The sequence below is a fragment of the Nonomuraea ferruginea genome, assembly GCF_039540635.1.
In the GTDB taxonomy this organism is placed as follows: Bacteria; Actinomycetota; Actinomycetes; order Streptosporangiales; family Streptosporangiaceae; genus Nonomuraea; species Nonomuraea ferruginea.
On the sequence record NZ_BAABFD010000016.1, the window covers coordinates 220,630 to 261,669 of the forward strand.

The 41,040-nt window shown below is 69.7% G+C and carries 32 protein-coding genes (1 of these 32 only partly in view); 13 read left to right on the forward strand and 19 right to left on the reverse strand.

Annotated features, from left to right (window positions below; translation table 11 throughout):
- From ABD999_RS29030 to ABD999_RS29060, 7 genes are all read left to right on the forward strand, one after another.
- Positions 1 to 900: the 3' portion of a baseplate J/gp47 family protein gene (locus ABD999_RS29030; RefSeq protein WP_271277259.1), read on the forward strand. The gene continues 414 nt to the left of window position 1, outside the view; only the last 900 of its 1,314 coding nucleotides appear in the window; its start codon lies off the left edge, out of view; the stop codon is at positions 898 to 900.
- Positions 897 to 4,883: a LamG-like jellyroll fold domain-containing protein gene (locus ABD999_RS29035; RefSeq protein WP_271277260.1), complete on the forward strand. Its 3,987-nt coding sequence runs from the start codon at positions 897 to 899 to the stop codon at positions 4,881 to 4,883. The genes ABD999_RS29030 and ABD999_RS29035 overlap by 4 nt, the downstream gene beginning before the upstream one ends.
- Before the next feature lie 31 nt (positions 4,884 to 4,914).
- Positions 4,915 to 5,520: a hypothetical protein gene (locus tag ABD999_RS29040; RefSeq protein ID WP_271277261.1), complete on the forward strand. Its 606-nt coding sequence runs from the start codon at positions 4,915 to 4,917 to the stop codon at positions 5,518 to 5,520.
- Between the two features lie 30 nt (positions 5,521 to 5,550).
- The gene (locus ABD999_RS29045; protein WP_271277262.1) at positions 5,551 to 6,594 is read left to right on the forward strand and encodes a hypothetical protein; all 1,044 of its coding nucleotides are present in this window, start codon (positions 5,551 to 5,553) and stop codon (positions 6,592 to 6,594) included.
- 55 nt (positions 6,595 to 6,649) lie between these two features.
- Positions 6,650 to 9,286 carry a tetratricopeptide repeat protein gene (locus tag ABD999_RS29050; protein WP_271277263.1) on the forward strand — a complete coding sequence of 879 codons (2,637 nt, stop codon included), beginning with the start codon at positions 6,650 to 6,652 and terminating at the stop codon, positions 9,284 to 9,286.
- 132 nt (positions 9,287 to 9,418) lie between these two features.
- Entirely contained in the window at positions 9,419 to 9,760 is a 342-nt protein-coding gene (locus tag ABD999_RS29055; RefSeq protein WP_271277264.1) for a DUF3147 family protein, read from the forward strand.
- Positions 9,757 to 10,149, forward strand: coding sequence for a DUF3147 family protein (locus tag ABD999_RS29060; RefSeq protein ID WP_271277265.1), 393 nt, complete (start codon positions 9,757 to 9,759; stop codon positions 10,147 to 10,149). The genes ABD999_RS29055 and ABD999_RS29060 overlap by 4 nt, the downstream gene beginning before the upstream one ends.
- A gap of 130 nt (positions 10,150 to 10,279) precedes the next feature.
- Here ABD999_RS29060 and ABD999_RS29065 read toward each other — a convergent pair whose 3' ends face one another.
- Positions 10,280 to 10,738 (reverse strand): hypothetical protein, encoded by a 459-nt coding sequence (locus tag ABD999_RS29065; protein ID WP_271277266.1) that lies wholly within the window; start codon positions 10,736 to 10,738, stop codon positions 10,280 to 10,282.
- A 473-nt stretch (positions 10,739 to 11,211) separates the two neighbouring features.
- The gene (locus tag ABD999_RS29070; protein WP_271277267.1) at positions 11,212 to 11,538 is read right to left on the reverse strand and encodes a hypothetical protein; all 327 of its coding nucleotides are present in this window, start codon (positions 11,536 to 11,538) and stop codon (positions 11,212 to 11,214) included.
- A 23-nt stretch (positions 11,539 to 11,561) separates the two neighbouring features.
- On the opposite strand from ABD999_RS29070, the gene ABD999_RS29075 reads away from it, so the two are divergent.
- Positions 11,562 to 12,434 carry a hypothetical protein gene (locus ABD999_RS29075; protein ID WP_271277268.1) on the forward strand — a complete coding sequence of 291 codons (873 nt, stop codon included), beginning with the start codon at positions 11,562 to 11,564 and terminating at the stop codon, positions 12,432 to 12,434.
- 103 nt (positions 12,435 to 12,537) lie between these two features.
- Here the strand turns inward: ABD999_RS29075 and ABD999_RS29080 are convergent, their stop codons facing one another.
- Genes ABD999_RS29080 through ABD999_RS29090 form a run of 3 tightly spaced genes read right to left on the reverse strand, consistent with a single transcriptional unit; the run spans position 12,538 to position 15,405 of the window.
- Positions 12,538 to 13,755 (reverse strand): aminopeptidase, encoded by a 1,218-nt coding sequence (locus ABD999_RS29080; RefSeq protein ID WP_271277269.1) that lies wholly within the window; start codon positions 13,753 to 13,755, stop codon positions 12,538 to 12,540.
- Positions 13,736 to 14,884 carry an MFS transporter gene (locus ABD999_RS29085; protein WP_271277270.1) on the reverse strand — a complete coding sequence of 383 codons (1,149 nt, stop codon included), beginning with the start codon at positions 14,882 to 14,884 and terminating at the stop codon, positions 13,736 to 13,738. The genes ABD999_RS29080 and ABD999_RS29085 overlap by 20 nt, the downstream gene beginning before the upstream one ends.
- Positions 14,881 to 15,405, reverse strand: a complete 525-nt coding sequence (locus ABD999_RS29090; RefSeq protein WP_148034960.1) for an ArsR/SmtB family transcription factor — start codon at positions 15,403 to 15,405, stop codon at positions 14,881 to 14,883. Before ABD999_RS29090 ends, ABD999_RS29085 begins: the two co-directional genes overlap by 4 nt.
- Positions 15,406 to 15,510: 105 nt before the next feature.
- Here ABD999_RS29090 and ABD999_RS29095 point away from each other — a divergent pair, with 105 nt between their 5' ends.
- Complete coding sequence (locus ABD999_RS29095; protein ID WP_271277271.1) at positions 15,511 to 17,505, forward strand: hypothetical protein; 1,995 nt, start codon at positions 15,511 to 15,513, stop codon at positions 17,503 to 17,505.
- Between the two features lie 25 nt (positions 17,506 to 17,530).
- On the opposite strand, the gene ABD999_RS29100 is transcribed toward ABD999_RS29095, so the two are convergent.
- Positions 17,531 to 19,060 (reverse strand): FAD-dependent oxidoreductase, encoded by a 1,530-nt coding sequence (locus tag ABD999_RS29100; RefSeq protein WP_271277272.1) that lies wholly within the window; start codon positions 19,058 to 19,060, stop codon positions 17,531 to 17,533.
- 311 nt (positions 19,061 to 19,371) lie between these two features.
- Here ABD999_RS29100 and ABD999_RS29105 point away from each other — a divergent pair, with 311 nt between their 5' ends.
- Positions 19,372 to 19,926 (forward strand): hypothetical protein, encoded by a 555-nt coding sequence (locus ABD999_RS29105; RefSeq protein ID WP_271277273.1) that lies wholly within the window; start codon positions 19,372 to 19,374, stop codon positions 19,924 to 19,926.
- Here ABD999_RS29105 and ABD999_RS29110 read toward each other — a convergent pair.
- A complete protein-coding gene (locus tag ABD999_RS29110) occupies positions 19,843 to 20,676 on the reverse strand; it encodes a TetR/AcrR family transcriptional regulator (RefSeq protein WP_271277274.1) in 834 nt (277 codons plus the stop codon). The genes ABD999_RS29105 and ABD999_RS29110 overlap by 84 nt on opposite strands.
- Before the next feature lie 31 nt (positions 20,677 to 20,707).
- Between ABD999_RS29110 and ABD999_RS29115 the strand changes: the two genes are divergently transcribed.
- A complete protein-coding gene (locus ABD999_RS29115; protein WP_271277275.1) occupies positions 20,708 to 21,472 on the forward strand; it encodes a CPBP family intramembrane glutamic endopeptidase in 765 nt (254 codons plus the stop codon).
- 50 nt (positions 21,473 to 21,522) lie between these two features.
- Here ABD999_RS29115 and ABD999_RS29120 read toward each other — a convergent pair whose 3' ends face one another.
- The gene (locus ABD999_RS29120) at positions 21,523 to 23,133 is read right to left on the reverse strand and encodes an alkaline phosphatase D family protein (RefSeq protein WP_271277276.1); all 1,611 of its coding nucleotides are present in this window, start codon (positions 23,131 to 23,133) and stop codon (positions 21,523 to 21,525) included.
- Between the two features lie 330 nt (positions 23,134 to 23,463).
- The gene (locus tag ABD999_RS29125; protein ID WP_271277277.1) at positions 23,464 to 24,057 is read right to left on the reverse strand and encodes a carboxymuconolactone decarboxylase family protein; all 594 of its coding nucleotides are present in this window, start codon (positions 24,055 to 24,057) and stop codon (positions 23,464 to 23,466) included.
- 173 nt (positions 24,058 to 24,230) lie between these two features.
- Here ABD999_RS29125 and ABD999_RS29130 point away from each other — a divergent pair, with 173 nt between their 5' ends.
- Positions 24,231 to 25,211, forward strand: a complete 981-nt coding sequence (locus ABD999_RS29130; protein WP_271277278.1) for a hypothetical protein — start codon at positions 24,231 to 24,233, stop codon at positions 25,209 to 25,211.
- A 166-nt stretch (positions 25,212 to 25,377) separates the two neighbouring features.
- Here ABD999_RS29130 and ABD999_RS29135 read toward each other — a convergent pair whose 3' ends face one another.
- The 4 genes from ABD999_RS29135 to ABD999_RS29150 form a co-directional block, all read right to left on the reverse strand.
- Positions 25,378 to 26,004 carry a hypothetical protein gene (locus tag ABD999_RS29135; protein WP_271277279.1) on the reverse strand — a complete coding sequence of 209 codons (627 nt, stop codon included), beginning with the start codon at positions 26,002 to 26,004 and terminating at the stop codon, positions 25,378 to 25,380.
- 349 nt (positions 26,005 to 26,353) lie between these two features.
- A complete protein-coding gene (locus ABD999_RS29140; protein ID WP_148028991.1) occupies positions 26,354 to 26,929 on the reverse strand; it encodes a hypothetical protein in 576 nt (191 codons plus the stop codon).
- 1 nt (position 26,930) lies between these two features.
- The gene (locus ABD999_RS29145; protein ID WP_271277280.1) at positions 26,931 to 28,991 is read right to left on the reverse strand and encodes a hypothetical protein; all 2,061 of its coding nucleotides are present in this window, start codon (positions 28,989 to 28,991) and stop codon (positions 26,931 to 26,933) included.
- A complete protein-coding gene (locus tag ABD999_RS29150) occupies positions 28,988 to 29,221 on the reverse strand; it encodes a hypothetical protein (RefSeq protein ID WP_148028993.1) in 234 nt (77 codons plus the stop codon). The genes ABD999_RS29145 and ABD999_RS29150 overlap by 4 nt, the downstream gene beginning before the upstream one ends.
- Before the next feature lie 370 nt (positions 29,222 to 29,591).
- Here ABD999_RS29150 and ABD999_RS29155 point away from each other — a divergent pair, with 370 nt between their 5' ends.
- On the forward strand, positions 29,592 to 31,427 hold the full coding sequence (locus ABD999_RS29155) for a DUF2075 domain-containing protein (RefSeq protein ID WP_271277281.1): 1,836 nt from the start codon (positions 29,592 to 29,594) through the stop codon (positions 31,425 to 31,427).
- A gap of 9 nt (positions 31,428 to 31,436) precedes the next feature.
- Here the strand turns inward: ABD999_RS29155 and ABD999_RS29160 are convergent, their stop codons facing one another.
- From ABD999_RS29160 to ABD999_RS29185, 6 genes are all read right to left on the reverse strand, one after another.
- Positions 31,437 to 32,525 carry a radical SAM protein gene (locus ABD999_RS29160; protein WP_148028998.1) on the reverse strand — a complete coding sequence of 363 codons (1,089 nt, stop codon included), beginning with the start codon at positions 32,523 to 32,525 and terminating at the stop codon, positions 31,437 to 31,439.
- Between the two features lie 160 nt (positions 32,526 to 32,685).
- A complete protein-coding gene (locus ABD999_RS29165) occupies positions 32,686 to 32,802 on the reverse strand; it encodes an ALQxL family class IV lanthipeptide (protein WP_219545916.1) in 117 nt (38 codons plus the stop codon).
- A gap of 95 nt (positions 32,803 to 32,897) precedes the next feature.
- Complete coding sequence (locus ABD999_RS29170; protein WP_271277282.1) at positions 32,898 to 34,688, reverse strand: alpha/beta hydrolase family protein; 1,791 nt, start codon at positions 34,686 to 34,688, stop codon at positions 32,898 to 32,900.
- Complete coding sequence (lanL, locus tag ABD999_RS29175; RefSeq protein ID WP_271277283.1) at positions 34,685 to 37,474, reverse strand: class IV lanthionine synthetase LanL; 2,790 nt, start codon at positions 37,472 to 37,474, stop codon at positions 34,685 to 34,687. The genes ABD999_RS29170 and lanL overlap by 4 nt, the downstream gene beginning before the upstream one ends.
- Positions 37,475 to 38,696: 1,222 nt before the next feature.
- A complete protein-coding gene (locus ABD999_RS29180) occupies positions 38,697 to 39,077 on the reverse strand; it encodes a hypothetical protein (protein ID WP_271277284.1) in 381 nt (126 codons plus the stop codon).
- 251 nt (positions 39,078 to 39,328) lie between these two features.
- Complete coding sequence (locus ABD999_RS29185; protein WP_271280554.1) at positions 39,329 to 40,705, reverse strand: IS1380 family transposase; 1,377 nt, start codon at positions 40,703 to 40,705, stop codon at positions 39,329 to 39,331.
- Positions 40,706 to 41,040: the final 335 nt, after the last annotated feature.

Below are 41,040 nucleotides of genomic sequence, written 5' to 3' on the forward strand. Positions count from 1 at the left end.
GGCGCGGACACCGCGACCGTCGCCGCGCGGGCCTTCGCCGCCGGGCCGGGCGGCGACGTCGCCGCCGGCGCCGTGACGGAGGTCGACCCGGACTTCCAGCGGCACTACCTCGGGGTCGCTCCGCCGACCGGCTTCCGGGTGACCAACCAGCGCCCGTTCACCGGCGGCGCGGACCACGAGGGCGACGAGGCCTACCGGGGCCGGCTGCTCGGCCGCTCGCGGACCATGTGGACGCCGGCGGCGGTGCGCGAGGCGGTGCTCGCCGTCCCCGGAGTGGTCGACGTCCTGCTGTCCGACCCGCTCGGCGGTGTGGACGTGTCGCAGAGCTACTTCGGCGCGTTCCCCTTCGACCAGCGTCTCTTCAGCGACGAGCGCCGGCTCGGCGAGCCGTACTTCTTCAGCGTCGTCGTCGCCCACGAGTTCGCCCGCCCCTGGCGGACCGAGCCGCCGGGCACGGTGACCGGCCTGTTCGAACAGGTCACCGCAGCCATCGACAGGGTGCGGCCGGTCGGCATCCACCCCCAGGTCGTCGAGGCCGACCACATCGAGGTCGGGCTGCGGGCCCGGCTCGTCACCCAGCCGGGCTACGACAGCCAGGCCCTCGTGGGGGCGCTGACCGAGCGGCTCGCCGCGGACGTCGGCGGCCTGGCGCTGGGCGGTGACGTCCTGTTCAGCCAGGTCATGCGCGCCCTCGTCGAGCAGCCGGGCGTCAGCGATGTGCAGGACCTGCGGTTGCGGCGCTGCCCTCCTGCGTTCGGCCGGATCACGCTGGGGCAGGTCGCGTTCGCCGCGGACGTCGTGGAGGCCGGTCCGGGCGAGAGCCTCACCATGGGCCCCACGGAGATCGCCGTCTTCACCGTCGACTCCACGCTGCTCGATCTGGAGGTCACTCCGCGATGACGGCCTCCCTCCGGCGGATGACCGCCGGCCTCACGGTTCCCTTCAGCCGCGGCGCCGACACCGTGGACCTCGCCCTGGTGCCGTCCGCCGGACCGGGCGAGGCGGACATCGTCCTGTACGACTTCGCCGAGCACAGAGCACGGTTCGGCGTCGAGCCCGAGCCGAGATTCGTCCTGACGGCGGTGACGGACGTGCCCGGCGCGGCCACGCTCATCATCGGCTACGAGGTGCCCCAGCCCACCGGCGGCGTGCGGACCGGCACCGCCACCGTGTCCGTGCCGGCCGGAACGGTGGCCGGCACCTCGTTCGGCGTGGTGCTGCGCCCCGGCGACGAGGGGCAGGCCGTGCTGCGCTCCCTGCGCGCCCAGCCGCCGCCCTCCGCCGGTCACGTGGCGGAGCAGTGGCGTGTCACCGCGCTGCTCGGCAACCTCGCGACGTTGTTGTGGGTGGCCGGTGCCGAACGCGACGTCCTCGACCGGCACGTGGCCGGTGTCAGGGCCCTGGCCCGGGTGGGCGAACGGGTGACCGGCGCCACACTCGATCGCATCGGATACGACCTCGGCGTTCCGCGGTTCCCGCCGCAACCGTACGGACAGGAGGACGGCACCGTCGCGCTGTACCACCTCGACGACGCGCGCGGTGCCTCGGTACGCGACGCCTGGCCCCTCTATCTGGGCGGGGGCGCCGGGCATCCGGGCGCCGCCACGGCAGGCGTGCAGGCCGAGTCGCCCGGCCGTTTCGGCACCGCGATGCGGTTCGCGGTCCTGGACGCCGAGATCGCCGTCCCGCACGCCGCCGCGCTGTCCACCGGCGCCACCGCGAGCCTCACGGCGGAGTGTTTCGTCAAGCCCGACACCATGACGGGTGACGGCGCGGTGCTGTCCAAGCACGCCGACCCGGCGGACGCCGCACTGCCGGGCTGGGCTCTGAGCGTCGGCGCGTTCGGCCGCGGCATCCCGCGCAACGTGCGCCTGCGCATCGGGGACGGCACGGCGTCACGCGACCTGTTCGCCGACCGCCCGCTCCCCACCGCCCGCTTCACTCATCTCGCCGCCGTGGTGGACCGCGCCGCCGGGCAGGCACGCCTCGTGGTCGACGGTGAGGTCGTGGCCGCCGCTCCGCTCACCGCCACCGGCGGCCTGCCCGCGCTCTCCGGCGCCCTCGCCAACACCGAACCCGTACGCATCGGCAGGAAGGGCGTCAACGCGACGAGCACGTTCGCGGGGACGATCGACGAGGTGCGGCTGTCGTCGGCGGCCCGCGCCGCGTTCCACCCGGTGCTGGGCGAGGCCGACGAGGGGTACCGGCTCCGCCTGCGCATCTTCCGCCGCTGGGTGCTGCCGACGCGGAGCGGGGTGCAGGCGGCGCTCAACGACGTCGTCGGCACGCTCGCCGGGGTGGCGGACCCGTTCGTGGTGACCGACGCGGACGCGACCCTCGTTCAGGCCACCCATGCCCTGACCGTGCTTCCGGTCGCGGTCCCGGCGGGCGGCACGCTGGACGACACCGGACGGCGCGGGCTCGGCGAAGCGGACGTCCTGGAGCCGCCCGCGCGGGACAAGGCGTTCGCGGCGGAACTGCTCGTGGACGGCAGCGACCCACGGGTGGAGTTCGCCCAGCCTCCGGCGGCGGGCGATCCACGGCTCATGCGGACCGGCACCCGAGTGGCCCTGCGCACTTTGCTCGGCGCGCTGGCGGCGAGCGGCGTCGCCGGCCGGTTGCGGGTCCTGGCCGGCTTCGATCCCGCGGCCGAGGACCTGCGGGCCGTCGGCCGCGCCCTGGTGCTGGCCCATCCTGCACTGCCGCCGGATCGGCTGGCCGCGCAGGCCGCGCGGGCCGGCTTCGCCTTCGTCGCGCACCGGCCGGGCGCCGGACTCGCGAGCGGGGACGTGTACGCGGCCGTGCGCTCGACGGCGTCCGTGGAGATCGTGGCCGGTCCCGGCGGTGACGCCACTCCGGAGAACGGCTTCGACCTGCTGATCCACCAGGCCATCGGGCTGCGGCTGGAACCGGCGCCACCCCTGGGGGCCTCCGTCCGGTGGTCGGTGATGCCGTGCGGGGAGGGACGGGCGCGCATCACAGGACAGAGCGACCTCCGGGACGTCGTGCTGAGCGCCGAGCGGCCCGGACACCTGCTCGCCCAGGTACAGGTCCGCCACCGCGGCGGGGCCTTCTCGGCGTCCCGCCTGCTGCGGATCGGCCTGGCCGAGCTGGCGGCGGGCGACTCGGTCGCGGCGTCCGGCCGGCTCGGCCCGAGTCCTCCCGGCCCGCTGCGCGACGACGAACGCGTCCATCCCGTCTACCTGGTGGACGCGCCGGTCGCGTTCGGCCGCCCTCCGGGAAGCCAGCCGCGGACCCGCCGCGTGCATCCGGCGCTGGCCGCCCGGCTGGCGGCGCTGGCCACGCTTCTGCCCTCCGGGCACCCTGAGCTGCGGTCCGCCTGGGATCCCGCCGACGACGGACCGGCGGGCGCCGGCCGCGCGGTGACCCTGAGACGAGGGACGTCCACGGCGTCGCTCGCCAGGCTGGGAGCTCTGGCGCACGCGGCAGGGTTCGGCTACGTCGCCAACGACGGGTCGGAACTCACGCTGGCGCAGGAGGCCGGCCCGGCCGCTCCGATCGAGGGCCCGGTGACGGTCGACGCGGGCGCGTCCGTCACCTTGCGGGTCGCCCGGGCGGAGCCGTGCGCGCTCGCGGCCGCGGCCGGTCAGGTGTGGACGGTGAACGGCGGCACGGGCAGCGTGTCGGCGGTCGATCCGGAGACTGGCACGGTGAGGGCCTGCGTCAAAGCCGGGCTGGGCCCGCGGGCGATCGCCGCGGCGCCGGACGGTGCCCGGCTCCTGGTCGCGGACGCCGGGGACACCACGCTCACCGTCGTCAGCACCGCGGACCACCGGGTGGCCGGGCAGATCGTCCTCCCCGCCGCGCCCACCGACGTGACGTACCATCCGGGCGGCGCCCGCGCCTATGCCGCCCTGCGATCTGGGGACGTCGCCGAGGTGGACCCCGTCACCCGGACCGTGACCCGGGTCCTCAGCCTCGGCTCACCCGTGGTGGCGGTGCGTTGCGAGCCCGGCGGCGCCCGGCTGTGGGCCGCGACGCAGGATGGCCGGTTGCGGGCGGTGTCCCTCCCCACGTTCACGGCCGCGCAGATCGTGACCCTGCCGGGGGCGCCGCACGGCCTCGCGGTGGGGGCGGCACGCGCCTACGTCACGGTGCCCGGGGCGTCGTCCCTGCTGGTCGTCGATCTCGCCGCCGCCTCCGTGCAGGCGACCTTCACGGACGTGGGCGCCGAGCCGGCGGCTCTCGCGCTCGCCCCGTCCGCCGACGTCCTCTACGTCGTCGATCTCGCCGGCGGACGCGTGCACCTGCGCCGACCGGACGGGACGGCGCACGCGCCGCCCGGCCTTCCCGCGTCCGTGCCCCTGCCCGGCGCCACCGCCGTGACGGCGGACGCCGGCCGCTGCTACGTCGCCTCGACCGGGGACGTGCCCGATACGGTCGCCGTGCTCGACGCCGCGGACGGCACGCTGCTCACCTGCTGGCCGCTCGGCACCGGGCTCGGCGAACGCCTCGTGTGGTCGGTGCGCTTGACGGGCGGAGCGGACGCGCGGCTGTCCAGCACGACCCGGCCGTGGGCCTCGGTGCTCGCCCAGGGGGCGGGAACCGTACAGGTACGGGCCGTCCAGCAGTGGAACGACGCGACGCCCGCGTACACGATGCGCGTGGAACTGGCCGAGAGCTTGCGTGAGGTGGAGCGCGAGGGCGGCCGCGTCGTCATCCGCAAGGACCAGTACGACCTGGTGATGAACGTGCTCAGCCATCTGTGCCCGATAGGGGTCGAGGTCGACACGCATGTCATCCGGGCACACGTGCTGGAGCTCCAGGCCGCGCTGATCGACGCCTTCCCGCCGTACACCTATCCGGACTTCCGCGCTCACGGCCCGAGGCCACCCGGCTGGACGTTCGGGCTGGACCCATGACCGGCGGCATTCCCCAAGGAGGACAACCACGATGGCCGTGACCTACACGCCCGAGTTCCGGCACAAGGACTGGGTGGACAACGTCGACCGGGTCCGGGCGGCGGGCGACAACGGGTTCAACGTCCGCTTCCACGCGCTGGAGGCCGAGTTCGCCCGGATCGCCGACATCATGGACAAGGTCAGCGACGCGCTCGACGCGTTGTCCCAGACGCCCGTCCCCAAACCGGTGAAGCTCACCCTGACGCCGACGCTGATCACGCTGACCGACCCGTGGAACCACGTCTTCGGAGGCGCCGACAAACCGTCGGGCGCCACCGACGCCAGCGGCATGATGTCCGTCACGCTGCCGCACGGGGCGACGATCCGTGAGCTGCGCGCCTGCGGGCGCAAGGACTCCGGGAACCTGTCGGTCAACCTGCGCCGGCAGAGCCTGGCCGCCGGGTCCACCACCGAGCTGCTCGTGGGCCTGACGTTGAGCAACGGCAACTTCGACTCCTCGGCCGTCGCCCCCGCGGGAGCGGCGTCGAAGGTGGACAACGATCAGTTCCGCTACTACCTCACCGCGGAGCTCGACGGCGCGGGCTCGACCGCGGTCGTCTCGCTGACCTGCTTCCAGATCACCTGTGTCCCGTCGTAACCGTCATCGACAGAAGGAGAGGCGTTCACCATGACCAGAGTGCCCGGAGACCTCTACATCAAGTACGACAGCGGCGACGACGGCAGCGACGTGATCCCCCAAGGAGCGGCGTTCTGGGCCTCACCTTCGATCTGGCTCACCGATACGGGCGGCAACAGCCTCCCTCACGCGATCACAGGCGTGGACAACTGGGTCCACGTCCAGGTGGACAGCATGAGCACCGACCCGCGCTCCAGCGTCAAGGTGCAGACGTGGGTGTGCGACTACACCCCCGGCTACATCGGGCCGGACTCGGCCCGGCCGAGTTCGGGCGGCGCGAACGGACGGACGGCCACCGTTGCGACGGCCGTGACGAAGAGCGCGCCCGGCACGGTCCACGTGACCTGGCGTCCGACCACCGCGGACCTCATCAACGGACCCAACGCCGACACCGGGCACCTGTGCGTCGGGGCGAACGTCTATGTCGAGACCCTGCCGACGCCCGAGGGAGCCAGGCTCAGCGGCGGCAAGCTCGACGTGATCAACAATCGGCACCACGGATGGAAGAACATCACCGTCATCCGCAACGCCGGCCGCCGCACGCCGTTCGCGTTCCGGCTGGCCAACCCGGGAGCGGAACCGGACGACTTCGTCGTACGGGCGTGGGAGCTCGACCGCGAGACGGCGATGGGCCGGGTGGAGCAGGAGCACCTGCTCATGACAGCCTTCGTCGACCTGGTCGACGGCGAGCCCGAACCCCCTCCGGTGCCCGCGGCATGCCAGCAGGAGCCGCGCGAGCGCACCTGGCTGGCCCAGGGCGGGCGGCTGGTGCTGCGCGGCCTGCCGGAAGCGACACCCCTGCGCCCGGCGGAACACCCGGCCCATGTCGAGCTCCGCACCGTGAACGGCCGGGACCAGTCGGTGGGCCTGACCATCAGGCCCGGAGAGCTCGTACCGGTGGTCTTCGTGATGGGCTGCGAGGGCGAGCCCGGCGAGGTGCACGCGTTCGACATCGTGCAGCAGACGCGGGACGACCTCGTCCTCGGCGGGGCACGGCTCATCGTCGTCGACGTGCCGGAGTGGCACTGCTGCTGACGCCTGTCGCCGGCAACCTGTGACTTCAAGGGAGCGGGCCCTGATGATGAGTCACATGGACGGGAACCGTGGGAGGCGCTGGGCGGCGTCGCCGGTGGCGCTGGTCGCGATCCCGGTGGCGATCGGGCTCGTGGGGAACCTGGCGACCAGCACCGTGGAGATAGAGGCGTGGTGGTGGGTCCCGCTCACCTGGACGGTGACCGCTCTTCTCGTCGGAGCGGCCGTGGTGAGCCAGATCGCGCAGTCCCGCCCCGCCGGACACGGCGCCCCCACGGCCACGTCCGCGTCGACTGTCGAGGAGAGCGACCCGATCGCCCTGGGGGTGCATCCGGCGATCGCGCTGGATCCGGCGGCAGGGAGGCCGGAGCTGTCCCGGAGGCTCCCCACGTACGTGCAGCGCGATCACGACCGGCTGCTCCGGCGTCTCCTGGACAACCCGGAGCATCCCACCCTCGTGATGCTGGTCGGCACTTCTTCGACCGGAAAGACACGCAGCGCGTACGAGGCCGCCCTGAACTGCCTGCCCGGCTGGACGATCCTCCATCCCCTGCACGCCACCGACCTGCTCACCACTCTGGAAGGAGGAGTCGAGCCGCGCACCGTGCTGTGGCTGAACGAGAGCCAGATCTACTTCGACGGCGACCAGGGTGAGGCCGTCGCGACAGAAACACGTCGTCTCCTCACCATGACCTCGGACGTCGTCGTCATCGGCTCGATGTGGCCCGAATACTGGTTCGCCTACACCAGGACGCCGCGGCCTGGCGTGCCCGATCCTCACCACCAGGTGCGGGCGCTGCTGGACAACGCGACGAAGATCTCCGTCCCGGACGCGTTCACCCCGACCGAACTGCGGAACGCTCACCAGGTAGCCGAGCGCGATTCCCGGTTGGCCACCGCCCTGACGGCGATGGACAACGGATACGGGGTCACCCAGACCCTGGCCGGAGGGCCCGATCTCATGAGCCGATGGGAGGACGCTCCGGACCCGTACAAGCGGGCGGTGGTCAACGCCGCGATCGACGCACGCCGGCTGGGACACCTCAGCCCGCTGTCCGCCGAACTGCTCCACAAGCTCAGCGCCGCGTCGCTGAACGGGCCGCAACGGGCCGCCGCTCCGCCAGGATGGTTCGAGGACTCCTTGGGGTACGCGTGCGAGCCCCTCAGAGGCGGCATCTCCCTCCTGACAGCGACATCACGGGCGGAGAACCGCGTCGAAGGCTACGTGCTCGCGGACTTCATCCACCAGCAGGGTCGCGCGGCGCGCCGCTGCTCGCCGGTCTCCGACGAGATGTGGCGAGCACTGGCCGTTCACAGCGGCGATGCGGACGACCTCGAGCGTTTGGGGGCGTCCGCGTCGAGCCGTGGACGCTACCTCCAGGCACTCGCATCGTGGCGGGCGTCCTTCGCCAGGGGCAGGCTGTCCACATGGTCGCCGCTGTGGCGACTGCTGGGACAGATGGGCAGGTCACGCGAGGCTGAGGACGTCCTCCGGCAGGCCGCCGATGCCGGGGACGTCCATGCGCAGCGCCTGCTGCTCGCCTTGCTGCGGCGGGCACGCCGCGGCGGGGAAATAGAGCAGGCGCTCCGTGGGATGGCCGCCAACGGCGACCCGCAGGCCGAACGCGAACTCGCGATCCTCCTGCACCACGGTGAACGCCGGCGAGAAGCCGAGCAACTGCTCCGGACGGCGTTCCAGAGAGGGGACCGGTCGGCTGCCAGGTTGCTGCTCATCCTCCTCCGGCGCGCCGGCCGGACGAACGAGGCGGAAGAGCTCAGACGGCTCCTCGACGACCAGGTGATGGCGACGCCCTCCCGTCGCCGGGCCCAGCTGTCGGGATGGCAACTGCTCGAACGCGACATGCGGGCGGCCACGGCGTTCCCCGAGGCGGTGAGCGCACTGTTGCGCCTGCTGCGCCAGAAGGATCCCAGGTTCGACGCCGAGCGACTGCGACGGCGGATGATGGCCGGCAGATTCGACGCGGGCAACGAACTGACCGGTCTCTTCAGCGACGAGCCGATGAGGGGCAAGGCCGTTCGAGCCCTGGACGACGTACGAGCCGCTCCGGAGAAGGATCCGGGACTTGGTCTGCTGCTGGCGAAGCTGCTGCTCAAGGGCGACCGCCAGGCCGAAGCCGAGCAGCTCCTGCGCCGCTTGGTCGATCTCGACTACCAAGCGCTCGCGGCTCTCGCCGACCTGCTGACGAACTCGGGCAGACAGGAGGAGTGTGTCGAGGTCCTCCAGGCCGGGGTCGGATCACATGGCGCCAGAGCCCGCTACCTGCTGGCGCAGGCGCTGCGCGACCTCGGCAGGCACGAGGAGTCCGACCGGCTGCTGCGGTCGGCGGCGGCGGAAGGAGTCGACGCGGCGATCCAGGAGCTCGTGCGGCGGCTGCTCAAGGACGGCCACGTGGCGGAAGCCGTGGACATCGTGAGAGCAGCCTCGCGGGCAGGCCGAGCCGACTCGGTGCGGCAGGCCGCCGTGCTGCTCTTCAACGCGGGGTGGACGGAGGTGGCATTGAGCCTGTTGCGCGAGGCCGTCGTGTGCTGCGGGAACGCCGAAGCCCTGCCGCTCATCGTGCTCCTGCTGACCCGAACGCAACGCGCCGAGGAGGCCGCGGCGGTCTCGCGCCGCGGTTTGACGTCCGACGGTGCGACCGTGCAGCTTCGCCCTTCCGGGCTTCGGAACCCATGACCCTTGTCCGCGCCCGCCGTCGTTCCTGGATGGATACGCGGCGGACCGTCCGGCCTTCGAGGGTGCCGGGGACGCCCGGTGGTATTGATGATTCATGGGGGATGAGACTGCGGGTCGACGGACCGGCGTTCGATGAGCCAGCTGTGGTGGATCGCGGGGCGTGGACTGCTCGGAGGCCTGCTCGTGATGGTCTTCGCGGTGGTCGGCGAGATGATGACGCCCAAGCGTTTCGCCGGCGTCTTCGCCGCCGCTCCGGCCGTGGCGATAGCGGGGATGACGGTGACGGTGCTGCACCAGGGGCATGGCCCGCTCGCGGAGTCCGCGCTCGGCATGATCGCCGGATCGGTGGCGCTGGTGGCGTACTGTGTGGCAGCCGTGCCGCTCGTGGGTCGCCTGGGCGCCTTCGCGGGTTCGCTGGCGGCGCTCGCCGTGTGGGGGGCCGTCGCGGGCGCGGGCTGGGCGCTGCTGACATGAGAGCCTGGAGCGGGATCCGGCTGCGGCCGTCGAAGCTGCGGGAGACGCCGGTGCGCGGGCTGGTGGTGCGCTTCGTCTTCGGCGCGTTCGTCTCGGTGGTCGCCGGGGTGGTCGGGCACGTCTGGGGGCCGGTGGCAGGGGGCGTGTTCCTGGCCTTTCCCGCCATCCTGGGCGCCACGCTGACCCTCATCGAGGAGGAGGAGCACCGGCGCGATCCGGCCGAGCAGGACGCGCGGGGCGCGGTGCTGGGCGCGACGGGCATGATCGCCTTCGCCGCGTGCGTATGGGCGCTGGCCCTCCGGCTGCCCGCTCCACTGGTGCTGGGGATCGCGACGGTGGCATGGGCGGTCGTCGCCGGCACCCTGTACCAGGCCTTCGGCGCCCGCTGATTGGGTCTGGCGCGGCCTTTCTTCCTTCGGCTCCCCCGAGGTCGCCCTGGCCCCGGGCGGCACCGAGACCGACCAGCCCTCGACCGAAGCGTCGGCCTCCTGACCCTGGGTTCCAGGCTCCCGGCACGTCTCAGCGAGTGATGCGAAGGGCCCACTCGACCGCGTCGGTGGCCTGGATCCGTACCGTCAGGGTCTTTCTCTCGCCGAGGTCGAGGCGGTTCATGATGGGGCTGACCACGTCGTCGAGGCAGGTGAAGGGCATGTTGATGCCCGGCTCCAGAACGATCTCCACCTTGCCCTGCCCGCGGCAATTGAACAGCACCCACAGATCGTCCTTGCCGGGTGGGATGTCCCCGACGACCATGGATCCCTTCCTCGGCCCCGCCTTGAGGACGGTCTTCGTGCCGGCGTCCATGCCCGGCAGGCGGAGAGGTGATGGCGTGGCGACCGCGGTCCCGGCCGGGGCGGCCGACGAGGTGGCGCCTCGCGGCTCCGACACCGGATCGGCTGGAGGTGATGCCGCGCAGGCCGCCGCCGAAAGTGCGAGGGTGCTGGAGATCAGGAGAGGCGCCACCTGTCGGATCGTCATGTTCGGATCACCTTTGCTTGATGTACCAGTCAACGCGCCACGGGGTCCACGCGGTCACGCCTCTCTTCTTTCGGGACAAACGTGGTCTTCTTCCGCCAGAATTCGCGGATTATGGGCTTATGCTTACCGCCCGTCCATAACAAAAGCCCACAGTGTTGCCGGAATTAATAAGAAGCATCCGGTTTCCTGGGTGAATGTGATGTGGTGTCATCGAAGGTCCCTGGGACGCTGTGGCCGAACCGCAGCAGGCCGTCGCGGTGGACCATCGCCACGGCCGTGTCGAGCATCCGCGTCCGGTCTCCTGGTCGCTGAGCCGGGCGCGGCGCCGGCTGGGGCCGGTGGGCCTCGGCGGGCACGCTTCTCGGCGAGCACGCGGGCGTCGTAGGCGGTGCGGGCGGCGGCGATCTCGTTCTGGTGCGTCTCGGTCCAGGTGCCGCGCGTACGGGTGAGCATGCGCCGGCTGACCCCGTCGATCATGCGGCGCAGCTCGGTGAAGCGCAGGCTGCGCCGGTCGAGTGCTCGGCTACGGCGGCTTCATGCTGCTGGGCGGCCGGGCGGCCGACCTGCGGCGGCTTCGATCTGGCCGGCGCCCTCAGCATCACCGGCGCGATGCTGCTGCTGGTGTACGGCGTGGTCCGGCTTGAGCATCCCGGCGACGGCCTCGCGGGCACGATCGGCGTGAGGTGCGCGGCTGGAGCAGCCTGCAGACCGGTCTGGCCATGCTGGTGATCGGCATCGACACGATCCTCGACCACGTTCTCGTACTGGAGCCCCCGGCAGAACACGGTGAGCCTGGACACCGTGGCCGTGACAGCATGGACGAATGGCGGTGGAGTGGTCGCGAGGGGAGATCGTCGAAGCGCTGAGAACGTGCGCGCTCCGGAGAGGCGGGACGGAGGACGGGTACTCCGGGCTCGACGTCATCGCGGAGCCGGACACCATGCTCGTGACGTTCCGCTGGCGGCTCGATCCGAACGTCTACGCCGTCGAGGTCGCGTTCCCGACGGATCCGGCCAGTCCGTGGACCGGCCTGGCGGTGACCTCGGCGTACGAGTGGGCCGCGGACGTCATGGCCGGGCTCTCGGAGAACCTCGCGACCGGGCTGGTCGGCTGGGGCGGCCGGACGATCCGCGATGGCCACGTCGTGCTGGACTCGCGCCATCCTGTGGACGTCGTTCCCGCCGGGTACTACGTCGCGTCGGTTCCCCTCGTCGGCGTGCCCCGCTCGTCGGGGCCCAAGCGGAAGGGGACCTTCTTCACGTGGGGGTCGCCGGAGGCGCTGGTGCCGCTGCCTCCGTCCGAGCTGGGCTCCTGGCTGGCCGAGGAGGGGATGGACGTGAGCCTTCCCCGGCAGCTGGTCGTCGAGGACAGGCTGGCCTGCTGGGTGCAGGCCTACGTCGACAACGCCCGCGGAGAACCCCACGTCGGACACGCCGTCGTGTCCTGGGAGGACGCGCGGCACACCGTCGCACGGCTGGAGCTGGTGCACCTCCAGCCCGGCGTCCCGTCGGACGTGGGGGCGGCGCTGGCGCACGGGGCGGTCCGCGTGGTGACCGAGGCCGGTGCTCTGCGCGTGGTCACCGCGATCGACGGTCCCGAGCTTCGAGGACTGGGGTTCCAGCCGGCGAACGGGGGCGGGCTCACGTTCTCCACCAACGTCACCCCACCCCCGCCGCACGACGCGGCTGAGCTCTGACCCAGGCCGGATCCTCGTTACCGGACCTCTCACGACCCGGCGGCGGCGGCCCGTCACGCCGGCTCGACGTTCTCGGCTGCGGCCCCGGGGGGTTCGATGCCGGTCAGACCTGCCATTCGTCGTCGCGGAGGAGCTCGACCGCGCCGCCGTCGTGGCGGACTCCGGTGACGGTGACGTCGGGGCCGCCCACCATGAAGTCGACGTGCACGCGGGAACGGTTGACCCCGGCCGCGTCCAGGTCGGCGGCCTCCCGCGCGCGCAGGTGCGCGGGCACGCCGGGAGGCAGCCCGGCGCCCCAGGCCAGATGGCAGGTGGCGTTCTCGTCCAGCAGCGTTTCGAGGTACGTGATCCCCGATCGTCCGACTGGTGAGGAGCCGTCGACGAGTGCCAGCTCACCGAGCCGGGCGGCCCCGGCATCGGTCGCCTGGTGGGTGCGGACGACGTCCGCGCCGCTGCTCGCTCGTACCTCGGTCACCACACCTGCGGTGAAGGTCAGTTCGAGGTCGCGGATGACGGTTCCGTTGAGGATCAGCGGACGCGTCGAGCGAACCGTGCCGTCCACCCGGCGGTAGTCGGGAGTGGTGAACACCTCCTCCGTGGGGAGGTTGCACTGGAAGACGTGCCCCTTGACCGATTCGAGCCGCGCCGCGGTCCAGTGGGCGTCGGGCAGCAGGCCGATGGTCAGGTCGGTCCCCGGCCCTTCGAACCGTACGGCGTCGAGGCGCAGGTCCTCCAGCACCTCCGCGCGGCGGAGCAGCTCGGCGATCCGCCGCTCCCAGGCGGCCCGGGGATCGGGCTGGTCGAGCCGGAGGATGGGGCGCAGGTGCTGCCACAACCGGGCCTCGTCCGGCTCCCCGAAGATCGCCTGAGCCCACTCCGCCGTCGGACCGGGGACTATGGCCCAGCGGACCAGGTTGCCGAGCTGGAGCCGCTGCCTCGACGTGAGGTAGGGCATCCGATCCAGACCCGCCCGGATCGGATCCTGCCCGACCAGGAGGTCCGGGGTCGCGGTGCCCCGGATGTTGACCAGGACGCCGCAGTGGCGGGCGAGCTCCTCATTGCGCGCGTCCAGCCAGGAAGGAACCTCGCCCAACGTCGCTTCGTCCGCGTGCTGGACCCGTGACCGCCTGGCGTACGGGTCGAAGTACCAGATGTCGACATAGCGAGCGCCTCGGGCGTACGCGGCCTCCGCCAGGGCGCGGGCGAGCGGGGCATGCTCGATCTCGGCGTTGATCAGGACCCGGTCGTCGCGGTCGACCGGCACGGCGATGTCGAAGACGACGTCGGCGTACCCGGCCAGCTCAGCGGGGGGAATGGTCATGGATGTCTCCTTGGGGTGAGGCCTCACGAGGCTTGCGGCCGAGGGGGAGGAACAGCAGGGGCGCCAGTGCCGCCACCGCGGCCGCGGCGGCGAACCCGTACGTCAGCCCGAGGGACTGCGCGATGGCGCCGAGCGCGAGCGCGGCCGTCAGGAACCCGAGGTCGAAGAACGCCGTCGTGGTGGCCAGCGCCGAGCCGCGCTGCTCGGCGGGCAGGCCGGTCACCGCCATGGTCAGGAACGCCGGAAGGCCCAGCGCCTGCCCGGTACCGAGCACCGCCGCCGCGAGCAGCGCTCCCGTGACGGACGGCCAGACGATGAGCATGGCCAGCCCTGCCGCGGTGAGGATGAGCGAGGCCGCCGCCATCGTGCGCGGGGCGATCCGGGTCACCAGGCGATGACCGGCCAGCCGCACCGTGAGCAGCACGCAGCCGTAGACGAGGAAATGGATGCCGCTGTCGTCGCCGCCCAGCGCCGCGACGTGCAACGGCAGGAAGGCGCTGAAGGCCGTGTATCCCCACACCGACGCCCAGTAGGCGAATCCGGGAGCAAGGCCCGCCCGGTGGACGAGCGGCCCGGCCTTCCTCGTGCGGGACGGCTCGCCGCCCGCGGGCCCGGCCAGGAACAGGCACCCGGCGAAGGCCGCGACGGCCACCGTTCCCGACAACGCCCACACGGCCCACAGACCGGCGGCGACGCGTACGGCCTCGGCCAGGGGCGGCCCCGCGAGCAGACCGGCGTTGACCGCGACGGAGAAGTGGTTGATCGCCGCGCCGCGCCGTTCGTGGTCGCTGGCCGCGGCGGCCAGACCCACGTACGTCAGAGCCTCGCCGACCCCCGCGACGGCGCGGCAGACCAGGAACAGCGGCAGCGAGTCGGCCAGGAGCACGGCCGACGAACCGGCGGCCAGCAGCAGGGCGCCGGCGCACGCGGTCGCCCTGCGACCCCGGCGGTCGGCCAGCCTGCCCGCGACCGGCCGGGCGAGCAGGCCGAACACGGAGGTCATCGCCAGACAGACGCCGACCAGGACCGGGCCCTGGTCCAGCGGGCCGGTGACGTACCTCGGGATGACGGGTATGAGCAGCCCCAGCGACAGGAAGCACGCTCCTGTGCACAGCAGCAGGCGGGTCATCGCGCGTCGTCGAGTTCCAGCAGAAGGGCGGTCATGCTCACCTTGATCCTGTCGCTGGACCGGGGCGGCCCCGCCTTGCCATGGACCAGAGCGACCGCCTGGTCGACCAGCCCCACGACCTCCTCCCACACGGACCGGTCCAGCCACACCTCGGCGTCCATCGACGTGCGCGTGACCTGAGCCTGGGTGAGGCGTCGTGACAGGTCGACGCTGAGCGCCTCGTGGAGGAGTTGCCGCCCCTGCGTCCGATCCAGGCGGGCTCCGCTGGAGGGGTCGTAACGGTAGCGCCTCCGGGGTCTGCCTTTGCCTCCTCGCGGCGGCTGCTCGTCGACGTGCTCCAGGAAACCCGCCTCGGCGAGCTGGCGCAGATGGTAGCTGGCCGAGGCGTGGGCGATCCCCAGCTCCTCCGCGACCTCGGTGGCCGACATGGACGTGCCGGTGAGCAGCGAGACGATGCGGATGCGGAGCGGGTTGGCCAGTGCTCGCAGCGGTACCAGATCGTCGTCGTTTTCCCAAGACATGTTGGGATCATAGCTTTCCAACATCTCTTGGGAAAGAGGTTCGTCTGGCCGCCGAGACTTCTGACAGGCGAGACGGCGACCCTGCGGGGATGGGAGGCTTGGACCGTGCGTACCTGGTTCGAGCCCGAAGAGGCCGAGGAGTTCGAGGCGACCAAGGACCTGCTGATCCGGCGGTGCGTCACTTGGGCGAAGGAGCACGGGCATCCAGCCGATGACCTGCTGCTCTCCGCCGCCGTCGACGCCCGGCACGAGAGCCGTGACGGCCGGCTGGCGTACTGGGACCGTACGCGCATCAGGTTCTTCCTGCTGCGGTACGTGCCGTACAAGGTGACGGCTTCGCGGGAGGAGCTCGACCTCGCCCCGGAGGTGCTGCGCACGTATCTGCGCTATCTCGACGTCACGGGCCTTCGCGACCCGCGCGGCGCCACGCTCGCGGAGGCGGAGGAGATCATCGCCGGGGCGCAGGCGGAGTACGCGTCCGCGCTCGACGATCCCACGCTGCGAGGGTTGGCGACGTTCTGGGCGCACACGGCTCTCGACCAGGGATTCGATCTCACCGTCCCGGGGGCGTTCGAGCGGTTCAAGCGCGAACTCGACGCCGGACGCGTCCCGTACGACCAGCAGGTGCTCGACAAGATCATGCAGAACCGCTTGGTGTACGGCGGCATCGACGAGGAACGCGCCTTCCCTCAGCCGCCTGTCTCCCTGCCCCCCGCGTCCGAGCTGGCGGAGGCCGCCGGGCGCAGCCGGACCGTCCAGCGCCTCATCACCCTGGCCGATTGGGTGGGCAAGGACGGCCGCGCCCTCACCGACGCGGGCAACCTCCGCGTCGCCGACGCCCTCGAGGTGTCGGCCCTGCTGGGCACCGGCGAGGACCAGCTGCGCATCCGCAGCGCCACCGACCTGCCGCAACTCAACCTGCTGCTCGCCTGGGCCAGGAAGCTGCGGCTGACCCGCACCAGCAAGGGGCGGCTGCTCCGCGTGGCCAAGGCCGTACCCCTGCTGCGCGACCCGGAGACGCTGTGGGGTCGCGCGTTCGAGGTCCTGCCGGAGCTGGGGCGCGTGGTCACCGTGCCCGTCGCGACGTGGCGGCCCGAGCCCATCCTGGCCGAGATCTTCGACGAGATTCTCCCGGACGTGCTCAACTCCATGTACGGGCTGGACGAGATGCCTGTGGTCCGGCTCGAAGAGACGGTGTGGCTGGCCTGCCAGGAGTACGTCGTTCTCGACGAGGAGGAGCACCGGCTTGATCTCTTGCGCCGCGAGGTCGCCCGGGACCTGGGACGCATGTTCGAGATCCTGTCCGACCTCGGGGCCGTGGAGCTCACCCACGGCCCCGCCGACCCCCTCTACGCGAGCGACCTCGACCACGACGACCAGCCCTTGCCGCCGGACGCGGTCGAACGCCTGCGCGCCGCCCTCTCCGAGTCCGACCTCCCGCTGGTCCGCCTCACCCCGCTCGGCGTGCGCGGCGTCCGCGACCGCCTCCTCGCCGAGGGCCGCGACGCTCCCCTCGTCGGCGAACTGGCCACCGCCCCGCCGGCCGAGCTGCTCGGGGTGCTCGCCCAGCACTATCCACCGGAGGACGCCGTCGCGGAGCTCCAGGGGTGGCTGGCCCGGCCGGGGCAGGACGTCGAGATGTTGGTGCGGGCCGTACGGGATTGCCCGTTCCGTACGCGGGTGGGGGCGATGCTGCGCGTGCTGGCCGGGGCCCTTCCCGAAAGGCGGCTGCTGCAGGACCTACGGCACGACCCGATCCTCGGGCCCGCCGTGTGGACGCAGCTCATCGATGCGGGGAAGATGAGGCCCGGGTCGTTGAGCGAGCGGGAGAACCTGCTGCTGGGGGCGGAGAACTTTCTGTCGGTGCTGGAACTCGCGGGGCCTGAGGGGCTTGTCGAGCAGCTCAGGAGAATGGGGGGCGGGGACGCGGACGAGTTCCTGGAGGCGATCCTGGCGTCGGGGCATCCTGATGTCGTGGGGTTGCGGGAGCTACACGAGCTGGTGGCCGAGCCGCTCCGCAGGACCGCCCGCCACCCCCTCCGCCTCGTCCCCACCCGGCCGCCGGGAGCCCGAGGTCGCCGGAAGAAGCGTAAACGCTGATCTTTCATTGAACTGCGCGGCCAGGTTACGGGTTGTCCGGGTCGACCGGTTCCAGGGGCCGAGTGGCCGGACCGTGCAGGACAGCCCCGTCGGGTCCGAATCGGGAGCCGTGGCAGGGGCATTCCCAGGTCTGTTCGGCCTGGTTGAAGGCGACGACGCAGCCGAGGTGGGTGCAGGTGGCGGAGACCGCGTGGACGACGCCTGCCGCGTCGCGGGAGACCGCGCACCGCCGCCCGCCGATACGGACGATGGCGCCCGATCCCGGAGCGACGTCGTCGACCGAATCGGCGTGGGAGGGGCGCAGCCGATCGCCGATCAGGTGGCGTGCGGCCTTGGCCTGGAGTTTGGCGATGGGGCCGGCTTCGCGCAGCGGGTGAAGCCGCCGGGGATCGTACAGCTCGGCCCACGGCAGATCGTGACCGGTGATGAGAGCGGAGAGGAGTTTGCCGGACATGACGCCGTTGCTCATGCCCCAGCCGCCGAATCCGGTGGCGACGTAGACGTGCTTGGCGCCGGGGTGGAAGTGGCCCACGTAGGGCAGGTGGTCGGTGCTGGTGTTGTCCTGTGCCGCCCACCGGTGGCTGATCTGTGTGCCGGTGAAACGGTCGCGGGTCCAGGCGGCCAGGCGCTGGAATCGTTCGCCGGCGTCACCGGAGCCGGGGTCGGCGGTCTCCCCTGTGACGATGAGCAGGCGCTGCCCGTCCCGATACGGGGTGGTGCGGATCGACCGGGTGTTGTGCTCCGAGGTGATGTACATCCCGCCCGGGTCCTGCTCAGGTGGGATCGGCGCGGCGACCACGAGCTCACGCCGCGGCTCCAGCCGGGAGAACATCAGCGCCCGGTCGAAGATCGGATAGTGCGTGGCCACCACGACATCGCCGGCGGTGACCGTGGTGCCGTTCTCGCACGCCAGCCGGCACGGCCGCCCTTCCTCCAGCCCCATCACCCGGGTACGTTCGAACACCCGGGCGCCGTCGTCGGCCATCCGCCGCACCAGGGCGAGAAGGAACTTACGAGGGTGGAACTGGGCCTGGTCCTCCACCCGGACGGCCGCCGCGACGTCGAACGGGAGGCCCGTCCGTGTCACCAAGGAGGCGGGCAGGCCGGCCTGCTGGGCCGCCTCCACCTCAGCGGTGATCTGCTCGGTCTCCCCGCCGGACTCCACATAGGTGTAGGCGGGCAGGCGTTCCAGGTCGCAGTCGATCCCCAGCTCGGCGGCGGTCGCGAACACGTGCTCGACCGCGTCCTGTTGCGACTGCGCGTACAGCCTGGCGGCCTGCTCCCCGTGCGACTTGCGCAACCGTGCGTAGATGAGCGTGTGCTGTACGGACAGCTTGGCGGTGGTGTAGCCGGTGACGCCCCCGGCGACGCGGTCCGCTTCGAGCACGACGACCGAGCGCCCCGTCCGCGACAACTCCCACGCCGCGCACAACCCGGCGATCCCACCGCCGACGACGGCGACATCGGCGGTGATGTCCTGCTCAAGCGAAGGGAACGAGGTGGTGGGGGTCGACTCGACCCAGTACGACTCGGGCACTCCCGGAAGCGCTGCCATGACGGACGCCCTGCCCTCGCGCCCGCCGGTTAGACGCATCAAGAGCCTTGAAGACGCCGATGGCGGTGACGCGGCGGGCCGCATAGTGTGTGGCGTAGATCGTACTTCGGGGCCGAGTTCCGGACGAGACCAGGGGCGAGCACGGAGATGACGTCAGAAGCCTCGGCGACACCGGCCGACGTGGCCACCTCCGGCAGGGTGCCGCTCGACGCGCTGGACGTCCCTCGCAGGTCGGGCGCCGAGCCGTTCACCGAGGCCGGGGCCCCGGCCGGTGCCACCTTGGCCGACTTCTGGGGTGGGCGTGCTCCGACGTGGTCGGCAACAGGCTGCGCGGCGTCCTCGCCGAGTACATCGTCGCCCTGGCCCTGGAAGTGCACGACGGTGTCCGTACGGAGTGGGACGCGGTCGACCTGGTGCTGCCCAGCGAGCTGAAGGTCGAGGTCAAGTCGGCGGCCTACCTGCAGTCATGGAGCCAGCGGCAGCCGTCGGCCATCAAGTTCACCATCGCCCGTGCCAAGGGCTGGGACGCGCGGACGGACGTGGTGGCCGCCACGCCGGAGCGGCCCAGCGACGTGTACGTCTTCTGCCTCCTTCACCACACGGACAAGCGGACGATCGACCCGCTCAACCTGGACCAGTGGGAGTTCTACGTCACCTCGACGGCGGCGCTGGAGGCGGCGTTCGGCGACCGGACGCAGATCTCGCTGGCGGCACTGCGGACGATCGTCCCCGTCCCCGTACCGTTCGGCGGGCTCAAGGACTGCGTGCTCTCCTGGCAGGGCTCACGCAAGGTCGTCCCACGTGACGTCCGGATCGGGTTCGAGGTAGGTGACCGCGATGCTCGCGGCCGCCATGCCGAGCAGTGACCAGTCGGACGCGGCGCTCGCCGTGGTGGGATTGGCGGGCACGCGCCGGGTGAGCAGGTCCGGGTCGGACAGTGACATGAGCACCAGGCCGCGCATCGCCGCACAGGCCAGGGTCGCGATCAGCGGGAAACTGCCGCCCGTCTCCGGCCGCAGCCGGTAGCCCAGCGCCGTCGCCACCGTCTCCCAGCCGCGCGCCACGCGATCGACGAACCGCTGCTCGGAGCGGGCGAGCGCGGCCTGCACGTCGGCCCGCAGGTCCCCTTCGGGCAGGCTCAGGAACGTGGCCTGCAAGGCCAGGTACGTGCGCCACTCCGGGGAGCCGTGGACCGCCTCGAAGTCGCTGACCGCGGTCGCCCGCAGGAGTTCGGTGACCAGGTCGTGGCGGCCCTGAGGCGAGGCCAGGTCCTCCGAACGGCTGGACAGGACCTCACTGAGCACCTCCCCGGTGGTCTCCAGAGCAGGCGCGGAGGCGGGCGCGGCGCCGCGCGCCAGCTCACGCAGCAGGTCGCTGAAGAACAGGTCCTTGTACGGCCAGCGGCGGTAGACGGCTGTCCTGGACACCCCGGCGTCACGGATGACGTCCTCGAAACCCAGGTGGTCGAGCCCCACGGTCAGGCCGTCGCGGTGGACCATCGCCACGGCCGTGTCGAGCATCCGCCGTTCGGTCTCCTGGTCGCTGAGCCGGGCGCGGCGCCGGGCGGGGGCGGTGGGCCTCGACGGGTCGTGGTCCGGCGGGTAGTTTCGAGCCATGAGACATGGTATCCCAAGTTCCATTAGTGGCGTGGCGGTGTTCTTCCCGCTGGTGTTCCTGTTCAGCGTCCCGTTCGTGGTGGTGGGGTCCCTGTCCGGCGCGCAGATCGTGCCGGGCGTGCCTCTGTCGGGGCTGGCCTTCGTCTGCCCGGCTCTGGCCGCGGCCGTGCTCGTCCACCGCGAGGGCGGGATGGACGGGGTGCAAGCGCTTGCCGGACGCGCCTTCGACGCCGGCCGGGTCAGTCGCAAGGCGTGGTTCGTGCCCGCCCTGCTGCTGTACCCGGCCGTGGTGGCCCTGTCGTACGTGCTGTTACGGCTGTCCGGCACCCCGTTGCCGGACGCGCACTTCTCCGTGGCCTCGGCGCTGTCGCTGGCCGCCGCGCTCTTCGTGGGCGCGCTGTGCGAGGAACTGGGCTGGTCGGGCTACGCCACCCAGCCCTTGCAAGCCCGCTGGGGACCGGTGTGGGCGGCCCTGACCATCGGGTCGGCCTGGGCCGTCTGGCACTGGCCGGCGCTGCTCCAGGTGGGCCGCCCGGTGTCCTGGATCGCCTGGTGGTCGCTCGGCACCGTCGCGGCGCGCGTGATCATGGTGTGGCTGTTCGCCCACATGGGCGGCAGCGTCCTGGCCATGGCGCTGTTCCACATGACACTCAACCTGGCCTGGCAGCTGTTCCCGGTCGACGGATCACATTTCCCCGTGGCGCTGGTGGCGGGGCTGATGGCGATCGTGGTGGTGACCATCGTCGTGCTGGACTTCAGTAGAGCGAAGGCAGCGTCCGCGCGACCGCGTCGTTGAAGCGGTCGAGCAGGTGGGCCCACCCGGACCCACCTCCTGGTGCGGTGGTGTCAGACGATCGGACCCTCACCGGCGAGTTGGACGCCGGGGCGTCCGTTCTCGACGACGTACGTGGCCCGGGTGGACGCCGGAGCGCCGGGCCTGTCGACGTACGGGAGCACCCGGAAGTCGGTGCTCCACAGGTCCTCGGTCACCGTGCACCGCAGGTATCCCCGCCGGTAGTTGGCGAACTTGATGTGCGGGTTGGCGCGTACCGAGAGCTGCGAGTAGGAGTCCATGTCGGAGCCGTTGCCCTCGGCGCTGATCGAGGTGCAGACGAACTCGCTGGCCAGCACCGGGGCGGCCGGGTCGCGGTAGTCGGCCTTGATGTCGCCAGCGTGGTGCCGGTGGCGGTCGCCGGTCAGCACGACGAGGTTGTCGACCCCCCGGTTCCGCGCGCCGTCGAGCACCCGGCGGCGGTTCGCGTCGTACCCGTCCCAGGGGTCCATGAAGACGGAGACCGCCGCGGTGTCGTCCATGTCGGTCTCGGCCATCGGCGCCTGGTTGGCCAGCACCTGCCACCGGACGCTGGAGCGCTCGAAGTTGTCCAGGAGCCACCGCTCCTGCTCCCAGCCCATCATCGTCCGGTTCGGGTCGAGGCTGTCCGGGTTCGGGGCGGCCAGGCCGCCGCCGGCCGCCTGGTCGTCGCGGTACTGCCGGGTGTCGAGCACGTTGATGTCGAGCAGGTCGCCGTAGACGAGCCTCCGGTACAGCTGCATGTCCGGACCGTTCGGCAGGGCCGACGCGCGCAGCGGCAGGTTCTCGTAGTAGGCCTGGAAGGCGGCGGCGCGCCGGTCCATGAAGCCCGGGATGTCGGCAGGGTTCTGCGGGATGTCGTCGGCCCAGTCGTTGTCGACCTCGTGGTCGTCGAGGGTCACCGCCCAGGGGTGGGCGGCGTGCGCCGCCATCAGGTCCGCGTCGCTCTTGTACAGGCTGTACTGCAGGCGGTAGCGCTCCAGCGTGACCGTCTCGGGGGACAGGTAGTCCGGGACCGTGGTCTGCCGGGTGCCGCCGTTCGCCGGTACGCCGTTCTCGTAGATGTAGTCGCCGACGTGGAGGACCAGGTCGAGGTCGTCCTCGGCCATCCGCTGGTACGCGGTGTAGAAACCCTGCTGCCACAGGGCACAGCTGGCGACCGCCAGGGAGACCGAGCTGACGTGGGCGCCGTGGGCCGGGGCGGTCTTGGTCCGCCCGACGGGACTGATGTCGGTGCCGACCTTGAACCGGTAGAAGTAGTGCCGGCCGGGTCGCAGGCCCCACACCTCAGGGTGGACGGAGTGGTTGAGCTCCGGCGTGGCGACGGCGGTGCCGCGCTTGACGATCCGGCGGAAGCCCTCGTCCTCGGCGACCTGCCAGTGGACGGGGACCCGCCGCCGCGGCATACCGCCCGACCCGTCGGCGGCGAGCGGATCCGGGGCGAGGCGGGTCCACAGCACGACGGAGTCCGGCAGCGGGTCACCGGAGGCGACACCGAGCTTGAACGGGTTGTCCGGCAGACCGCGCTGCAGCGGCGTCGCCCCGGCCGGGTCGGGGATGGCACTGGTGCCGAGGAGTACAGCGGCCGCGCCGGCGCCGCCGAGGAAGCCGCGTCGGCTGAGGGTGCGTCCGAGCGGAGATTTCATTGAGGGGTGTCCTTCGAAGATCAGGAATGAGGGCAGCGATGCTAACGGCGGGGGGTGAACCACGGGTTGGCGGTACGTGATCGGCGGGGAAATGCCAGGTACGGTACAAGATCGCTACTTTGTCCACAACTGATGCTTGACCTGTGGGTGTCAAGAAGATGCGGGCGGGACTCCGTGAGACCGGAGGCCCGCCCGTGTCTGCGGTTGGAACCGCTGGTCAAGATCGAGTGCCACCGGCAGGATTCGAACCGGCGTGAGCCGCGGCTGAGGGCGCGCGGCTGCTCATGGGCGAGTCTGGCGGATGAAGACCTGCGGCTGAGAAGCCACAGGTCAGACTGGCTGATCCTCGATCGGGCGGCCGAAGGTGACGGCCTCCCGCACGGATTGCGGCGCCGTGTCGCGGAGGGCGGCGTCGGGACGTGCGCCGAGCGCGTCGTTGACGGTAGAGAACGCGATGCGCAGTGCCACGAAGACGGTGACCGCGAAGATCTGACCGTCGTCGTACCCCGCTTCCCGCAGCGCGAGCACGTCCGTCTGGCCGATCCCGTTGGGATCGCGTGCCACCTTCCGCGCCCAGCGCGCCAGCGCTCGCTCCCGGGGCGTCAATCCGTCGTCGTCGCCCCGCAGCACTCCCGACGCCACACGGGCGTCGGCGGACTCGGCCAGCTTGTTTCCCCAGGCCAGCGAGCAGTATGAGTCCCCCATGGCCGAGGCGCAGGCGGTCACCAGGATGCCGCGGGTGCGCAGGTCGAGCCCGCCTGCCTCGACGCACTGCCGTAGCAGGTCGAACAGTCCCGCGATGGTGTCCGGCTGGTGGGCCCACAGCCTGGTGAGGTTCATGACATAGCCGCACTCGGCCAGGTCATCGTCGAACAGCCGCCGTACCTCCGAAGTCATCTCCGGAGGTTGGAGGAATCCGCTCATGAAGTTCTCTCCCTTCCGTAGGAAGAGTCGTCGAGCGTGCTTGCCAAACGCTTGCCAACCGCTCATAGCCGAAGAGGGCTCGGCATGCCAGCGGTGGGTGAGCCGGTGGGCAGGATCAACTAAGGTGCCCGTTCATGCACGGAATCCGAAGGATGCCGTCTATCCTCACGCTCGTGCGGAAAACGAGCGTGGCGCTGATGGCGCTGCTGGTCCTGACCGGTTGTACGCAGCAGGCTGGTGAAGACGGGCTGCTGGACGCGATGGCCAGCGTCTCGGGGGAGGGACCCGCCGCGGCGTACTTCGAATACGGCGAACCGGCCTGGTGGCGTGACCTCGGCGTCGATGCCGGCTCCGGCGGGGATCGCCGCTGGCTTCCCGCGGCGGTCTCAGGTCTCGGAAGCCTGGGCGCCGCTTGGCAGACCCTGCCACAGGCCACCGGCATGGCTCCCGCGACCGGCACCCGGGCGATCTCGATCGGAGTGCCTCCGCAGCAGGCGTTCCGGTTCGACGGCGACGTCGACTCGGACGCCGTACGGACGAAGCTGACCGCTCTCGGCGCCAAGCCCCGCACCATGGGCGGCCACGAAGGGCTCTCCTTCTCCCCTGGAGCCGAGATAGACCTGTCCCGGCTGATCGTTCCCGGGCTGACCAACCAGCTCAACCAGGTCGTGGTCACCGACTCCCTGGCAGCGGCGGCCTCCACCCCCGGCCCGCTGGAGGCCGTCCTGGGCGGGGAGCGTACTTTGGCCGACAACCCCGCGCATGCCGCCGTGGCCGCCTGCCTCGGCGACGTCGCCGCCGCCACGATCATGGCCCCGTCTCCTTCCGGCGCGGTCACGCTGTACGGCGTCGGGCTGCGCCGCCCGGCCAGCCTGGACGACCGGCCGGTCAACGTCATCTGCGTACTGCCGTCAGCACCCGCCGCCGCCGACGTCGAACGCGCGCTGACATCCCGCCTCACCCCTGAGGGAAAGATGCGGGACGGCGGGACCTACGGAACGTACGCCCCAGAGATCGCGCACGACCGGATCACCTCGGACGATCACGTGGTGCTGAGGGCCGTCCTCACGCTGAGCGGCACCAAGACCGTGATGTTCGCCAACCAGATGCTGGTTCGGAACGAGCTCCAGGGCCTGATCAACTCATCACGTTGATCCATCGCTGCTCTTCCGGCACTTCGTGTGCGCGCGGCTGGGATTTTGCAGACCGCCTCAGACGTCCTACGGCTGTACGGAGCCCTCGGTCACTCCTTGCTCGGCTCGACGCGGGACCGGTCGTCGCCGATGTCGGCATGCGCAACTGTGACTGCCGTACGAAGCGTTAGTTCGGCTTGGGAGTACATTTGTGCAGCTCGCCGTACCGTTCGCGGGCGATGCTGAGCAGCTGTGTCAAGTCGCTCACCGGGTCACGTCCCTTGCTGACTTCGGACAGGTCAACGCTGATCCATGGACGCTTTTCTCCACACCGGAACAGCATCATCGTGTAGTACGGATTGGTGCGCGGCAAACGGCCTGTGTAGGCGATGAGCCCCTTGCCGAGATCCGCTGGAAGGTCGGCCAGTTGATGCTCACCGAAATTCTTGCGCGCAATATCCAAGACATTGTCGCCATCCCGTATCGACCACACAACGGAAAGTCGTGTGTATTCATTGCGAAGCGTACATATGCCATGCGTTGTGCGCACTCCGCTCTTGTCTTCCTGTAGAGCGAGCGTAAGACCGCTGATCGTGCGGACCGCTTGCTGGGGAAGGAAGTCACACCAGTAAGGCGGGGAGTCTGTGACCGGAGAGGCAGCAATCTTGTTGCTTGCGTTTGGCGACGGTGGTGAGCCGGTGCCGGTGCAGCCGGTCAGCAACGCGAGGATGAGTGCGAGTCCGGCGCTCGTAGCGGCGAGGGGCCTGAGGGCTGGAGGCTTCATATCAGTACTTGAGGATTCCCAGGTTGCCATGCATCGTGTCCCTCGCCGTGTTCATGGTGTTGTGTAAATTGTCTGAGATCGCTTCGATATCGGCATGTCTCCGTGCCCACTTCATGAAGTGATCGAAGGTACGGGATCAGCGACAATCTCGTGGAGTGGCTTGATGGTCGGAGGGCGTTCACCAGTGACGAAACGACTGTTCTCTGCGTCCTTCATAGCGGCGCGCCGCTTCTGCCACCTGGAGTTCGACCGCGGCGTTCCTGTCGCTGCGGCCCTCATAAGGCGGGCAAGCTCTGCAAGGCGATCGCGGTCCTGCAGAACTACGAGTTGGCCCGGGAGCGAAGGGCCTCAGTGACATAGAACAGCTCGATGTTCTGCGCTAGCTCGCTTTGGGGGTGCATCGATGTATTTCGCCAAATCGGTCGCGCGCTATGCGAAGCAATGTGGTCAGGTCTGTGATCACATTGCGGCCCTTCGCCACCTCCGAGAAGTCGATGCCCATCCAGGGCCTTTTGTTGCCGCATCGGAACAGTATGAAGGCGACGTAAGGACCTGTCCTGGGCTCGCCCTCGGTGTAGGCAATCAACCCTTTCCCGAGGTCGGTCGGTAGGTCGGCCAGTCGACGGCGGCCGAAGTTCTCCTGTGCGAGGTCAAGGGCCTCATTGCCACCACGGATGGACCAGTTGATGGAGAAGCGTGTGTATTCATTGCGCAATAGGCATCCGCCATGTGTGGTGGGTACGCCCCAGTTGTCCTCCGTCAGGGGGATGGCTAGGCCGCTGATGATGCGAACTGCCTGCTGGGGGATGACGTCGCACCAGTACGGGCCGATGTCGCTGACGGCTCGTGTGTCGACTGTAGGTTCCGGGACCGGCGGAGGAGGGCCCTGTGTGCAGCCGGAGCTCAGCGTCAGCGCGAGCAGTGTGGCACAGAGGGCCTTGGTACGTGTGGACATGTCAATAGTTCCGGTCGATACCAAAATTATCGTGAACGTCCCAGCCGGCGCTGTGGTCCATGGCCTCTCGGATCGTCTGAGTGGTGCTTTCGGTTTTGGCGTGCCAACGTGCCCACTTGATGAAGACGTCGAAGGTCGCCGGATCTGCCATGATCTCGTGGAGTGGTTTGAGGGTCGGTGGGCTTCCGTCCGTGGCGAACGGCGCGTCCTTGAGGCCTTCGAGTGCCTTATCGCTCCATTGACCGTGTGCGATCCTGGCGCTGAGCATCATTGTCTCAATCATCGACATGGTCATCGTGCGATCGTTGCTCGCCTGCTGCATGGCCGACCCTGTGGTCATACCGTCCCGCAGCATCCGGTCAACCAATAACGCCGAGAGCTTCTCGAACGCCATCGGGGTGAGCTTCTCATGCGCCTTGTCGCCGAAGAACCCGAAGCGAGTGGCAAATTTCCCCGCCGGTCCGGTCAGCTCGCTCAGCACACTGTTGATCATTCCTTTCATCTCCTCTTTGACCTGCTCATCAGTCTTGGCTTGGGCCAACAAGTACAGTCGCCGGGTCTCCAGGATGTGGCCCATGAAGCGCGCCTCCGGAATGAGTACGTCCTCTATCTGCTCCCCGCCGTCCCGCCGGTAGGACTCGTGGACCATGCTCAGCATCCGTTGGACCTCGGCCTCCACCAAGGATTTCGTGGCCGCTGCGTCGGATCCCACGAAGGCCAGCAGCCGATCCATCTCAGCATGATTGATGCCTTTCAGGTCTGGCTTGCGTTCATCGAAAACGGTGAAAACCTTGTCGATGTGCGCGGCCATGACTGATCCGATCGGGCCGGCCAGGAACGACAGTCGCTTCAGCTTCTCTGTGTCGGTGATCTGAAGCTTGCCGTCGCCACCACGTCCGAAGACGCCATCCAGTTCGTTCTTGAGAATGATGAGCGCCTCGTTCGTGTGTTTGAGCGAATCCTTGTCCTTGCTGCTCAACGCCGTCCGCAGCAGCCCTGCGAACGGGGCGTGGTTCCCCGTCTTGTTGAAGCCGTCCAGTCGGTCGGTGAGCAGGTACGCCATGATCGACTTGTTCCAGCCCTTCGGGGTGTGGAAGAGCAATGCCTGCGCGGCCGGCAGCGAATACTGGGCCGCCTGGGCCAGGTCATCGATGACGCTCGCTTTGATCGGCTCTCCCGGCTGCCCCATCCGCGGCCCACCTGGCTGCATGGAGTCGCTGATGCCGAGCACCGTGGCCAGGTCCATGCTGTTGGCGTAAGGAGTTCGCGAGTCGGACAGCTCCTTCTGATGCAGGATGGCGTCCCTGCCGACCACTTCCATGAACCGCTCGGAGAAGGGCGGCTTGCCGTCGCTGGCTCTCCATATCAGCGCCTGAGCCTGGTAGCCGACGTAGGTCACTTCGAGCGCCTTGTGCTCGGCCCGCCCTTCCTCGACCAACTGATTCAGGAAGGCATCTCCCATGAACGCCTCGTCTTTTGGGTTGGTCCCCTTCGCCAGCGTGGTGGCCAGCAGTTTCATGACCTGCTGGACTTGTTTCACCTGTTGTGGATCACGCGTGGAATTGACATTGGCGCGCACCTGCAGGCCCAGCGCGGCCGGAAGTTCGGTGATGCCCTTGGCTCCCAGCTTGGAGAGGAAGGTCTTGACGAACTCCGGATCGTTCACCCTTCCCGCGTACTTCTGAAGCTCCGCCATCGCCTTGCGGTCACCGCGGCCGGCGGCGGCCGCCGCCTTGGCAGCCAGTGTGCCGTCGAGCTGTCCTTGGGCCTGGCGGAGCGAGTCCGGCACCGCGATAAGGGATCCCGTCGCTACGGACGTTCCAAGGGTGATTTTGTGCCGCTCGATCTCACGGACGATGCGCTGCCGTTTGCGAAGATCATCTGCTTCCTGGCCGACCTGTGTCGCGAGCTTTCTGATTCGTTCCGCGGGAGTGGTGTCGAGCCCTGCGCTCGTGAGCTCTCCGTATAACAAGGAGGCCAGCTTTTCCATTTGCGCGGCGGCTGCGGTGTGACGGGTGACAAGCATGTCGAACTCCGGCAGCTTGACTCCGCTGAAGCTCATCTCGTCTTCACCAGCTCATCCCTGGCCATGGCGACGGCCTGGGCGAGCATCGCATGCAGTTCCCGCTGAGAGTTGTGCACCGACTGATCGAATCGGCTGCCCGTCGGCCCCACCCAGGCGTCGGCTTCCATGAGCTGGCAGGAAGCGTGCAGAGCCCACCAGTTGTCGTCGGACAGCTTCTGAATGCGTTGCACCGCTGCCTGCATGAGCTCGCGATCAGGACCAGGCATGCCGATCTCCTCGTACAGCTGTCAAGGGCCCCAACTGACGATAACCCTGCACGGGCCAATTGCCCCGGTAACCAACTTTCTTGTGATTCCTCCCAATGCGTTGACCCAAGGAGCGAATGCCATACGTACAAGGAGGCCGTCGCACACCATCCGGCAAGGCTGGTTCCGCGTCGAAGCCCAGGCGATGCCGCTCAGCGAACCCCACGGCCCGACGAAGATCCAGGTAATCTTCTGGACGTATCGGTGATGCGGCCCGACGGGCTTCCGCCTCGGTAGCGGACACGCCCCCATACCGCACGAGTCTTTCGTGCTGCCTGGGGGTACATCCGTGGCCGTTTTCCGGCATTCGGCGGAAAGCCTGGTCCAGTTGGTGTCTGAGTCGGTGCCCGAGCGCGTCCTCAGCGAGGTGATCGCTGAGAACCTGCGGGCGACCCAAGGCATCAATCCCGGCAAGGGGGAGCGCAGGTCCTGGGACCGGAGCCTCCCGATCCTGGCCCGAGATCTGGTCGAAGCCGGGCTGGGCGGCGTCGAGATGCTCATCGAGTACCAACTGCCGTTAACCAGCAAGCGGGCGGACGTCATCCTCGCCGGACGTGACCGGCGCACGGGGGCCGACTCCTACCTGATCGTCGAGCTCAAGCAGTGGAGCCAGGCCGAGCTGTACGAGGAGGACGCCGAGCTCGTCCTGGTGTCCGGCATGGGGGAGCGGCCCAAGCTTCACCCGGTGGTGCAGGTGCGTGGCTACTGCGAATACCTGGCCGACTTCGTCGGAGCCCTGGACCAGCACAGGAACGCGGTACGTGGGGTGGCCTACCTGCACAACGCCAGCGACCTGGACATCCATGATCTCTATGACCAGGTCGAGGACGAACGCACCCGGCTCTTCAGCAAGACGCGCCGCGGCCAGTTCGTCGACTACCTCAAGGCGCAGTTCGCCCCCGAGCCGGGAGCCGCCGCGGCGGATCGCCTGCTCTCCAGCTCCATCCGGCCGTCCAAGCAGCTGCTCAAGGCCGCTGCCGGCGAGATCAAAAACCGTGACCAGTTCGTCCTGCTGGCCGAGCAGCGCCTGGCCTTCGAGATGGTCATGCACGCGGTGGAGAAGGCCCGTGCGAGTAATTCCAAGCAGGTTGTGATCATCACCGGCGGGCCCGGCTCCGGCAAGAGCGTCATCGCGTTGTCCCTGCTCGGCGAGGTCTCCGAGCGTGGATACTCGGTCCTGCACGCCACCGGTTCACGCTCCTTCACCGAGACGATGAGGCGGGTCGTCGCCAAGGGGTCGACCCGGATGAAGGCCATGTTCAAGTACTTCAACAACTTCATGGCCGCCAAGCCCAACGATCTGGATGTCCTCATCTGCGACGAGGCGCACCGTATTCGTGAGACCTCGGAGAACAGGTTCACCAGATCGGCGCAGCGCACGGGCCGGCCACAGGTGGACGAGCTCATCCACGCGGCGAGAGTGCCGGTCTTCCTGCTGGACGAGCATCAGGTCGTACGGCCGGGCGAGATGGGACGCGTGGCCGACATCACCGCCTACGCTCAATCCCTGGGCCTTGCCGTGCACCAGGTCGATCTGGACGCGCAGTTCCGGTGCGGCGGGAGCCGCAAGTACGAGGAGTGGGTGCTGCGCCTGCTGGGCTTGGACGGTGAGGCTCCAGAGGTGTGGAAGGGCGACGACCACTTCGCCGTCTCCCTCACCGAGTCCCCGTACGAGCTGGAGGCCCAGCTGCGGGCCTGGCTTGCGGCCGGGTACTCGGCACGGATCACAGCAGGATTCTGCTGGCCCTGGAGCAGCCCCAACGGCGACGACAGTCTGGTCGCCGACGTGCGGATCGGTGACTGGGCGCGACCGTGGAACGTCAAGGGCGACAGAGCTGTGGGGAACGCACCGGCCAGCGCCTTGTGGGCCTCCGCACCTGGCGGCTTCGAACAGGTGGGGTGCGTCTACACGGCGCAGGGCTTCGAGTACGACTGGAACGGCGTGATCTTCGGCCCGGATCTCGTCTACCGTGACGGCAGGCTGGTCACCGTACGCAGCGCCAGCAAGGACCCAGCACTGACACGTAAGGGCGTCAGCGACGAACAGGCGGACCAGTTGATCCGCAACACCTACAAGGTGCTGCTCACCCGCGGCATGATGGGCACCGCCGTGTACTCGGTCGATCCCGAGACGCAGGAGTTCCTCTCGGGGCTGGTCACCATGTGAGGCGCTTGTTCAAAGCTGGTGACCAGAGGCAGGGCCGGCCATCGACGCGATGTGCCTTCGGCCACTCGTCCGGTCGTCCAAGGTGTACAGCGGGCGGCGGTCGATGCGGCGGCGGACCTCGTCCGTGCCGAAGTGGTAGTCGATGCGCCGGGTCGCCTCGGCCCAGTCCTCCATCGAGCGGACCGCCGACAGGGCCTCCACCACGAACGGGTCGCTCCATCTTTCCTTGACGCGCTCCCACAGTGTGCCGGCGTCCTCGGTGAGGAGGTTGCCGACGGTGCCCTCGTAGATCGGCATCGCGCGTACCTCGCCGTCCGGCTCCACCTGCAGCATGGGGAAGCCGTGCCGCTGCACGAGGTCCGGGTGCATCATCAAGATCATGTTGTTCGACGTCATGAGCTGCACCGAGCGGGGGGCGAGGGAACGCAGTCGTTCGACGTGCTCGCGGCTCACCAGCGTGCGCAGTTGGCCGAAGTCCAGCAGCTCGTGTTCGGCGAATTCTTTTCTGCTCGCGAGTCCGGACGGCACCGCGGCGGCGAAGGTGAGAAAGCGCAGGTGAGGGAACCGGGGCGCGACCGCGCGGCAGAACTCCTCCAGCTCATCGAGGTTGGACCGCACAACCGCGTAGTCGACCCCGAACTCGACCGGGTCGGCACCGCGCTCCCCGGAGACCTCGTCCAGGATGGCCAGCGTACGCATCGCCCGCTCGAACGAACCGGCCCGTCCGCGGATCCGGTCGTGCACCCCGGCGCTCGCCCCGTCGACGCTCACGGTGATCCGGGAGAAGACCTGGGACGCCTCTTCGGCCCACCGACGGTCGAAGGTCCATCCGCCGGTGTAGAGGTTGACCGCCACCCCCGCTCCGCTGATCCGCTCGGCGACCTCCAGGAGGTCTCTGACCAGCAGCGGCTCGCCACCGGCGAACTCCACCGCCTGCGGGCGCAGAGACACGATCGCGTCGGCGGCCCTGAGCATCTCGTCACGGTTCAGCTGCCGGGCCGGGCGTCTGCCGGACTCGGAGTAGCAGTGCACGCAGCGCAGCGGGCAGGCGTACGTGATGTCCCAGATGACGTCGCTGGGCCCCTGTGGGGTGCTCATGGCGTGGTCCTTTCCTCGTCGCCTGACGCGGCGTTGCTCTCTTCGCGATGGTTCGATGAACGGCGGTCCCGTTCCGGGACGACGAACGTCCAGGAACGGGACCACCTCCGGTGCTCAGCCCCGATCAGGGCCGAGCACGCTGGTCACGACCGCCGCCTCGTCAGGAGGTGAAGGTGGCGTAGCAGGTCCAGTCGCAGAGCCAGGTGCTGACACAGGGGTACAGCTCCGACTCCTGGTCGGCGGGCAGCATGTCGAGGGCGTCGATGTTGAGCTCCATGGTGCTTTCCTTTCGTCAACCGTTGTGCCGCTCGTGTTCGAGACGGCCTGTCCACCGGCCCCATCACGACGATGAGGCCGGAGCCTGTGGGCCTGCTAGGCGGGCACGGACGTGCCTTGGTGCAGGATTCGAGTGGCCCCTTCGCTCAGGAAGTCGATGAGACGGTCGGCGACCAGATGTCCCTCGCTGGAGACCAGCGGGTCGTGGTCGGATCCGGGGATCTCCAGGTAGACCGGTGCCACCGGGTGGGCGGCCGCCAGCAGCCGGCTGTGCAGCCGCCGGGAGTGGGCGACCGGGATGACCGGGTCCTGCTCACCATGCACGATCATGATCGGCAGCCGCATGCGATCCGCCAGCCGGGCCAGGTCGCGCGGGCCGAGCTCGTCGTCGAGCTCCACCCGGCCGCCGAGGCGGTCGAGCAGCGCGCGTACGCTGGGCGGCCCGTCCCGGTACAGCTCCCCGCCGGACAGGAAGGGGGCGATGACGGCGGCTCTGGCCCACAGGTCCGGCTCCGCGGCGACGGCGAGCAGAGCCAGGTAGGCGCCGTAGCTGATGCCGTACAGCATGGGCCGCCGGCCCGGGCCACGGGCGTCGGCCAGCGTGCGCCCCAGACGAAGGATGTCCGCGAGGTCCGGGCCGCCCCACGCGCCGCGGATGGCGTCGCGGTGCGCGGCGCCGTAGCCGGTGCTCCCTCGCTGATTGGGCGCGACCACCGCCATGCCCGCCGCGGCCATCCGCTGGAACAACGGCTCGAAACCGAAGTGCCAGGCGGCCTCCGGGCCACCGTGCAACGCCAGGACCACCCGCTCGCTCGCCACCGGATCGCCGTACACGATGGCCTCGACCGGCCCTGGATAGTCCACCGTTCGCGCAGCAATCCAACGTCCCGGCTGCTCCTCGGCGGTTGCCCGTACCCGGGACCGGAGCGGATCGGGCAGGGTGACCACGCCGAGCGGGCGGTCCGGCGTGGTGTGCAGCAGGTGCAGTCCGCCGGTGGTCCAGCGGGCCGTGGGCTGCAAGGTCCCGGCCGGCAGCTCCGCCTCGACGGTGGTGTCCGCCACGAGATCGTGCAGCAGCAGGTGGGAGCGGCTCCGGCGGGCGACCGACAGGGCCAGGCACCGTCCGCCGGGATCCAGGGCCAAGGGGGTGACGCTGCCCTCGATGCGGTTCAACCGCTCGGGGAACACCGTCGGCGCCGGGTCGTCGCGGTGCCGTACACCGAGACGGAACGCGCCGTCCCGCCGTGCCGCGGTGAGAAGCACTCCGGTACGAGGTGCGGCCATGAGCAGGTGTTCGCCGTCCGCCACTCCTTCGAGCGGCGCCGAGAGACCGGTGGCGAGGTCGAGGACGAACGTGCCACCTGCCCCCGGCTCGGGACGGGCCAGCGCGAGACGCCGGCCGTCCGCGTCGAGCCAGACTCCGCCGCCGGCCGGGCCGGTCAGCTCGGCGACCGGCTCAGGAGGTTCGGCATGCCCTGACACCCGCCACACCTTGGTACGGCGGCCTTCGCCGTTCTCGAACAGCAGGGCGGCGGTGCCCGGCGCGATGCCGCCGACGAGCCCGAGCCCCGGGCCGCGAGAGGCGAACAGTTCGTGCTCCTCGGCCGGCGCCCCGTCCGTCCCGGGGACGGCGAGCAGCAGCCGCGCGGACTGCTTGCCGTGGCGGCAGAGCAGCACACCGACGTCCCCTGCGGGCAGCGGGAAGGTCCAGGAGTCCTCGCCGTCCCTGGTGGGCAGCAGGCGTGGCCGTGGCGCGGGGCCGGTGAGGTCCCACAACTCCGGCATGAGCCGGGCGCGGCCATGGGCGGCCAGGCAGGCGGCGTACTCCCCGGTGGCGGAGAACCGGAAGTTGATCCGTCGGGTGGTGGCCGTGGGCGGGGGGCTCATGACGCCCTCCCGGCGGCGGCCGCGAACGCCTCGGGAGCGGAGGCCGTACCGATCGCGGCGTCGGCCATCCACGGGCGGGGCCCACCGTGGCGCAGCCGCCACAGGAAGGCGAGCACGCCGGCCAGCCCAGTGTTCCAGCCGAACGTCACCTCAAGGCCGTTCTCGTCGGGCACCACGAGCAGCCCGTCGCGCATCGTGGCTCGCGCCCACACCATGCTCGCCAGCTCCCCGGCCTGCTCGCGGTAGACCGGCTCGCCGGTAAGATCCGCCATGTCCAGCAGGAACTGCCCGTCCCCGGCCAGTCCGTGACAGGCAGCGGTGCCGGAGCGCAGCCGGTGGCCGTGCACGGCGACGGCGGCGGCCCGCGCCACCTCCAGTGCGCGCCAGTCACCGGTGGCCGCGTGCAGGCGTACCAGGAACGTCCCGATCCCCGAGGACCCGTTGCACCAGTGGGTCAGCTTCGCCCCGCCGCGCGGGCCCTCCGCCCACAAGGCGGCCGCGCCCTGGTGGTCGGCCGCGTCCATGAGGGTACGACCGGCCAAGGCGGCCGTTTCCAGGCAGTCCTCGCGTCCGAGCGCGACGCCGGCCGCCAGCAGGTACGCGCCGATCCCCGCGACGCCGTGGGCGAACCCGTAGTGCACCACCCCCGCCAGCGCGGAGTCGAAATCGCGCGGAATGGGCCACAGCACCGTGTCGGGAGTACGTTGGCCGACCTTGAGCAGTTCGTCGGCGCATCCGCTCGCCCGGTCGCGGAGCCTCGTGTCACCGGTGGCGCTCCACAGGTGCAACAGCGCCATCCCCGTCCCGGCCAGGCCATGGCAGATGTCGGGGTTCGGCCAGCTGACCGGCAGTTCGAGGGCGAGGCCGAGACCCGCCGAGCGCACATCGTGGTCGTCGAGCGCCCTGCCCGCCTCGTACAGGGCCCAGGCCATGCCCGCCCGGCCGAAATACAGCCCCGGTGACGGGCGATGCTCACCCGCGAGACGGTCGATCATCCAGCCGACGCCGTCGCGCAGCCCTGTCGTCAGCGGGACGCGCAGCTCCTGCGGCAGGCTCGCGGCATGGGGCCCTACCACGGAGGCCATCAGGTGGAGCACGCCGGCCGCACCGTACTGGACGCCCCAGGGATCGGCGCTGACGCCGTACCCGGCGCCGACGGGCCACAGCCGCGCTTCCGGCCCTGTCCCGCCGTCCGGGGGCTCTGCGGACATGCTGCGCCAGGTGTACGCCAGTCCGTCGTGCAGCAACCGGTCCTGCTCGGGGGTACCGAGCCGGTGACGCCCTCCCGCCACGGCGGGCGACCGCGGACCCAGATCGGACAGGAATGCGCGGACCCTGGCGAGATCCCACCGCCGGGCAGGATCCTCCGCCATCAAACCCAGGATCATGGGAGCCAGCTCAGTGGCCAGGGGATCGCCTGAGACGGCCACCTCGACCAGCGTACGGACTCGGGAGTCCCACGATCTGGCCTGCTCTCCCTCGTCGGGCGCCAACATCGGCTGGCATGCGGTCACCAGGTAGAACACGGTCGCGCCCAGCGCGTACAGGTCCACTTCGACGCCGGGGCAGGGCCCATGGGCGGGGGCCCGCTCCTGTTCCGGCGGCGCGTACCCGCGGGTGCGGGCCCGCCCGACCGGAGTGCCGGGCACCGCCGCGGTCTCCAGGTCGATCAGCCGGACGTCGCCATCCTCGGTGACGATGACGTTGTTCGGGGTCAGGTCGCGCACGATGTAGCCCTGCTCGTGCACCGTCGCGACCAGGTCGACGAGCCGCCTCACCAGACGCAGCACTGTCTCGCGCCGGCGCTCGCCCGCCCAGGCGGTGAGCACGGTCCCCTCGACGCGCTCCTGCACCAGGAACAGGCTGTCGTCCTTGTCGAAGAGCGCCACCCTGCCTGCGGTGATGCCCAGCGGCCCGAACAGGCCGAGCATCCGCCACTCGTGACGTAAGTTGTCGCGCTCGTCGCGCCCGCTCATCCTGGCGCCCATGTGCGGCCGGGCCTGCTTGACGATCACGTTCCCGCCGGTGTCACGGTCCTCGGCCAGGAACACCCCGCCCTTGGCGCTGTGCCGGACGGCCTGGCGCACCACGAACCGGTCGGCGAGCAGCACGGCCTCCGGCGCGGCCGACCGAACCGGAGCTCCGCCCGACTCGAAGGGGCAGGACGCCCACGGCGGTGGTGAGTACCAGGGGTTGCGCTTGTCGGTCACCAGCGTGCCGTCGGGAGCCGTCAGCCGGGAGGCGTAGGAGCCGTCGTTGTCCAGCACGAGAGGTGCCGAGAACACCCCGTAGCGGTAGTGGACCAGGCTGCCCGGCTTGTAGACGCGATCGGACAGGATGCGCGGCCCGGGCAGGCCCATGGTGGCCTCGTGCAGTTCCTCGGCGATCACGGTCGCCGCCCGGTCGTCGGGCGGATAGACGGTGACGAACTTGCCCACCGCTCCGCGGTCCTGCTCCCTGGACACCAGATTGGACAACTCGGCCAGCGTCGCCGCGAACTTGAAAGGACAACGGCGCCGCGCCAGCACCTCCACCACGCGGGCGAGCACCACGGGAGCCGACAGCGGCGTCGCCGAGACGTGCAGTTTCCAGCCCTGCGCCTGGCGTGTCACGCCGTCCGGCGTCACGTACATCCACGGCCGGCGACTACGGAACTCCCAAGTGGCGGCGCCCTCCTCCCCGTCCACCGCCGCCAGGTCCGCTCGCGCCAAGGCCGCTCTGGCGATGTCCTCCAGCACGTGCCGATCGACGTCGATCTCGTCTTCACGCGCCTTGCGCCCGTCCATGCCGTACCCCCCCACATGCGTCATCCCTTGGCGAAGCCGCCGGACGATAAGCGGGGCGGGCGTCGGCGTTAATCCGCCGGCCCACCGCAGATATCGACAGGTACGCCCCGATGTCTGACCGGCTTCAGGTATAGGTACGGCGACTTGGAACTGTCTTGGAGATGAATGGCGTCGGCGGCGAGTTTTTGGCAGTCAGTTGCAAGTGTCGTCCAACCGGTAAACACCGACGGATTCGTGAATGCCCAGGTCAGAGCTATTCAACATCAACAGCCTGCGACGGGATGTCGGCGGTGAGTTATCAAACTTGTTCACAAGTCGCTCTGAGTGACGTTCCAGTCGATTCCTAGTGTCATTGAAGTATTACGTGGAGTGATTGCGGCCGGAGGCGTTCATCGAAAGGCGGATGCTGTGCTCGCATTTCAGGCGAAGAGCCTCGGGATTCGCTCTGGGACACAAATGTCTGTAGGCGCCTTCACGTACATGGATCGCGGTACAGAGGTTGAGGTTCCTCGGCGTGATTGCGTGCCTTTCGGCCGGTCGGTGACCATGCCGGTGGGATGCGGTATCCGGATGGTGGCGGCCTGACCCCGCCAACGGGCACCGGGGCGACCTCCCAGAGCCGGCGCCACCACCCGCAGCATGGACGGCAGTGGCGCTACGCGCCCACCGTGCCTGCTGGTCAGGCCGGGAACCTGCTCGGCGAAGGTGCGCTTGGCCCAGGCGGCCTATCCGACGCACCCGCTCGACACGAAACGGCGGCAAGATGCGGAAACACGACCTCCAACAGCTCCGTGATCGACACAGAGCAGCGTCCCGACACCTGCACCGGCCCGCATCCGGTTCAACATGATCGTGATCTCGAAGTGCGGCCGATCACCTGGGCCGGGAGCGAAGGCCGCACGGCTGTGCAGTGGAGTGGAGCGCGAGCTGCCGCCGCTACGGCACTCATTGCTTCCCGGGAAGCCTGTGAGCACTCAGGCGTGCAGTCAGCAGAGCCCTGGGGGTGAGGTGAGGCGGCAGCACTCTTCCCCCGAGCACCCTCGGCTTGGCCTCCGGGGCGAAATGGGGCGGCGGTGACGGTTCGGATCCGTCCATCCCCATCGACTTTCTGGCGGCCGGAGCCTCCGGCCACAGGGCTCCGCCACAGGCGGAAATGGTTCCGTGCTCGCGACGGATTAGATGCGTCCCCTTCTAGGTCGGTCGCAGCCCATCCCGGCCGGGTTCACGGTGATCCCTTCGGCAGCGAGGACCAGTACTCCAGTACTTGAATAATGTCATCGATGCCTGTGACGCCCAAGAATGTGAATATGGACGCCGCCATGCCAGACAACACGGTCCAATATGTCCCCCAAGACATTCTCCCTCGCAGTGCTTCGATGCGAAAGATCTCTGCGATCCGAGTGGAAAGAATGCAAGGAGCCACAAATATTCCCAAAGCAAATATGCCCTGCTCAACCGACACTTTCTCCCCATGGGGAAGCCGGGCGTATTGCACGTATTTTGTCACCAGGACCACCCCGACGATAGCCCCTAGGATCATCCAGATCACGTCCAGGACATCGTTTTTGCTTTCATCTATATTTTCGCCGGCGCCATCCGCCATGCGCCCACTCCCCGTTTCGAATTGATCAAACTGCGAAGCCTTCCGTCGCGGGTACGTCGCACAGCAAGCGGCGTACGTCGAGCACTAGCCTCGATCTTTCACGATCTTCGTATGGTCGGGTAAGCGGTTCGGCTGAGGGTTGATTTCACGCTGAGGTCAGCGTGAGGAGCCCGGTTGACGCGCCGGGTGGGCGGGGTTCCACGTGCCCGATGGGTGTCCTTCCTGGTTCGTTAGGGTGGTTCCGGCGCTGGTCAGGTCGGTGCCGGCAGTGCTTGGAGCCGGGCCAGAGCGGTCAGGAGCGTGCAGGCCCAGGGCCATCGCGCGGCCAGGCGTAGGCGCAGGCGTCGGCTTCCGCGCACCAGCCGTCCGGCGACGGCGAACAGGCGGAGCCGCAGACGTTTGGGTTCGTAGCGGCGGGCTTCGGTGTCGTGCAGGGCGAGCATCTGCATCCATGCGAGGAGTTCGCAGGCCAGGGCGACGAGTTCGCACCAGATCTGGTTCTGGGTGAAGTCGTGCAGGGGCAGGTTGGCCAGGCCGGTGTCCTTGGCGGTTCGGATGCGGTCCTCGCAGCGGGCCCTGCGGCGGTGGCGGAGTTCAAGGTCGGCGAGCTGGCCGCGGCGGGTGTTGGTGACGAAACAGGTGAAGCGGTGCCCGTCGAGGTCGGTGAAGCGCAGCTGCGCGCCGGGATGGGGCCGTTCTTTGCGGGCGATGACGCGCATGCCTTTGGGCCAGCCGGTCAGGTCCAGCAGGCCGGTCAGCTCGGCCACCCAGGCGCCGGGCCGGATCTGGCCGTCGGCGTCGTAGGCAGGCGTCCATCCGCTGCTGGGCAGGCGCAGGATCGCGGCCTGGATGTCGTCGGTGAGGGTGAACCCGATCGAGTACGACAGCCACCGTCCGGGCCGGGTCAGCCAGGCCAGGAACTCATGGGTGCCGCCGCCGGAGTCGGTGCGGATCAGTACCTGGCGGCGGCGCTGGCGGGGTAGCTGGGCCAGGGCGAGCCGGGTGGCGTCGATGTGGTCGGCGGCGGTGTTGGACCCGGCGTTTCCAGGTCGCAGGAGCAGGGCCAGTGGCTCGCCGGAGCCGTCTTGGCCGTGGTCGGCGAAGACCGTCATCGGGTGGAAGCCGAAGGTCTTCTTCCAGGTCGGGGCTGCCTGCTGTTTGTCGGAGTGGGCGATGACGATGGTGGCGTCGATGTCGAGAGGGATCAGCTCGCCGTCGGCTCCGGGTGCGTGCTGGCCGGTCAGATGCCAGGCTCGCTGGCGTGCTTGGGCGCGGGCGGTTCGGATGGCTTTTAATGCTCGCGCCGGTTCGGCGGCCAGCCGGTCGATCAGCCGGGAGACGGTCGGGTCGGAGGCGACGGGGCCGAACAGGTCGGGCTGGGAGCGCAGCAGCGCGATGTCGGCCAGGCAGTCACCGCCGAGAGCCAGGGCGAGGGCCAGGTCGGCGATGACCTTGCCGGGGTCGTGCACGGCCCGGGCCGGCCGCCAGCGCTGCAGTTGGGTGGATAACGCCCGGTCCAGGCCGGTGACGCGCAGGGTGTGGAGCAGTAGCAGGGCGCCTGTGTGGGAGACGAGCCCCGAACCGTCCGCGGACGCCTCGATCTTGCGCTGGGACGCGATAGTCTTCACGTGGAAAGTGCCTTCTGATCTGGCGTGGACAGGACTCTAGACAAGCCCCATCCTCCCAGCTCAAAGGCACTTTTCTTATGTAAACGATCAGCCCGGCTCAAATTCCTCGTGAAAGCCCGAGGCTAGGCCCACAGCCAGGGCGGCGACGACCTGGTCCATGAGTGCCGGTAGCTGCTGATCTTCCGGCCGCCAGATGAGACCCCCTCTACCCGCGTTCCGCAGATGTGTAGCGAGAAAAGCACATAGATCTGTGGCCTGAGCTGCGGAAATGCTTGCAGGCATGCTGATGCGGCGTGTCACTAGGTGCCAGCGTCGTGGCTGGTCAGGCGTCTGTG

What these genes read in the sequence shown, in the direction of transcription:
- ABD999_RS29085 (WP_271277270.1), bottom strand. Translation starts at nt 14,884, where the DNA reads ATGACCCGCCTGCTGCTGTGCACAGGAGCGTGCTTCCTGTCGCTGGGG.
- ABD999_RS29165 (WP_219545916.1), bottom strand. Translation starts at nt 32,802, where the DNA reads ATGGAGCTCAACATCGACGCCCTCGACATGCTGCCCGCCGACCAGGAG.
- ABD999_RS29180 (WP_271277284.1), bottom strand. Translation starts at nt 39,077, where the DNA reads ATGGCGGATGGCGCCGGCGAAAATATAGATGAAAGCAAAAACGATGTC.
- ABD999_RS29140 (WP_148028991.1), bottom strand. Translation starts at nt 26,929, where the DNA reads ATGTCCACACGTACCAAGGCCCTCTGTGCCACACTGCTCGCGCTGACG.
- ABD999_RS29065 (WP_271277266.1), bottom strand. Translation starts at nt 10,738, where the DNA reads ATGACGATCCGACAGGTGGCGCCTCTCCTGATCTCCAGCACCCTCGCA.
- ABD999_RS29060 (WP_271277265.1), top strand. Translation starts at nt 9,757, where the DNA reads ATGAGAGCCTGGAGCGGGATCCGGCTGCGGCCGTCGAAGCTGCGGGAG.
- ABD999_RS29145 (WP_271277280.1), bottom strand. Translation starts at nt 28,991, where the DNA reads ATGAGCTTCAGCGGAGTCAAGCTGCCGGAGTTCGACATGCTTGTCACC.
- ABD999_RS29090 (WP_148034960.1), bottom strand. Translation starts at nt 15,405, where the DNA reads ATGTCTTGGGAAAACGACGACGATCTGGTACCGCTGCGAGCACTGGCC.
- ABD999_RS29050 (WP_271277263.1), top strand. Translation starts at nt 6,650, where the DNA reads ATGGACGGGAACCGTGGGAGGCGCTGGGCGGCGTCGCCGGTGGCGCTG.
- ABD999_RS29160 (WP_148028998.1), bottom strand. Translation starts at nt 32,525, where the DNA reads ATGAGCACCCCACAGGGGCCCAGCGACGTCATCTGGGACATCACGTAC.
- ABD999_RS29040 (WP_271277261.1), top strand. Translation starts at nt 4,915, where the DNA reads ATGGCCGTGACCTACACGCCCGAGTTCCGGCACAAGGACTGGGTGGAC.
- ABD999_RS29150 (WP_148028993.1), bottom strand. Translation starts at nt 29,221, where the DNA reads ATGCCTGGTCCTGATCGCGAGCTCATGCAGGCAGCGGTGCAACGCATT.
- ABD999_RS29170 (WP_271277282.1), bottom strand. Translation starts at nt 34,688, where the DNA reads ATGAGCCCCCCGCCCACGGCCACCACCCGACGGATCAACTTCCGGTTC.
- ABD999_RS29120 (WP_271277276.1), bottom strand. Translation starts at nt 23,133, where the DNA reads ATGAAATCTCCGCTCGGACGCACCCTCAGCCGACGCGGCTTCCTCGGC.
- ABD999_RS29045 (WP_271277262.1), top strand. Translation starts at nt 5,551, where the DNA reads ATGACCAGAGTGCCCGGAGACCTCTACATCAAGTACGACAGCGGCGAC.
- ABD999_RS29135 (WP_271277279.1), bottom strand. Translation starts at nt 26,004, where the DNA reads ATGGCAACCTGGGAATCCTCAAGTACTGATATGAAGCCTCCAGCCCTC.
- ABD999_RS29110 (WP_271277274.1), bottom strand. Translation starts at nt 20,676, where the DNA reads ATGGCTCGAAACTACCCGCCGGACCACGACCCGTCGAGGCCCACCGCC.
- ABD999_RS29055 (WP_271277264.1), top strand. Translation starts at nt 9,419, where the DNA reads ATGAGCCAGCTGTGGTGGATCGCGGGGCGTGGACTGCTCGGAGGCCTG.
- ABD999_RS29035 (WP_271277260.1), top strand. Translation starts at nt 897, where the DNA reads ATGACGGCCTCCCTCCGGCGGATGACCGCCGGCCTCACGGTTCCCTTC.
- ABD999_RS29080 (WP_271277269.1), bottom strand. Translation starts at nt 13,755, where the DNA reads ATGACCATTCCCCCCGCTGAGCTGGCCGGGTACGCCGACGTCGTCTTC.
- ABD999_RS29075 (WP_271277268.1), top strand. Translation starts at nt 11,562, where the DNA reads ATGGCGGTGGAGTGGTCGCGAGGGGAGATCGTCGAAGCGCTGAGAACG.
- ABD999_RS29100 (WP_271277272.1), bottom strand. Translation starts at nt 19,060, where the DNA reads ATGGCAGCGCTTCCGGGAGTGCCCGAGTCGTACTGGGTCGAGTCGACC.
- ABD999_RS29125 (WP_271277277.1), bottom strand. Translation starts at nt 24,057, where the DNA reads ATGAGCGGATTCCTCCAACCTCCGGAGATGACTTCGGAGGTACGGCGG.
- lanL (WP_271277283.1), bottom strand. Translation starts at nt 37,474, where the DNA reads ATGGACGGGCGCAAGGCGCGTGAAGACGAGATCGACGTCGATCGGCAC.